Annotated in this window: 63 protein-coding genes, 1 tRNA gene and 1 pseudogene (2 of these 65 cut by a window edge); 37 read left to right on the top strand and 28 right to left on the bottom strand. The window is 64.4% G+C overall.

What is annotated here, in order from left to right; translation table 11 throughout:
• The 5 genes from rpsA to IEV62_RS10585 form a co-directional block, all read left to right on the top strand.
• Nucleotides 1–1540, top strand: the 3' portion of a protein-coding gene (gene rpsA / locus IEV62_RS10605; protein WP_188447229.1) for a 30S ribosomal protein S1. The gene continues 194 nt to the left of window position 1, outside the view; the window shows 1540 of its 1734 coding nt (coding positions 195–1734); its start codon lies beyond the left edge, outside the window; the stop codon is at nt 1538–1540.
• 154 nt (nt 1541–1694) lie between these two features.
• Nucleotides 1695–1973 carry an integration host factor subunit beta gene (locus IEV62_RS10600; RefSeq protein WP_188447227.1) on the top strand — a complete coding sequence of 93 codons (279 nt, stop codon included), beginning with the start codon at nt 1695–1697 and terminating at the stop codon, nt 1971–1973.
• Between the two features lie 62 nt (nt 1974–2035).
• A tRNA-Leu gene (locus IEV62_RS10595) sits at nt 2036–2121 on the top strand.
• Between the two features lie 49 nt (nt 2122–2170).
• Nucleotides 2171–3643, top strand: coding sequence for an ABC transporter substrate-binding protein (locus IEV62_RS10590; protein WP_188447225.1), 1473 nt, complete (start codon nt 2171–2173; stop codon nt 3641–3643).
• Between the two features lie 27 nt (nt 3644–3670).
• Nucleotides 3671–4084 carry a DUF4112 domain-containing protein gene (locus IEV62_RS10585; RefSeq protein WP_188447273.1) on the top strand — a complete coding sequence of 138 codons (414 nt, stop codon included), beginning with the start codon at nt 3671–3673 and terminating at the stop codon, nt 4082–4084.
• Nucleotides 4085–4087: 3 nt separating this feature from the next.
• Here the strand turns inward: IEV62_RS10585 and IEV62_RS10580 are convergent, their stop codons facing one another.
• The 6 genes from IEV62_RS10580 to IEV62_RS10555 all read right to left on the bottom strand — a co-directional run bounded on the left by IEV62_RS10580 (nt 4088) and on the right by IEV62_RS10555 (nt 8704).
• Complete coding sequence (locus IEV62_RS10580; protein ID WP_373868583.1) at nt 4088–4801, bottom strand: ribonuclease T2 family protein; 714 nt, start codon at nt 4799–4801, stop codon at nt 4088–4090.
• Between the two features lie 10 nt (nt 4802–4811).
• Nucleotides 4812–5657, bottom strand: coding sequence for a carboxylating nicotinate-nucleotide diphosphorylase (gene nadC, locus IEV62_RS10575; protein ID WP_188447223.1), 846 nt, complete (start codon nt 5655–5657; stop codon nt 4812–4814).
• The gene (locus IEV62_RS10570) at nt 5654–6094 is read right to left on the bottom strand and encodes a hypothetical protein (protein ID WP_229733022.1); all 441 of its coding nucleotides are present in this window, start codon (nt 6092–6094) and stop codon (nt 5654–5656) included. The genes nadC and IEV62_RS10570 overlap by 4 nt, the downstream gene beginning before the upstream one ends.
• Nucleotides 6091–6714, bottom strand: coding sequence for a SatD family protein (locus tag IEV62_RS10565; RefSeq protein ID WP_188447219.1), 624 nt, complete (start codon nt 6712–6714; stop codon nt 6091–6093). The genes IEV62_RS10570 and IEV62_RS10565 overlap by 4 nt, the downstream gene beginning before the upstream one ends.
• A 148-nt stretch (nt 6715–6862) precedes the next feature.
• The gene (gene nadA / locus IEV62_RS10560) at nt 6863–7873 is read right to left on the bottom strand and encodes a quinolinate synthase NadA (protein ID WP_188447218.1); all 1011 of its coding nucleotides are present in this window, start codon (nt 7871–7873) and stop codon (nt 6863–6865) included.
• 51 nt (nt 7874–7924) lie between these two features.
• Nucleotides 7925–8704 carry a hypothetical protein gene (locus tag IEV62_RS10555; protein ID WP_188447216.1) on the bottom strand — a complete coding sequence of 260 codons (780 nt, stop codon included), beginning with the start codon at nt 8702–8704 and terminating at the stop codon, nt 7925–7927.
• 122 nt (nt 8705–8826) lie between these two features.
• On the opposite strand from IEV62_RS10555, the gene IEV62_RS10550 reads away from it, so the two are divergent.
• A complete protein-coding gene (locus tag IEV62_RS10550; protein ID WP_188447214.1) occupies nt 8827–10197 on the top strand; it encodes a peptide MFS transporter in 1371 nt (456 codons plus the stop codon).
• Between the two features lie 4 nt (nt 10198–10201).
• Here IEV62_RS10550 and IEV62_RS10545 read toward each other — a convergent pair whose 3' ends face one another.
• From IEV62_RS10545 to IEV62_RS10530, 4 genes are all read right to left on the bottom strand, one after another.
• Nucleotides 10202–10915 (bottom strand): DUF4230 domain-containing protein, encoded by a 714-nt coding sequence (locus IEV62_RS10545; protein WP_188447212.1) that lies wholly within the window; start codon nt 10913–10915, stop codon nt 10202–10204.
• The gene (locus IEV62_RS10540; RefSeq protein WP_188447210.1) at nt 10912–11796 is read right to left on the bottom strand and encodes an MBL fold metallo-hydrolase; all 885 of its coding nucleotides are present in this window, start codon (nt 11794–11796) and stop codon (nt 10912–10914) included. Before IEV62_RS10540 ends, IEV62_RS10545 begins: the two co-directional genes overlap by 4 nt.
• Before the next feature lie 183 nt (nt 11797–11979).
• The gene (locus IEV62_RS10535; RefSeq protein WP_188447208.1) at nt 11980–13677 is read right to left on the bottom strand and encodes a M56 family metallopeptidase; all 1698 of its coding nucleotides are present in this window, start codon (nt 13675–13677) and stop codon (nt 11980–11982) included.
• Nucleotides 13674–14042: a BlaI/MecI/CopY family transcriptional regulator gene (locus tag IEV62_RS10530; RefSeq protein ID WP_188447206.1), complete on the bottom strand. Its 369-nt coding sequence runs from the start codon at nt 14040–14042 to the stop codon at nt 13674–13676. Before IEV62_RS10530 ends, IEV62_RS10535 begins: the two co-directional genes overlap by 4 nt.
• A 115-nt stretch (nt 14043–14157) precedes the next feature.
• On the opposite strand from IEV62_RS10530, the gene IEV62_RS10525 reads away from it, so the two are divergent.
• The 15 genes from IEV62_RS10525 (at nt 14158) to IEV62_RS10455 (ending at nt 25754) form a co-directional block, all read left to right on the top strand.
• A complete protein-coding gene (locus tag IEV62_RS10525) occupies nt 14158–15072 on the top strand; it encodes an SMP-30/gluconolactonase/LRE family protein (RefSeq protein ID WP_188447204.1) in 915 nt (304 codons plus the stop codon).
• A 76-nt stretch (nt 15073–15148) separates the two neighbouring features.
• Nucleotides 15149–15697, top strand: a complete 549-nt coding sequence (locus IEV62_RS10520; RefSeq protein WP_188447202.1) for a hypothetical protein — start codon at nt 15149–15151, stop codon at nt 15695–15697.
• Complete coding sequence (locus tag IEV62_RS10515; RefSeq protein ID WP_188447200.1) at nt 15694–15870, top strand: hypothetical protein; 177 nt, start codon at nt 15694–15696, stop codon at nt 15868–15870. Before IEV62_RS10520 ends, IEV62_RS10515 begins: the two co-directional genes overlap by 4 nt.
• 56 nt (nt 15871–15926) lie before the next feature.
• Nucleotides 15927–16619, top strand: coding sequence for a VIT1/CCC1 transporter family protein (locus IEV62_RS10510; protein ID WP_188447198.1), 693 nt, complete (start codon nt 15927–15929; stop codon nt 16617–16619).
• Nucleotides 16620–16691: 72 nt separating this feature from the next.
• The gene (locus IEV62_RS10505; protein ID WP_188447196.1) at nt 16692–17393 is read left to right on the top strand and encodes a CoA transferase subunit A; all 702 of its coding nucleotides are present in this window, start codon (nt 16692–16694) and stop codon (nt 17391–17393) included.
• A gap of 125 nt (nt 17394–17518) precedes the next feature.
• A complete protein-coding gene (locus IEV62_RS10500) occupies nt 17519–18382 on the top strand; it encodes an HAD family acid phosphatase (RefSeq protein WP_229733020.1) in 864 nt (287 codons plus the stop codon).
• Nucleotides 18379–18741 carry a DUF5076 domain-containing protein gene (locus IEV62_RS10495; protein WP_229733018.1) on the top strand — a complete coding sequence of 121 codons (363 nt, stop codon included), beginning with the start codon at nt 18379–18381 and terminating at the stop codon, nt 18739–18741. Before IEV62_RS10500 ends, IEV62_RS10495 begins: the two co-directional genes overlap by 4 nt.
• Entirely contained in the window at nt 18741–19376 is a 636-nt protein-coding gene (locus tag IEV62_RS10490) for a CoA transferase subunit B (RefSeq protein WP_188447194.1), read from the top strand. The genes IEV62_RS10495 and IEV62_RS10490 overlap by 1 nt, the downstream gene beginning before the upstream one ends.
• A 35-nt stretch (nt 19377–19411) precedes the next feature.
• Entirely contained in the window at nt 19412–20260 is an 849-nt protein-coding gene (locus IEV62_RS10485) for an alpha/beta hydrolase (RefSeq protein WP_188447265.1), read from the top strand.
• Nucleotides 20261–20262: 2 nt separating this feature from the next.
• Nucleotides 20263–21216, top strand: a complete 954-nt coding sequence (locus IEV62_RS10480; RefSeq protein WP_188447192.1) for an NAD-dependent epimerase/dehydratase family protein — start codon at nt 20263–20265, stop codon at nt 21214–21216.
• A gap of 49 nt (nt 21217–21265) precedes the next feature.
• Nucleotides 21266–22717, top strand: coding sequence for a 3-isopropylmalate dehydratase large subunit (gene leuC / locus IEV62_RS10475; RefSeq protein WP_188447190.1), 1452 nt, complete (start codon nt 21266–21268; stop codon nt 22715–22717).
• Nucleotides 22718–22876: 159 nt separating this feature from the next.
• Nucleotides 22877–23710, top strand: a complete 834-nt coding sequence (locus IEV62_RS10470; protein WP_188447188.1) for an N-acyl homoserine lactonase family protein — start codon at nt 22877–22879, stop codon at nt 23708–23710.
• Nucleotides 23710–24339 (top strand): 3-isopropylmalate dehydratase small subunit, encoded by a 630-nt coding sequence (gene leuD, locus IEV62_RS10465; protein ID WP_188447186.1) that lies wholly within the window; start codon nt 23710–23712, stop codon nt 24337–24339. The genes IEV62_RS10470 and leuD overlap by 1 nt, the downstream gene beginning before the upstream one ends.
• The gene (locus tag IEV62_RS10460) at nt 24302–25303 is read left to right on the top strand and encodes an NADPH:quinone oxidoreductase family protein (protein WP_188447184.1); all 1002 of its coding nucleotides are present in this window, start codon (nt 24302–24304) and stop codon (nt 25301–25303) included. Before leuD ends, IEV62_RS10460 begins: the two co-directional genes overlap by 38 nt.
• A gap of 52 nt (nt 25304–25355) precedes the next feature.
• Nucleotides 25356–25754, top strand: coding sequence for a hypothetical protein (locus tag IEV62_RS10455; protein WP_188447182.1), 399 nt, complete (start codon nt 25356–25358; stop codon nt 25752–25754).
• Here IEV62_RS10455 and IEV62_RS10450 read toward each other — a convergent pair whose 3' ends face one another.
• On the bottom strand, nt 25755–27203 hold the full coding sequence (locus tag IEV62_RS10450) for an Nramp family divalent metal transporter (protein WP_188447180.1): 1449 nt from the start codon (nt 27201–27203) through the stop codon (nt 25755–25757).
• A 190-nt stretch (nt 27204–27393) separates the two neighbouring features.
• Here IEV62_RS10450 and IEV62_RS10445 point away from each other — a divergent pair, with 190 nt between their 5' ends.
• The 4 genes from IEV62_RS10445 (at nt 27394) to IEV62_RS10430 (ending at nt 30341) form a co-directional block, all read left to right on the top strand.
• Nucleotides 27394–27717 carry a DUF1476 domain-containing protein gene (locus IEV62_RS10445; protein ID WP_188447178.1) on the top strand — a complete coding sequence of 108 codons (324 nt, stop codon included), beginning with the start codon at nt 27394–27396 and terminating at the stop codon, nt 27715–27717.
• Complete coding sequence (locus IEV62_RS10440) at nt 27717–27953, top strand: BolA/IbaG family iron-sulfur metabolism protein (RefSeq protein WP_188447176.1); 237 nt, start codon at nt 27717–27719, stop codon at nt 27951–27953. Before IEV62_RS10445 ends, IEV62_RS10440 begins: the two co-directional genes overlap by 1 nt.
• 4 nt (nt 27954–27957) lie before the next feature.
• Nucleotides 27958–28293, top strand: coding sequence for a Grx4 family monothiol glutaredoxin (gene grxD, locus IEV62_RS10435; protein ID WP_188447174.1), 336 nt, complete (start codon nt 27958–27960; stop codon nt 28291–28293).
• A 365-nt stretch (nt 28294–28658) separates the two neighbouring features.
• Nucleotides 28659–30341, top strand: coding sequence for a thiamine pyrophosphate-binding protein (locus IEV62_RS10430; RefSeq protein ID WP_188447172.1), 1683 nt, complete (start codon nt 28659–28661; stop codon nt 30339–30341).
• 34 nt (nt 30342–30375) lie between these two features.
• Here IEV62_RS10430 and IEV62_RS10425 read toward each other — a convergent pair whose 3' ends face one another.
• The 6 genes and pseudogenes from IEV62_RS10425 to thiS form a co-directional block, all read right to left on the bottom strand.
• Nucleotides 30376–30546, bottom strand: coding sequence for a CsbD family protein (locus IEV62_RS10425; RefSeq protein ID WP_188447170.1), 171 nt, complete (start codon nt 30544–30546; stop codon nt 30376–30378).
• A 114-nt stretch (nt 30547–30660) separates the two neighbouring features.
• Entirely contained in the window at nt 30661–31317 is a 657-nt protein-coding gene (locus IEV62_RS10420) for an alpha/beta hydrolase (RefSeq protein ID WP_229733014.1), read from the bottom strand.
• Nucleotides 31318–31486: 169 nt separating this feature from the next.
• Nucleotides 31487–31654 carry a hypothetical protein gene (locus IEV62_RS10415; protein ID WP_188447166.1) on the bottom strand — a complete coding sequence of 56 codons (168 nt, stop codon included), beginning with the start codon at nt 31652–31654 and terminating at the stop codon, nt 31487–31489.
• Between the two features lie 40 nt (nt 31655–31694).
• Nucleotides 31695–32006, bottom strand: coding sequence for a hypothetical protein (locus IEV62_RS10410; protein ID WP_188447164.1), 312 nt, complete (start codon nt 32004–32006; stop codon nt 31695–31697).
• Between the two features lie 56 nt (nt 32007–32062).
• On the bottom strand, nt 32063–32875 hold the full coding sequence (locus tag IEV62_RS10405; protein WP_373868582.1) for a bifunctional sulfur carrier protein/thiazole synthase protein: 813 nt from the start codon (nt 32873–32875) through the stop codon (nt 32063–32065).
• 87 nt (nt 32876–32962) lie between these two features.
• Nucleotides 32963–33182: pseudogene (thiS, locus tag IEV62_RS10400) on the bottom strand (sulfur carrier protein ThiS); the annotation flags it as partial.
• 114 nt (nt 33183–33296) lie between these two features.
• Between thiS and aroQ the strand changes: the two are divergent.
• From aroQ to accC, 3 genes are read left to right on the top strand one after another with little or no spacing between them, the layout of a single operon-like run.
• A complete protein-coding gene (aroQ, locus tag IEV62_RS10395) occupies nt 33297–33731 on the top strand; it encodes a type II 3-dehydroquinate dehydratase (protein ID WP_188447162.1) in 435 nt (144 codons plus the stop codon).
• 35 nt (nt 33732–33766) lie between these two features.
• A complete protein-coding gene (accB, locus tag IEV62_RS10390) occupies nt 33767–34246 on the top strand; it encodes an acetyl-CoA carboxylase biotin carboxyl carrier protein (RefSeq protein ID WP_188447160.1) in 480 nt (159 codons plus the stop codon).
• 1 nt (nt 34247) lies between these two features.
• A complete protein-coding gene (accC, locus tag IEV62_RS10385) occupies nt 34248–35600 on the top strand; it encodes an acetyl-CoA carboxylase biotin carboxylase subunit (protein ID WP_188447159.1) in 1353 nt (450 codons plus the stop codon).
• 149 nt (nt 35601–35749) lie between these two features.
• Here accC and IEV62_RS10380 read toward each other — a convergent pair whose 3' ends face one another.
• On the bottom strand, nt 35750–36175 hold the full coding sequence (locus tag IEV62_RS10380; RefSeq protein ID WP_188447157.1) for an ACT domain-containing protein: 426 nt from the start codon (nt 36173–36175) through the stop codon (nt 35750–35752).
• A gap of 291 nt (nt 36176–36466) precedes the next feature.
• On the opposite strand from IEV62_RS10380, the gene IEV62_RS10375 reads away from it, so the two are divergent.
• From IEV62_RS10375 to IEV62_RS10335, 9 genes are all read left to right on the top strand, one after another.
• Nucleotides 36467–37423, top strand: coding sequence for an alpha/beta fold hydrolase (locus IEV62_RS10375; protein WP_188447155.1), 957 nt, complete (start codon nt 36467–36469; stop codon nt 37421–37423).
• 64 nt (nt 37424–37487) lie between these two features.
• Complete coding sequence (locus tag IEV62_RS10370) at nt 37488–37826, top strand: ArsR/SmtB family transcription factor (RefSeq protein ID WP_188447153.1); 339 nt, start codon at nt 37488–37490, stop codon at nt 37824–37826.
• Complete coding sequence (locus IEV62_RS10365) at nt 37823–38248, top strand: ArsI/CadI family heavy metal resistance metalloenzyme (RefSeq protein ID WP_188447151.1); 426 nt, start codon at nt 37823–37825, stop codon at nt 38246–38248. The genes IEV62_RS10370 and IEV62_RS10365 overlap by 4 nt, the downstream gene beginning before the upstream one ends.
• Nucleotides 38248–38604 (top strand): arsenate reductase family protein, encoded by a 357-nt coding sequence (locus tag IEV62_RS10360; protein WP_188447261.1) that lies wholly within the window; start codon nt 38248–38250, stop codon nt 38602–38604. Before IEV62_RS10365 ends, IEV62_RS10360 begins: the two co-directional genes overlap by 1 nt.
• Nucleotides 38601–39257 carry an aquaporin gene (locus tag IEV62_RS10355; protein ID WP_188447149.1) on the top strand — a complete coding sequence of 219 codons (657 nt, stop codon included), beginning with the start codon at nt 38601–38603 and terminating at the stop codon, nt 39255–39257. The genes IEV62_RS10360 and IEV62_RS10355 overlap by 4 nt, the downstream gene beginning before the upstream one ends.
• A 39-nt stretch (nt 39258–39296) precedes the next feature.
• Nucleotides 39297–39731 carry an SgcJ/EcaC family oxidoreductase gene (locus IEV62_RS10350; protein WP_188447147.1) on the top strand — a complete coding sequence of 145 codons (435 nt, stop codon included), beginning with the start codon at nt 39297–39299 and terminating at the stop codon, nt 39729–39731.
• A gap of 38 nt (nt 39732–39769) precedes the next feature.
• On the top strand, nt 39770–42010 hold the full coding sequence (gene purL / locus IEV62_RS10345) for a phosphoribosylformylglycinamidine synthase subunit PurL (RefSeq protein WP_188447145.1): 2241 nt from the start codon (nt 39770–39772) through the stop codon (nt 42008–42010).
• A 59-nt stretch (nt 42011–42069) separates the two neighbouring features.
• Entirely contained in the window at nt 42070–42663 is a 594-nt protein-coding gene (locus IEV62_RS10340; RefSeq protein ID WP_188447143.1) for a redoxin domain-containing protein, read from the top strand.
• 54 nt (nt 42664–42717) lie between these two features.
• Nucleotides 42718–43392: a nitroreductase family protein gene (locus tag IEV62_RS10335; protein ID WP_188447141.1), complete on the top strand. Its 675-nt coding sequence runs from the start codon at nt 42718–42720 to the stop codon at nt 43390–43392.
• 183 nt (nt 43393–43575) lie between these two features.
• Here the strand turns inward: IEV62_RS10335 and IEV62_RS10330 are convergent, their stop codons facing one another.
• From IEV62_RS10330 to nuoI, 10 genes are all read right to left on the bottom strand, one after another.
• On the bottom strand, nt 43576–43863 hold the full coding sequence (locus tag IEV62_RS10330) for a DUF1467 family protein (RefSeq protein WP_188447139.1): 288 nt from the start codon (nt 43861–43863) through the stop codon (nt 43576–43578).
• A 4-nt stretch (nt 43864–43867) separates the two neighbouring features.
• On the bottom strand, nt 43868–45535 hold the full coding sequence (locus tag IEV62_RS10325; protein ID WP_188447137.1) for a ribonuclease J: 1668 nt from the start codon (nt 45533–45535) through the stop codon (nt 43868–43870).
• 119 nt (nt 45536–45654) lie between these two features.
• Entirely contained in the window at nt 45655–46437 is a 783-nt protein-coding gene (locus tag IEV62_RS10320; RefSeq protein WP_188447135.1) for a type III pantothenate kinase, read from the bottom strand.
• 15 nt (nt 46438–46452) lie between these two features.
• On the bottom strand, nt 46453–47205 hold the full coding sequence (locus tag IEV62_RS10315) for a biotin--[acetyl-CoA-carboxylase] ligase (protein ID WP_188447259.1): 753 nt from the start codon (nt 47203–47205) through the stop codon (nt 46453–46455).
• A gap of 47 nt (nt 47206–47252) precedes the next feature.
• The gene (gene nuoN, locus IEV62_RS10310; protein ID WP_188447133.1) at nt 47253–48692 is read right to left on the bottom strand and encodes an NADH-quinone oxidoreductase subunit NuoN; all 1440 of its coding nucleotides are present in this window, start codon (nt 48690–48692) and stop codon (nt 47253–47255) included.
• Complete coding sequence (locus tag IEV62_RS10305) at nt 48689–50218, bottom strand: NADH-quinone oxidoreductase subunit M (RefSeq protein ID WP_188447131.1); 1530 nt, start codon at nt 50216–50218, stop codon at nt 48689–48691. Before IEV62_RS10305 ends, nuoN begins: the two co-directional genes overlap by 4 nt.
• A complete protein-coding gene (gene nuoL / locus IEV62_RS10300) occupies nt 50215–52269 on the bottom strand; it encodes an NADH-quinone oxidoreductase subunit L (RefSeq protein WP_188447129.1) in 2055 nt (684 codons plus the stop codon). The genes IEV62_RS10305 and nuoL overlap by 4 nt, the downstream gene beginning before the upstream one ends.
• Before the next feature lie 6 nt (nt 52270–52275).
• Entirely contained in the window at nt 52276–52581 is a 306-nt protein-coding gene (nuoK, locus tag IEV62_RS10295) for an NADH-quinone oxidoreductase subunit NuoK (RefSeq protein WP_176496331.1), read from the bottom strand.
• Nucleotides 52578–53189 (bottom strand): NADH-quinone oxidoreductase subunit J, encoded by a 612-nt coding sequence (locus IEV62_RS10290; protein ID WP_188447127.1) that lies wholly within the window; start codon nt 53187–53189, stop codon nt 52578–52580. The genes nuoK and IEV62_RS10290 overlap by 4 nt, the downstream gene beginning before the upstream one ends.
• 140 nt (nt 53190–53329) lie before the next feature.
• Nucleotides 53330–53534: the 3' portion of an NADH-quinone oxidoreductase subunit NuoI gene (nuoI, locus tag IEV62_RS10285; protein ID WP_188447125.1), read on the bottom strand. 281 nt of this gene lie beyond the right edge of the window; only the last 205 of its 486 coding nucleotides appear in the window; its start codon lies beyond the right edge, outside the window — the gene reads right to left on this strand; it ends in the stop codon at nt 53330–53332.

Here is a 53534-nt window from a genome sequence, read left to right as displayed (position 1 = left end):
GAAGGCCGATCTCAAGGTCGGTGACGAAGTCGAAGTGTTCGTTGATCGCGTCGAGAACGTCCACGGCGAAGCAATGCTGTCGCGCGATCGCGCCCGCCGCGAAGCCGCCTGGGACACGCTCGAAACCGAATTCGCCAAGACTGCCCGCGTCGAGGGCGTCATCTTCGGCCGCGTCAAGGGCGGCTTCACCGTCGACCTTAACGGCGCCGTGGCCTTCCTGCCCGGTTCGCAGGTCGATATCCGCCCGGTGCGCGACGTCACCCCGCTGATGGATATCCCCCAGCCCTTCCAGATCCTCAAGATGGACCGCAAGCGCGGCAACATCGTCGTGTCGCGTCGCGCGATCCTCGAAGAAACCCGCGCCGAGCAGCGTTCGGGCCTGATCCTCAGCCTCGCCGAGGGCCAGATCATCGACGGCGTCGTCAAGAACATCACCGATTATGGTGCGTTCGTTGATTTGGGCGGCATCGACGGCCTGCTGCACGTCACCGATCTCAGCTACAAGCGCGTCGGCCATCCTTCGGAAGTTCTCAACATTGGCGATACCGTCAAGGTTCAGATCATCCGCATTAACAAGGACACGCAGCGTATCTCGCTTGGCATGAAGCAGCTCGAGAGCGATCCGTGGGAAGGTGCCGCAGCCAAGTATCCGGTCGGCGCCAAGCTGTCGGGCCGCGTTACGAACATCACCGAATATGGTGCGTTCGTCGAGCTCGAGCCGGGCATCGAAGGCCTGGTCCATGTGTCCGAAATGTCGTGGACCAAGAAGAACGTCCATCCCGGCAAGATCGTCTCGACCAGCCAGGAAGTCGACGTCGTGGTCATCGAGGTCGATCCCGACAAGCGCCGCATCTCGCTCGGCCTCAAGCAAGCGATCAGCAACCCGTGGGAGGCGTTCGCAGAATCGCATCCGATCGGTTCGACCGTCGAGGGCGAAGTCAAGAACGCGACCGAATTCGGCCTGTTCATCGGCCTCGACAACGATGTCGACGGCATGGTCCACATGTCCGACATCGCCTGGGGCGTTTCCGGCGAGGACGCGCTCAATCTGCATCGCAAGGGCGAGATGGTTCAGGCCATCGTGCTCGACATCGACGCCGAAAAGGAGCGTATTTCTCTCGGCATGAAGCAGCTCGAGCGTGGCGCTCCGGCAGCAGGCGGCGTTGCCGCAGGCGGCACCGCAGCGGCGGGTTCGGGCCTCAACAAGAATGCCATCGTCACGGTCACCGTGCTCGAAGTCCGCGATGCGGGTCTCGAAGTGCAGGTCGGTGATGACGGCGCGACGGGCTTCATCAAGCGTACCGATCTCGGTCGCGACCGCGACGAACAGCGTCCGGAACGGTTCCAGACCGGCCAGAAGTTCGATGCGATGGTGACCGGCTTCGACCGTTCGAAGAAGCCAACCTTCTCGATCAAGGCGATGCAGATCTCCGAAGAGAAGCAGGCAGTTGCGCAATACGGCTCGTCCGACTCGGGCGCGTCGCTGGGTGACATTCTCGGCGCGGCGCTCAAGGCACAGGGCACCGACACGAAGAAGTGACAAATCGGTGAGGCTACTCGTTCAAAATGAGTAGCCTCACCGCTTTTTTTTACGTCGTTTCGTGCCTATAACAAAAAGCGGGCTTGCGTTAGATCAAGTCCGAATTGGCCTTATCGCCTGCATGAGGGTATAAGGTGGGCAAGGGAATGACGCGATGATCCGTTCGGAACTCGTTCAGATGCTGGCGGCAGACAATCCCGACTTGTCGGGTCGCGATATCGAGGCGCTCGTGACGACGTTTTTCGACGAAATTTCCAAGCGGCTCGCCGCTGGTGGTCGCGTAGAATTGCGCGGTTTCGGCGCTTTTTCGACCCGTGCCCGCGATGCGCGCACCGGACGTAATCCCCGCACCGGCGAACTTGTCGCAGTCGATGCCAAGCGCGTTCCCTATTTCAAGCCCGGCAAGGAAATGCGCGCGCGCCTCAACGTGTGATGCGCCGTTTCGTCACCGTGACTTGACGGCACGCGCGCGGTGCGCTTGGCAGATCCGCAGATGCGGACGTGGCGAAATTGGTAGACGCACGGGACTTAAAATCCCTCGCCCCTTGGGTGTGCGGGTTCGAGTCCCGCCGTCCGCACCAACTGCGCTTCGCGGTAGCGCAACGCGACCCCGGGTGGCAGGGTATGGTGATGACGCGCTTCCGATCCATCCTCCTGTCCGCGCTTATGGTGTCCGCGACGACCGCGCTCGCTGCCTGCACCGCGCGCCCCGATGACGGACCGATCGTCGTCAGCGCGATCGGCGATGCGCCTACGCTCGCCGACCCGGCCCGCGGCGCGCTCGGTACGCCCGCACGGCTGATGCTCGATATGACGGCGCAAGGCCTGGTCCGCTTTGATTCCACCGGCCAGATCGAACCGGGAATCGCCGAGCGCTGGAGCGTTATCGATAACGGCACCAGCTATATCTTTCGGCTGCGGGACGCCGAGTGGAGCGACGGCAAGCCAGTTACTGCCGCCGAGGTCGTCACGGTGCTGCGTCGCCAGATCGCCGCCGGATCGCGCAATGTGCTCAGACCCTATTTGAGCGCGATCGAAGAGATCGTCGAGATGACGCCGGAAGTCATCGAAATTCGCTTGAAGCATCCGCGGCCGGATTTGCTCAAGCTGTTCGCGCAGCCCGAAATGGCGATTCTTCGCATTGCACCGCCGGGCGGCAGCGGACCGTATCGAATCGTATCAAAGCGTCGCCGCACCGTCGCGCTTCGGCCGGCGTTCGACCCGGCGCGCAGCCCCGACGACGATGTGGTCGAGCCGTCGCCCGCCGCCAATGTCAGCTTGATTGGCGAGCGTGCCGCGCGCGCGATCGTCCGGTTCGACCGGCGGGAGGCGAATTTGGTGACGGGCGGCACCTTTACCGATTGGCCACTGGTGATGACGACGCAGATCGCACCGCTCAATCGCCGCTTCGATCCTGCTGCAGGTGTGTTCGGACTGGCGGTGGTAAACCGCAGCGGCGTGCTCGCCGATTCCGAAAATCGCGCCGCGATCGCGCGCACAATCGATCGCGCCGCGTTCGTGGCGGCCATTTCACCGGATTGGCAACCTGCCGCGCAATTGCTGCCCGATCAGCTCGATTCGGCGGCGCCGCCGGCCATTCCGGCATGGGCGGAGGCCCCAGCGGTGGGCGATCCGACTCCGCGCGACCGCATTGCGCGCTGGCGGGCGGCAAATCCGGGCGAACTCCGCCTGCGCGTTGCGGTGCCACGCGGACCGGGGGCGAACCTCCTTTACGGCTATGTCGGGGCAGCGCTCCTTTCGCTTGGTATTACTCCGGAACGGGTTGCGATTGATGCTCCAGCCGACCTCCGCCTGATCGATGCGGTCGCACCCTATGACAGCGGGCGCTGGTACGTCGCGACCGCCTGCCAACCGTGCAGCGAGGCAGCGCAAGCCGCGATCGATGCGGCGCGTGATGCCGAGTCGCCACGCCTGCGCGCGCAGCAGATTGCGGTGGCGGATGCCGCGCTGGCGAGCGATGTCGCCTTCATTCCGCTCGCCCGCCCGCTGCGCTGGTCGCTGGTAAGCATCAGATTGCGCGCCTGGACCGGGAACTCACGGGCGTGGCACCCGTTGAATCACCTCCGGAACGACCCCAATTGAGGTGACATGGCAGACAAGACCTCCCGCATGAATCCCCCGCCCTTCGGCGATTTCGCCACCGCTTATACCGGGCGAGATCCGGCCGCGGTGCGCAAGCGGATCGAGGCGATGGAGCATTTGCTCGAAGGGCTTTTCGTGATTCCCGGCATCAATCGCCGAGTCGGGCTCGACGTGATCCTCGATTTGATTCCGGTCGGCGGCGATGCGATCGGCGCGGCAATGGGCGCGTGGATGGTGTGGGAAGCGCGCAACCTCGGCATGTCGAAGACGCAGATGGCGCGCATGTTCGGCAATGTCGGCGTGGATTTCGTGCTGGGTCTGATCCCGTTCGTGGGTGCGATCCCCGATTTCCTGTTCCGCTCGAACACGCGCAATTTGCGGATCATCAAGCGTCACCTCGACAAGCATCATCCTGCGACGGCGGTAATCGAGGGGCGATAAGCTTTAGCGTTTGCCACGCCAGATCTTGACGCTGGCATTGGCAGCCAATCCGCCCGAATTCGCCTCGCAACGCGTGTACGCGAAGCTCTTGTCGAGACAGAGCCACAGTTCGTCGAGCCAGCCTTTGGCAGTGGCCGTGACGCGCACCGCACTGACGGGGACGCCGGGATTGGCTGCCGCGAAGGCGTCGGCAAACTGCCCGGCATTGAGCGGCTTGCGCGACAGGGCATCCATGTCGGGATAGCGCAGCTTGGCGTACAGACCGGTCGAGCGCGCGAAATAATCGGCGGGCGTGGTTTGCATACACGTGCCGTGCTTGGCCCATTCATGCTGGAGCAGTTGCGCCGACGGCGTCGAACACAGGTTCCGCTTGATTACCGCGGGCGGGAGCAGCGCCGTCGTAGTGCAATATTGCGGCCATTCCTTGCCGACGCCATCGGGCCACAGGCCGTGCAGCGTAAAGCCGAAGCGGTTGCCGCTCTGGCATTCGAACCGCGCCGAGGCATCGCGCGCATTGTTATGGCAATATTGCGGGGCCCAGGTCAGCGCGAGCGTGTAGCCGGTGATCGGCCGCAGCCGCTGCGGCTGGCTCGCCGAAGCAAGATCGGGGCGCGGGCGCGGGACGTTGGACGGCACCGTGCACTGGTAGCTTTGCGCTGCCGCCACCCCCGGCATCGCGATCAGCGCAGCCCCTACGATCCCCAACATCGTCCGCATCGCTACCCCCTCAAATCGCCGCGAAATCCAGCCCGATATCGGCCGCCGGGGCCGACTGCGTCAAGCGCCCGACGCTAACATAGGTCACGCCCGCCTCTGCAATCGCGCGAATCGTGTCGAGCCGCACGCCGCCCGATGCTTCGGTCGGCACGCGCCCAGCGACGAGACCCACCGCCATACGCAACGTCGCCGGGTTCATATTGTCGAGCAGCAGATGCGTGGCGCCCGCCGCAAGCGCCGGTTCGATCTGGTCGATCGAATCGACCTCGACGATGATCCGCGCAATTCCCGCCGCGACCGCGCGCGCGACTGCCGGGCCGACGCCGCCCGCCACTGCGACATGATTGTCCTTGATCATCGCGGCATCCCACAACCCCATCCGGTGGTTGGTCGCGCCGCCCATCCGCGTCGCATATTTTTCCAAAGCGCGAAGGCCGGGAATGGTTTTGCGCGTATCGAGCAAGGTCGCGCCGGTCCCAGCGATCGCATCGACATAGCTGCGCGTCATCGTCGCAATGCCCGACAGATGCTGGACGGTGTTGAGCGCCGAGCGTTCCGCCGTCAGCATCGCGCGGGCGAGACCGTGGAGGCGCAGCAAATCGGTCCCGGCGGGCACGCTCTGTCCATCCTCAACCAGCCGTTCGATCACGACTTGCGGGTCGAGCGCGCGGAAGAACGCCTCGGCAACCGGCAGCCCGGCCACGACGATCGCATGACGACTGTCCATTGTGCCGGCAAACCGCGCGTCGGCCGGGATGACGGCGGCGGAAGTGATGTCGCCGCCGGGACCGAGGTCCTCGGCCAAGGTGGAGGCGACGAAGAAGGAGAGGTCGAAGGAGGGAAGCTGGAAGCTCATTTCACGTCGGCTTTCTTGGGTGTTGCAGGCGTAGAGGAGGCCGCCACCAGCTTGGACTGGAGGTTGCTGCCAAGCTCGCGGTCGTAAACCGTCCGTCCGCTCGTCACGATGATGCCCCACAGCAAGCTGAAGAGCGAGCCGACCAGAAAATATTCCGCGGGAATTTTGTGATCGATTTCCTTGAAGCGCGCGATCGTCTTCAAGGCGATGACGGCGGCAATCGCTTCCCACACGCCGTAAAGCAAGCCGATCGCGATGATCAGGCGTTCCAGGCCGCCAATCACCCGCCCGACTTTCAAGGCGTGGTCTGGTTCCGCGTCAGCCGTCGCATCCTTAAGTCCGGTGAGGTTGAGCAGAAGGCGGCACGCGGCGTTGCCGCCCCACCAAAGAAGCCCAAGCGCCACCGCGGAGTATAGCACGGCATGAACCAGGGTCACCACTTGACGCCATAGTCCTGATCCAACGCACGGATCGCTGCAGTCATCGCCTGCCAGACCGATTCATACAGTTTGAAATTTGCAGCTTCCCGAATTTTATAAATATTTCTTGGTGTTACGCCAAAGACCTCGGCAACCTTTGCTACGGATCGGCTATCCGTCACAATCTGCTGCTGCCGCGCGGTCCAGCCTTCCTCGATCGAGGTCACCGTGTAGCCGAGCGCGTCGAGCAAATCCGCGACGAGGCGATGGTCGGGCAAGGAAAAGCGATAGGCATTTGGATCTCGTTTATCTGCCAGCCGTTCGCGCGCGGTTGCCAGTCCGGGGCCCATCATGTTCCACGCTCGGTCGTGATTGATCGCGGTTTTCAATGTAACCACACCCAAAACGAAACGGCATGGTGTAGACTTGGCGGACAAGCGTTGTCGCAAATCGTGCACGATCGACAACCCATCGTCCAGCGATGCGCACAGCCCTTGAAATTCGTCGCCTAAGGTTATCGTCAACGGCGACGTCAGCGCCGTACGATACTCGCTGTTGATCGCGTCGACCGCATCGTTGAAAGTAGCATGAAGCGTATCGACGGACACCGCATGCTCGCTGCCGATCAAATCCCCCATGATCGCAACGTGATACGGTTGATTCACCATCGCCTTGGTCGAACCTCTAATTCTTTGTGGCAGCGCACCTTGAACCTTTAGCGGTACGCAAACAAGAATGGAACCATTTTAAGTTCAATTTGATAAAAAGACCCTTTTTTGATACACATCAATCCCCCGTAACCCGCACCGGCCCGAGGTCGCCCATCCCCACCGTCCCGCTCGCCATCGCGAGCATCGCGTCGAGGCTCTTCTTCGCTTGCAGGCGCAAGCCCTCTTCGATCTCGATGCGCGGCGTCAGATCGCGCAACGCGACGTAGAGTTTTTCGAGCGTATTCAGCGCCATGTACGGGCAGATGTTGCAGTTGCAATTGCCGTCCGCGCCTGGCGCGCCGATGAAGTGCTTGTGCGGCGCGGCCTTTTGCATCTGGTGGATGATATGCGGCTCGGTCGCGACAATCAGCGTGTCGCCGGGCATCTGATCGGCATAGGCCAAGATGCCGCTGGTCGATCCGACATAATCGGCATGATCGAGGATATAGGGCGGGCATTCGGGGTGCGCCGCGATCGGCGCGCCGGGGTGCCGCAATTGCAGCTTGAGCAATTCGGTTTCGCTAAACGCCTCGTGCACGATGCACACGCCCGGCCACAACAGCATCTCGCGCCCGGTCTTGCGCGCCAGATAGCCGCCGAGATTCTTGTCTGGCCCAAAGATGATCGGCTGGTCGAGCGGGATCTGGCTGAGGATCTTCTCGGCCGAGGACGAGGTGACGATGATGTCGGACAATGCCTTCACCTCGGTCGAGCAATTAATGTAGGTTAGCGCAATATGGTCGGGATGCGCCGCGCGGAACGCCGCAAACTTGTCGGGCGGGCAGCTATCCTCCAGGCTGCACCCCGCATCCATGTCGGGCAGCACGACGATCTTGTCGGGCGACAGGATCTTGGCGGTCTCGGCCATGAAGCGCACGCCGCAGAACGCAATGACATCGGCATCGGTTGCCGCGGCCTTTTTCGACAAATCCAGGCTGTCGCCGACGAAATCGGCGAGATCCTGGATTACGGGCTTTTGATAATAATGCGCGAGGATCACGGCGTTGCGATCCTTGCGCAGCCGATCGATCTCGGCGCGCAGGTCGAGCCCGGTCAAGCTCCCACCGATACCACCACGTGCGTCCATCTTGCTGCTCCCGCGCTTGCGGCTGTCACATGGACGCGGCGCGGTCCGCAATCAAGGGTGCGGCGGGAATGGTGGGTAAGCGAGCGGCGCAACCGAAGCCCCGGCAGAGCCCGCCGTGACGGCGTCGTACAAAGCGAGCCCGATCGGACTATAGGTGACGATCTCCACCAGCACGAGCGTCGCCAGAACGATCGTGCCAATCCCCCAACCCCAGGCAGGATGCACGCGGCCGGTGCTGCGCAGATCCGCAATCACCCCAATCAGCGGGAAGATCATCACCGCCACAAAGGTCAGTTCGTACGCCCAGGGGATGAGGAACGGCATCGGCAGCAACCGGCCAAAAGCCGGCCCGAGCAGGATCGACATACCGCAATAATGTAACCGCCGATGCCAATCGGTCTGCCGCCGCAGCACGACGGCCGCGACGGTGAGACCGGCAAAGGACAGCAGCGAAACCGGGTCGAACACCAGAAATTGCAGCGGCGTGAAAAAGAACGGCACGCGCCCGCCGCGCACCATCGCCAGCGTAACCGCGCAGCCAAGCACGACCATCGCGACAATCCAGCCGGCGGCGATCCAGCCGAGGCGGCGGTGCAACGCCATCGATTCCCCCGCGACGAGCGCGTTTTGCGTCACATAGATCGCGACCCAGCCCATAAAGACGATCGCGTGCGCATGGACCATCGTCGGAGACGCCGCAAAACTCGACCGCCCCATCGCCAGTTGCAGCGAGAAGCCCGCAACGATGACCGCCGCCATCGCCACCGCGCTCCACAGGAAAAAAGGTTCGCCGCGTACTTGCGCGATACGCGGTGCTGCCAACGTCGCCATGCTCATTCCCCCCGGATGTCACATCGGCGCCCGCCTAACACAAATGCCGTCATTTTCAAACGTCGTCGGATCGCGCGACGCACTGCTTGCCAGCCACCGCAGGCCATGCAAGCTTTCGCAACATGGCTACGCTTCCCTTGGCAGACCGCGCTTCCGCCACCGCACAGCGCGATGACCTGTGGGGCCAGCCACGCGGGCTATGGGTATTGGCCGGGACCGAATTGTGGGACCGCATCTCGTTCCACGGCATGCAAGCGCTGTTGGTGCTGTACATGGTCGGTGCGCTGTTGCTGCCGGGACATGTCGAGCATGTTGCCGGGTTCGCCGCGTTCCGCCGTATCATCGAAGGCGTCACCGGGCCGCTTTCGGTGCAAGCGCTCGCCGCGCAGACCTTCGGGCTGTATGTCGGATTGATCTATTTCACGCCCGTCATCGGCGGGTGGATCGGCGACCGGCTGACCGGGCGGCGGATCGCGGTGTCGCTTGGAGCGCTGTTGATGACGGCAGGGCATTTCGCGCTGGCGTTCGACGTTACCTTCCTGCTCGCGCTGTTGCTGTTGATCCTCGGCGCGGGGCTGTTGCGTGGCAATCTCAGCGCCCAGATTAAATCGCTCTATGCCGATGGCGACCGGCGCGAGGCTGACGCGTTCCAGCTCTATTATGTCGCGATCAATCTCGGCGCGTTCATCGCACCGATCATCACCGGCGCGCTGGCGACCGCGTATGACTGGCATACCGGCTTCGGTTTTGCCGGGTTCGGGATGCTGATCGGGCTGATCGTCTATCTGATCGGGCAGCGCCATTTGCCGCCAGACACGGTGCGCGCGGCAGTGGTCGAGCGCGCACCGCTGACCGCCAGCGATTGGTCGCGGATCGGCGGGCTGGCGATCGTCTTCCCGGTGCAAATCTGTTTCTGGATCGCGCAGAGCCAAGTGTGGAACGTGTATAATCTGTGGGTGCGCGATCATCTCAACTTACGCATCGCCAGCTTCATGGTGCCGGTGCCGTGGCTGCAAGCGCTCGACGGCGTCGCGCCGATTCTGGTGATGCCCGCCTTCCTCGGCCTATGGCGCTGGCAAGCGCAGCGCGGGGCCGAACCCGACGCGATCGGCAAATTGGCGATCGGCTGCGCGGTGTTCGCGCTCGGCACCGCGTGGCTCGCTGCCGCCCCCTTCGTGTCGGGCGCGGACGGCCGGGCGCCCTTGCTATGGGCGGTGGCGTTCCATCTCATCTCGAATGTCGGCTGGCTCTATTTCGCGCCGATCTCGCTCGCGCTCTACGCGACCAAATCGCCGCCCTCGCTGCGCGGTACGCTGGTCGGGGTCAATTATCTGGCGACGTTCTTCGCGAGCATCATCAGCGGACGCCTGGGCGGCTTTTACGAGACGATGGACCCGACGCGCTTCTGGCTGATGCACGCCGCGATCGTCGGCGGCGGCGGGCTCGCGCTCGCGCTGCTGGCGCGTCCGCTGCGCCGGATATTCGCCGCCTGACCGATCAGCTGCCGTTGCCGAGCACTTCGGCGATCGACTTGGTCGTGTCCCACCGCTCGCCATCGCTGGCGCGTTCGAACGGAAAGGTGATCGCCACGGCGATATCGTCCTGCTTTGCCGCCGCCAGCGCACCGTGGAGCAGCGTTGACAGCCCCCGCCGCGCGCTTTCACGGGCGGCGGCGAGATGCTCGGCCTTGCGCCCCTCGGCTTGCGCATTGCCTTGCGCCTTTGCCGAGATCGTCTTGGCCAGCGCCGCCTCCGCGCCGCGCGTGACCCAGACGCCGCTCGTCTGATTGATCGTCATCGCGCTTTCATCGACATTGGCTTGCGCGACACTGATATCGGGAATTTCGACGGTGAGGCGGCGACGGCGCTCGTCCCATTGGTATTTGCGGGGGGACAGCCCGCCGAGATCGACGAAATAATCGACGGTGAAGGGGACCTTGACGACCTTGGCCGAGGTGAGCCAACCGCCCATGCGGACATCGCGCGCGGTCACCTGCTCGGTGCCCGACAGCGTCGCTACCTTCAAAGCAGTGGTTTTTGCAAAGGTGGTGCGGACAATCCGGTCGATCGCTTCACGATCATCGTTCTGCTCGACGACATAGGCGTCCTGATACCGGTCATAAACGACCTTGATCGCAAAGATCGCCGCGATCAGCAACGCGATCGCCAGCGCAAGCTTCACGGGCGAGCGAGCGATCGGGGTCGCCGTCATGACGCCGCCACAGGCTCCGACAACAACCAGACGCCCGCCTTCTCGATAACCAGGCCCCGGCTACGCAAGTCGATCAGATGCGCCAGAACCGATCGCTCCGCCGCCGGGAACAGCCGCGGGTCGAGGCCGACATACAGCCGCGCAACCATCGCCGGGATCGTCGCGGACACGTCGCGCAGCAGACGCAGGATCTGCCCTTCGCGCTGCTTGCGGTGCCCGAGCATCCCGCGCGCCAGCCGCTGCGGGTTTTCGACCGGATCGCCGTGCGCCGGGTAATAAATGCGGTCCGCGCGATGGAGCAGCTTCTCGAGGCTCGCCATGTACGCCGCCATGTCGCCATCGGGCGGGGAGACGATGCTGGTCGACCAGCCCATCACATGATCGCCGGTGAACAGCGCCCCTGCCCCATCCTGCGCCTCGGGCAGCACGAAGGCGAGATGGTTGGAGGTGTGGCCGGGCGTCGCCAGCGCGGTGAGGGTCCAGCCGTTACCGGTCACGCTCTCGCCCTCGGCCAACACGCGATCCGGCGCATAATCGTGGTCGAACGACGCGTCCAAGCGGAATCCGGCGTCATCGCGCGCAAGGGGCGCGCACCCGACGATTGGTGCCCCCGTCGCGGCGGCGAGCGGGCGCGATGCCGGGCTGTGATCGCCGTGCGTGTGCGTGATCACAATCGCGCGGACCGGACGCCCGGCAATCGCGGCGACCAGCGCGTCGATATGCGCTGGGGTATCGGGGCCGGGATCGATCACGGCCAGATCTGTGGCGCCGACCAGATGCACTTGCGTGCCGGTAGACGTGAAGGGTGACGGATTTGGCGCGAGCACGCGGGAAACAAGCGGTTCGAGCTGCTCGGGTACGCCGGGGAGTTGCTCGGTCATGCCAGTCGAGATGGCGGGTCGGGCGGGGCTTGGCAAGGGTTGGCGGCCCCTCCGTCCTGCCCTTCCCCGGCGAAGGACGGGGTCCAGTCGCAAACGCGACGAAATATGAGCGCCGCTCTCACCCCTCGACGTTGCGCAACTGAGCCCCGGCCTCCGCCGGGGAAGCGATCATCAAGGAGTGCCCTACTCCGCCTTTGCCAAATCGCTTTCGAGCTCCCTGATCGCGGTGTCGATCCCGAAAAGCGCCTGCTTGCGCTCGTTCGTGCTCATATTGGGCGCTGCCAACATCCGCGCCTTCGCGTCACGCAGGCCTGAGAGCGCGTGCACATAGGCGTTGCGTTCGATATCCTTGCTGTTTGCGGCGATCGCGGCGCCCTTGGCGGCGGCAGCGGCCGCCGCGGCGATGCGATCGGTGCAGACGACGATGCGCTGACGGTCGGCGCTCCACTCCTTGATCACCATCGTCTCGCCCTTGCCGCCGACACCACACGTTCGCGACGAGATATTGGGGATTCGCGGCATGACGGGCATTGGGGGGATGGCGCGCATCGGCGGTACAGGCGCGATCTCACCGACGACGGTATAGCTGCCGTCACGGTTGAGCTTCACATAACGACCATCGCGGACGATGCGCTTGCCATCCTTGGTCACCGTCACCGTCGTGGTCATGCCCGGGGCGGACTTGCCAGAAACTGGCGTTGGCGCTTCGGGCAGAGCGGTCGCCGCCGCGCTCGACGGCTGCAGCGGGGGCTCGGGTGCGGGCGGCAAGCCGGGGCCGGCCAGGTCCGAGGCGTCGCGATGTTCGTGAACCCGAGGTGCAGGGCGCGACGGCTCGGCTGGATCCGCAGGGACAACGGGCACGACAACCGCCGCCGGTGGCGTGGCCGCGGCCTGGTCAAGGCTGGCGAGATCGACGCCGGTCGCATCTTCGACCGTGCTACGCATCTTGGCGGCGGCCGCGGTTCCCGAAGCGGTCAGGCCCAGCCCGGCGGCAACGCACAGACTCAACACCCCTGCCCCGGCAATCAGCCGCGTGCGCGACGTTCTGGTAGTGGTCAGCATCCTCAGTCTCCCTTTCAAATCGTCGATGGTGTGGAGGTGACACGTCGCCGAAACCGTCCCGCCCAGAAATGTCGGGTGCGCGGCCTTCAGGATTGCGCAGGCATAACTGTGGCGACGCATCGGATTCATCCCCGCCAGCACGCGCGCATCATTGGCGATTTCCTGGTCCGCCCGGAACGCGCGGAACGCGCGCCATGCCACCGGGTTGAACCAGTGCAGCGCCAGCACGACCAAGGCGATCCAATTGGCGATCAGATCGCCGCGGGCATGATGTCCGAGCTCGTGCGCCAGCGCGAGATCGCGCTCTTCGGGTTCATAGCGTTCGGCAAAGTCGCGCGGGAAGGCCACGTAACGCCGCCAAACCCCAAAGGCGAGCGGACCGCTGGCGGCTTCGGTCTCGATGATGTGGACGCCGTCCTGCTCGTCACGCGCGCTCGCGCGGTCGAGCAAGCGGCGGCAGAAGCGATGATTGGCAAGCGTGTGCCAGCCAACGAACGCGACGGCGCCAGCGACCCACAGCACCGCCAGCGCGGGGCCGAGCAGCGCGCCCAGTATCGACACATTCGGCGCGGCGGCTTCGGCCACCGGCGCGACGAACAAGATCGTCATCTGCTCGGTCGCGCGCTGCACCGGCGCGACGGCGGTGGCCTGCCACCAGGCGGCGGGAAGCGGCGGCAACACCAACCGCAGCACCGGCAGCAGCCACAGCGCATAGGCGATCTGCGCGCCGAACGCCTTGCGGACCGGGCCACGCAACAGCAGCACCGCGACCATCAACGCGGTAGAGGCGACCAGCGCCTCGATTCCCCAGCCGATCATGCCTTCAACCCCTTCAGCAACGCCTCGATCTCGGAGATGTCCTGCGCGGTCAGTGCGTCGCGCTCGGCGAGATGCGCAACCAGCGGGGTCAGCCGACCGCCGAACAGCCGGTCCATCATCTTGCGCGATTCGCTTGCGACATAGTCTTCGCGCGCGACAAGCGGGCGGTAGAGATAGCGTCGCCCATCGAGCACGAATGCGATGGTGTTCTTGGCGAGCAGCCGCCCGAGCAGCGTCTTGACGGTATTGGCCGACCAGTCGCGACCGGGGGGGATACGCTCGGCCACATCTTGCGCGGTCAGCGGGCTTTCGTCCCACAACACTTCCATCACCGCATGTTCGGCATCGCTGATCCGTTCGGCCATGAGTCGCTCTCCGTAATGACTACGTCTGTAATCGTATTGTTTACGCCTGTAGTCAAGAGGGTGCTATGGGTGGGGATGCGCTTCCGATACGCTACCTCAAAAAGAGGAGTAGGATGTGACCTTTGAGACTTTCGCCAGCGGGCTGCGCTTTCCCGAAGGCCCCGTCGCGATGCCCGATGGCAGCGTGATCCTCGTCGAGATCGCCGCCGGCCGAATCACGCGCGTCCGCCCCGACGGATCGACCGAAACCGTCGCCGAGCCGGGCGGCGGGCCCAACGGCCTCGCCCTTGGCCCTGACGGGAAGCTCTATTGCTGCAACAATGGCGGCTTCAATTATGTCGAACATCCCGCCGGGCTGCTCATCCCGCATGGCCAGGCCGACGATTATTCAGGCGGGCGAATCGAGCGGATCGATCTCGCGACCGGCGCGGTGGAGGTGCTGTACAAGGATGGCGATTTCGGCTGCGTGTTGCGTGGGCCGAACGACATCGTATTCGATGCGCATGGCGGATTCTGGTTCACCGACCACGGCAAGACACGCGAGCGGACCCGCGATGTGACGGGTATCTTCTACGCCAAGGCCGATGGCAGCCATCTGGAAGAAGTCATCTTCCCGAGCGAAAACCCCAACGGCATCGGCCTCTCGCCCGATGGCAAGCGGCTCTATGCGGCGGAAACGTATACCTGCCGCCTGATGGCATTCGATGTGACCGCGCCAGGCAAGATCGACCAGAGCGCGGGCCTCGGCGGCGCCGGCATCCCGCTCTATCGTCCGCCCGGCTACAAATTTTTCGATTCGCTTGGGGTCGAGGCATGCGGCAACATTTGCGTCGCGACGATCGGGGAAAGCGGGATATCGGTGATCTCGCCCGCCGGGGAGCTGGTCGCGTTCGTGCCCACGCCCGACCCGTACACTACCAACATCTGCTGGGGTGGGCCGGATCTGCGCACCGCCTACATCACGTTGTCGGGCACCGGGCAGCTGGTCAGCATGGAATGGCCGCGCCCTGGCTTGGCGCTGGCCTATTGACGCGCCGTGCTTGCGGACTGCAAGCTATGCTATTGTGTTAGCGTAACGACGGTCCCACTTTTTCTGGAGAGTGACGATGGCGACGCGGTCCTTGCCACGACACCGTATCCGCGCCGAGCGGGTGTTTTTCACTGGCATGGCTGTCACGATGGCCTTGATCGCGTTGATTGGCTTCGCACCGACCTATTATTTCGCATCGGCTTTTCACGCGCCGCCGCTGGTGCCGCTCGCCCATTTGCACGGCATGGTCTTCAGCGGTTGGATGATCCTGTATCTCGTCCAGAACGGTCTGGTGTTCGCGGATCGTCGTGACCTGCATCGCTGGCTCGGATCGGCCGGCGCTGGACTTGCGCTCGTCGTCTTGGTGCTCGGCGTGTGGATCGCAATCGACAGCGGACATCATGGACGCGGTACGCCGGGTCGCGACCAGCCGACCTTTCTGATCAACCCGCTGGTGAATATCGCGTGGTTCGCGGCGCTCGCCGCGGCGGCCGTATGGCGTCGTGCCGAGGCGGCGGCGCACAAGCGGCTGATGCTGCTGGCGACAATTGCGCTGGTGACGACGCCGCTTGCGCGGATTTCGCGGATGCTCGGCTGGACGACGCCGCCGCCGATCGGGGCATGATTCTGTCCGACGTGCTGCTGCTCGCGCTGATCGTCTTCGATCTGCGCCAGCGCGGGCGGCTCCACCCGGTCACGCTCTGGGTCGGCGGCGCGTTTCTCGTGTCGCAACCGCTGCGCGTCGCGTTCAGCCGGACCGAGGCATGGCAATCGATCGCGCACGCCGTGCTGGCGTGATGCCGCGCGCACGCTTGGCGCTGGCCTATTGAACATCGCCCCGCTACGGCGAACCTATGATCAGACACGGTGAACGACATGTGGTGCAGCGCATCGGTTGGATGCGGGCGGCGGTGCTGGGTGCGAATGACGGGATCCTGTCGACCGCGAGCCTGATCGTCGGCGTGGCGGCGGCGGCGCAAAGCCAGAATGCGATCTTGCTCACTGGCGTTGCGGGGCTGGTCGCGGGTGCCATGTCGATGGCCGCGGGCGAATATGTCTCGGTCAGCTCGCAAGCCGACACTGAAGCGGCAGAACGCGCCCGTGAGGCGGCTGAACTGGCTGAAGATCCGCACTCCGAAACCAAGGAACTCGCCGCGATCTACCGCCAGCGCGGGCTCGACCTGGCGCTCGCGACGCAAGTCGCCGAGCAATTGATGGCGCATGATCCGCTTGGCGCGCACATGCGCGACGAACTCGGGATTCACGAAGCGATGGAGGCGCGCCCGGTGCAGGCGGCGCTGGCATCGGCGGCGAGCTTCGCGGTCGGAGCGATCCTGCCGGTCCTGATGGCGTTCCTGTTCCGCGGCACAGCCTTGATCGAAGCGGTGGTGGCAGCGACGTTGGTGCTGCTCGCAGTGCTCGGCGCGGTCGGTGCGCAGATTGGTGGGGCGAATTTGTGGCGCGGCGCGGTCCGCGTGCTGTTCTGGGGGGCGCTGGCGATGGCGGTGACGGCCGGGATCGGGCATTTGTTCGGCGCCAAACTCTGAAGGGGCCAGGGTCGCCTTGACCGGCCACCCTTCCGCGCCCTAATCGGCGGCGACATCCGAAAGGGACCCCCGATGCGCAAACTCTATCCCGACGCCGCCGCCGCTCTCGAAGGGCTGCTCCATGACGGGATGTCGATTTGCGCTGGCGGTTTCGGCCTGTGCGGCATCCCCGAGCGCCTGATCGACGCGATCCGCGATGCAGGAACCAAGGACCTCACGATTGCGAGCAACAATGCCGGGATCGATGGCGAGGGCCTCGGCAAGCTGCTGCGCACCCGCCAGGTCAAGAAGATGATCTCCTCCTATGTCGGCGAGAATAAGGAATTCGAGCGGCAGTATCTGGCGGGCGAGCTTGAGGTCGAATTCTGCCCACAAGGCACGCTCGCCGAGCGCTGCCGCGCGGGCGGCGCTGGCATTCCCGGTTTCTACACCAAGACCGGCGTCGGCACGCTGGTTGCCGAGGGCAAGGAAGTGAAAAACTTCGACGGCGAGGACTATATCCTCGAACGCGGCATCCGCGCCGATCTCGCGATCATCAAGGGCTGGAAGGCGGATGAAAGCGGCAACCTGATCTTCCGCAAGACCGCGCGCAATTTCAATCAGCCGATGGCGACTGCGGGCAAGGTATGCGTGGCCGAGGTCGAGGAAATCGTGCCGGTCGGATCGCTCGATCCCGACTGCATCCATTTGCCCGGCATCTACGTCCAGCGCCTGATCCTCGGCGCGCCCTACGACAAGAAGATCGAATTCCGCACGGTGCGCGAGGCGGCGTGATCGACTTGCGCTTCTTAAGCCCCTCCCCTTCGGGGGAGGGGTTGGGGGTGGGGCCATATCGGCAAGCCCGTCGATTGCTTTTGTTGCACCGCCCCACCCCAACCCCTCCCCTGAAGGGGAGGGGCTTGCTCTTCGCTGCACTGACGCTTTCCGCTTGCACCGCCACGCCGCCGCCAGCCGCAATCGCCACCCCCGCCCCCACCGTCCCCGCGGGCATGCAATATCTCTACGGCTCGGGCGAAGCCGCCGCCGCATCGCAGCAGACGTGGCGCAGCATCGTCTCTTACGTCGCGCGCCAGGTCGCGGCGACACCGCAGGACTCGGTCGTCCTCGCCCCCGACGCCACGCTCGCCGCGCCGAAATGGGTGCCCTGCGGCACCAAGCCCAAAGCGGTCGTATTCGACGTCGATGAAACCGTATTGCTCAATCTCGGCTTCGAATATGACGATTCCGCCCACCCCGGCCGCGCCTATGACGAAAGGCGCTGGCAAGCGTGGGAGCGCACCGGCGCATCGAAGGTTAGCGCCACCCCGGGGTCGGTCCGCGCGCTCGGCGTGATCCGCCAAATGGGCGTGACCGTTATTTTCAACACCAACCGCTCCACCGCCAATGCCGATGCGACGCGCGCCGCAATCGAGGGGGCGGGCCTCGGCCCGGCAATTCACGGCGAGACGCTGTATCTCTCCGGCGACGACGCGATGGGCAGCAAGAAGGACGGCCGCCGCGCGACGATCGCCGCGCAATATTGCGTGGTCGCGATGGGCGGCGATCAGCTCGGCGATTTCAGCGACCTGTTCAACGCTGGCCTGACCCCGGCTGCCCGTCGCGCCGCAGTGCTCAGCGAACCGCTGGTTCCGACCTTCGGCGCGGGCTGGTACACGCTGCCAAATCCGGTTTACGGCACCGCGCTGAAGGGCGGGATCGACGACATTTTCCCCGCTGACAAACGCTGGCGCCCGACGGGCCCCCCGACGGAGTCGACGCCATGAAGAAACCGACCCCGATCGACTTGCGACGCTATGCCGGGATGCTTGGCGGTGCCCGCGAATTCCTGCGTGTCTGGGCGACCAAGGACGGGCCGACGACGTGCTTCATCAACCCGGTGCCGATCGGGGCCGATCCGTTTGCGCTCGGCATCGCGTTGGTCGATGTCGTTCGCCACGGCGCACGTGCTTATGCGCAGGCCACCGGGATCAGCGAAGCCGAGGCCGAGGCCCGCATCTGGGAGGGCCTCGACGCCGAACGGGGCAATCCGACCGATCCGGGGCATCAGCTCGACTCCGAAGATGCCCCCGACTCAGATGACGACGGCATCATCAGCTACCTACCGAACAAGGATATCCATTGATGGCTTGGACTCGCGACGAAATGGCGGCGCGTGCTGCGCGTGAATTGCAGGACGGGTTTTACGTCAACCTCGGCATCGGCATTCCGACGCTCGTCGCCAACCATATCCCGCCGGGCGTCGAGGTTACGCTCCAGTCCGAAAACGGCATGCTCGGCATCGGCCCGTTCCCGCTTGCGGGCGAAGAGGATGCTGATCTGATCAACGCCGGCAAGCAGACGATCAGCGAATTGCCGCAAAGCGCCTATTTCAGCAGCGCCGACAGTTTCGCGATGATCCGCGGCGGGCATATCGATTTGACCGTGCTCGGCGCGATGGAAGTCGCCGAGAATGGCGACATCGCCAATTGGATGATTCCGGGCAAGATGATCAAGGGCATGGGCGGCGCGATGGATTTGGTCGCAGGCGTCAAGCGGATCATCGTCGTGATGGAACATACGTCGAAGAACGGCGACCCAAAATTCATCCCGGCCTGTACGCTGCCGCTGACGGGCAAGAACGTCGTCGACATGATCATCACCGATCTGGCGGTGTTCCAGCGCCCCGACCACGCCGCGCCGTTCCGCTTGATCGAAATGGCCCCCGGCGTCACTGCCGACGAACTCGCCGCGAAGACGACCGCAAAGTATCTCGCTTGACCCGCCGGATCATTGTCGCCTGTGTCCTGCTGGTGATGGTGAGCCTGGGATCCGCCGCGGCGCTGACCTCGCCCCCAGGTTTGCTCAGCTTCCTCGACAAGGTGATGGGCGGCGGCAGCGGAGTCTCGCGGATCGGCAAGGACCTGGCGTTCGGCAGCAACGGCCAGACGCTCGACGTGTGGCGTCCTGTGGGGCCCGTGGTGAAGCGCCCGGTCGTGATCTTTTGGTATGGCGGCGGCTGGTATAAGGGGAATCGGCGTGCCTATGGGTTCGCCGCGCGCGCCTTTGCCAAGGCAGGGTTCGTGGTCGTCGTGCCGGATTATCGCAAGGTCCCGCAAATCCGGTTTCCGGCGATGCTGCAGGACGGTGCCGACGCGGTGAAATGGACGCGCGACCATATCGGCGAATTCGGCGGCGATCCGGCGCAGATCGTCCTGTCGGGGCATTCAGCGGGCGCGTACACCGTCGCGATGCTGACGCTCGACCAGCGCTGGCTCAAGGCGGTCGGCGTCGATCCGCGCATCGTAAAGGCTGCCGCCCCCTTGTGCGGGCCGTATGATTTTTACCCCTGGACCTCGGACAGTGCGCGCGACGCGTTCAAGGGTGCCGCCGATCCGGCGATGACGCAGCCGATTACCTTCGCCCGCGCCGATGCGCCGCCGATGCTGCTCGTTACCGGCACCGCCGACACCACCGTGCGCCCGCGCAATGCGATCCATCTGGCGGCACGGCTGAAGACGTTGGGGGGGCGGGTGGAACTGATAAACTATCCGAACCAGACGCATGAGGGCGTGGTCATGGCACTCTCGGTCCCGTTCCGCGGTCGTTCCCCGGCGCTCGCAGACAGCGTTGCGTTCTTCAACCGGTCACTCGCGGCGCGGTAACGATGCGCGTCTTGCTCACCGGGTCGTCAGGATGGCTGGGCCGCTTTCTCGCGCCGATGTTGCGCCATGCCGGGCACACGGTGACGGGGCTCGATGTCGCGCCGGGTGCCTTCACCGACACGATCGGCAGCGTGGCTGATCGCGCGCTGATCGACCGGCTGTTCAGTGAGCGCCGGATCGAAGCCGTCATCCACAGCGGCGCGCTCCACAAGCCCGACATCGCGCGCTATCCCGCGCAGGCCTTTATCGACGTCAATGTGTCCGGTACGCTCAATGTGCTCGAAGCGGCGATCGCGCACCGGGCGAAAGGGATGGTGTTCACCTCGACGACGTCGCTGATGATCTCGACCGCGATCCGCGAAGCGCGCGCCGCCGAGGCGGTATGGATCGACGAAACGCTCGCCCCGCTTGAGCCGCGCAACATCTACGGCGTGACCAAGCTCGCGGCCGAACAGCTCTGCCGCTTGTTTCATGCCGAGCACGGCCTGCCGGTGCTGGTGCTGCGCACCGCGCGCTTCTTTCCCGAGGATGACGACACGCACCGCAGCCTCGCGGGCGAGAATATGAAGGCCAACGAGTTCCTCCACCGCCGGCTGACCGTCGAGGATGCCGCCGCGGCGCACATCGTCGCGCTCGAGCGGATGGCCGAGATCGGCACGGGCACCTTCATCGTCTCGGCACCGACGCCCTTTGCGCGGGACGAGACTGCTGCCCTGAAATACGACGCGGCGGCCGTCATCGCGCATCACTTCCCCGACGCCGCCGCGCTTTATGCGACACGCGGCTGGACGCTGCCCGCCACGATCGACCGGGTTTATGACGCCCGCCGCGCCGAACAGCTGCTCGGCTTCCGCGCGCAGACCGATTTCGCCGCGATCCTGCGCGCGCTGCGCGACGGGTTGCCGTTGCCCTTTACGCACGACGCCGACTATATCTCGCCCATCATTACGCAATAATCGCCACGTTACGCTTTGCGTTGGCGCAACCTTCGGTTAAGGCGCGCGCATGGCCATTCGCCCGCGCACTTTGTACGAAAAAATCTGGGACGACCATGTCGTCGAACGTCGCGACGATGGGACGTGCCTGATTTATATCGACCGGCATCTCGTCCATGAAGTGACCAGCCCGCAGGCCTTTTCGGGTTTGCGCGCGCATGGCCGCGCAGTGCGACGCCCCGATCTGACGCTGGCCGTGCCCGATCATAATTTGCCGACGACAAAGCGGCGCGATGCTGGCGGGAACCGCGTGCCGATCGCCGATGCGGAAAGTGCCGCGCAGCTCGACGCACTGGAGCGCAACACTGCCGATTTCGGCATCGACTATATCGATGCAGCCGCGCCTGAACAGGGCATCGTCCATGTCGTCGGCCCGGAGCAGGGCTTCACGCTGCCCGGCACGACGCTGGTGTGCGGCGACAGCCATACCTCGGCGCATGGCGCGCTCGGCGCGCTCGCCTTCGGGATCGGCACGAGCGAGGTCGAGCATGTCCTTGCCACGCAGACATTGCTGCTCGGCCAGTCGAAGACGATGGAAGTGCGCGTCGACGGCACGCTCGGCTTCGGGGTCAGCCCGAAGGACGTGATCCTCGCGATCATCGGCAAAATCGGCGCGGCCGGCGGCACCGGCCACGTCCTGGAATATACCGGATCGATCATCCGCGCGATGTCGATCGAGGGGCGGCTCACCATTGCCAATATGTCGATCGAGGGTGGCGCGCGCGCTGGCCTGGTCGCGCCCGACGAGACGACCTTCGCGTATCTGAAGGGTCGGCCAATGGCGCCCAAAGGCGAGGATTGGGAGCAAGCCGTCACCTATTGGCGCACGCTACCGAGCGATGCGAACGCCCGCTATGACGCGCTGGTAACGCTCGATGCGACCAACATCGCGCCGCAACTGACCTGGGGCACCAGCCCCGAGGATGTAGTCGCGATCACCGGTTTCGTGCCCGATCCCGACAGTTTCGCCGATCCGGCCAAGCGCGATGCCGCGCGCAAATCGCTCGATTATATGGGCCTCACCCCCGGCACCGCGATGCAGGACGTCGCGGTCGATTATGTGTTCATCGGCAGTTGCACCAACAGCCGCATCGAGGACCTCCGCGCCGCCGCTGCCGTCGCCAACGGCCGCCATGTCGCGCCGGGGATGCACGCGATGATCGTTCCCGGATCGGGTTTGGTCAAGCGCCAGGCCGAGGCCGAGGGACTCGACCGCATCTTCCTCGCCGCCGGGTTCGACTGGCGCGAGCCGGGCTGCTCGATGTGCCTCGCGATGAACCCGGACAAGGTACCGCCGGGCAAACGCTGTGCGTCCACGTCGAACCGGAACTTCGTCGGACGGCAAGGGCCAGGTGCGCGCACGCATCTGGTTTCGCCCGCAATGGCGGCGGCCGCTGCCGTCACGGGTCGGCTGAGCGATGTGCGTGATCTGATGTCGGGTCCTGGGGGGGATAGCTTATGAAACGCGTTCTGGTTCTGCTGGTGCTCGGCACCGTGTTGAGCGGCATCGCCGCCTATGCCGCCACGGCCAATTCCAAACCGATCGTCATCGCCGCCAAATAAACGTGGGCGCGCGCCCGGCGGGCGGCTATTGCGCGGGGCGACCCAGGGGAGATTTGTCATGAAGAAGCTGCTGTTCGCCGCACTTGCCGCCACTGCCCTCACCGCACAGACCGCCGCGCCAAAGCCCGCCGTACCAGTTAAACTGATGCGGCTCGACTGCGGCACCGTCGCCGCGAACGATCTCGACCAATTCTCCGACACGCGTGCGTATGTCGGGCAAAGCAAGCGGCTGACCGCGAGCTGTTATTTGATCAAGCATGGCGACGCGTACATGCTGTGGGACACCGGCCTGCCCGCCGCGATGAAGGGTAAGCCGATCGACCCCAAGGCCCCGATGGACGCGACCGTAACCGCCACGCTCGTCGAGCAGCTCGCAGCCGTCGGCATCAAGCCCGAGCAAATTTCGATGATCGGCATCAGCCATTACCATTTCGACCATATCGGCCAGGCCGCGGCCTTTCCCGGCGCGACTCTGCTGATCGGCAAGGGTGATTTCGATGCGTTGAAGGCGGGCGAGCCTGGCACCAGCAAGGTACCGCTCGCGCCGTGGATCGACGGAACGGCCAAGTCGGTGCCCGTCAGCGGCGACAAGGACGTGTTCGGCGACGGCAGCGTCACGATGCTCGATTTGCCGGGACACACGCCGGGGCATCACGGTCTGCTCGTGCATCTGGCAGGTATGGGGAACGTGCTGCTGAGCGGCGACGTCGCGCATTTTCGGGAGAATTATGACAGCGACGGCGTGCCTGGCTTCAACACCAACCGCGCCGACAGTATCGCCGCGATCGAGCGCTTCAAGGGACTGGCCAAAAACCTGAAAGCGACCGTGATCATCCAGCACGACCCGCGCGACATCGCCAAATTGCCCGCCTTTCCGAACTGGGCAGACTGATGGACCCCGTCACCCAAGTCTCGGGCAAGGCCTATCCGTGGGGGCAGAAGAACGTCGATACCGACGTCATCATCCCCGCGCACTGGCTCAAGACGATCACGCGCGAAGGGCTTGGCAAGGGCGCGTTCGAGACGGTCCGCGCCGATCCCGCCAATATCTTCGACGATCCGCGCTATGCCGGATCGCCGATCCTGATCGCGGGCGACAATTTCGGCTGCGGGTCGAGCCGCGAACATGCCGCCTGGGCGCTCGGCGACATGGGGATCAAGGCGGTGATCGCGCCGAGCTTTTCCGACATTTTCTCGGGCAATGCGTTCAAGAACGGCATTGTCACCGTTGTCCTCCCGCAGGACGCGATCGATCGTCTGCTTGAGGTCGCGCAAGACCAGCCGATCAGCGTCGATCTGGAGACGATGACGGTCACCACCCCGTTTCAGGACCGCTTCGCCTTCGAACTCGACGCATTCCGCCGCCAATGCCTGATGGAAGGGCTGGACGAGGTCGGCCTGACACTGGCAAGGGATACCCAGATTTCGAAATACGAAGCCGGGGTAGCAACGCACCGGCCGTGGATGAGCGGAGAACGGGCATATGCGGGCACTTCTGTCGAAAGCACCGGGCGGACCTGAAACTCTAGTCCTCGATGACCTGCCCGATCCTGTGGCAGGTCCGGGCCAGGTCGTGGTTGCGGTCAAGGCGTGCTCGATCAATTATCCCGACGTGCTGATCATCGAGGACAAATATCAGTTCAAGCCGCCGCGCCCGTTCGCGCCGGGCAGCGAGATCTCGGGCGTGATCGAGAGCGTCGGGGACGGCGTGACCGATTGGGCGGTCGGCGACCGCGTTATTGCGACGACGGGTTCAGGCGGGCTGGTCGAGAAGATCGCGCTGCCCGCCGCCGCTCTGTTCCGCTTGCCCGAGGGGCGGAGCTTCGCCGAGGGCTCCGCGCTGCTGCTGACTTACGGCACGACGATCCACGCTTTGCTCGACCGCGGGCATCTCGCCGAGGGGCAGACCTTGCTGGTGCTCGGCGCGGCGGGTGGCGTCGGGCTTGCGGCGATTGAACTCGGCAAGGCGTTCGGGGCGCGCGTCGTCGCGGCCGTCTCGTCCGAGGAAAAGGCGCAGGCCGCGCGCGACGCGGGAGCGGACGATACGATCGTCTATGCCCGCGCGCCGTTCGACAAGGACCAGTCCAAGGCGCTCGCCGAGCAGTTCAAGGCGGCGGGCGGCAAGAAGGGCTATGACGTGATCTACGATCCGGTCGGCGGCGATTATGCCGAGCCGGCGCTGCGTTCGATCGGATGGGAGGGGCGCTATCTCGTCGTCGGCTTCCCGGCCGGCATCCCGCGCCTGCCGCTCAACCTGACGCTGCTCAAGTCGTGCGACGTGTGCGGCGTGTTCTGGGGCGCGTTTGCCGCACGCGACCCGGAGGCGAACCGCGCGCACATCGACCGCCTATTTCGCCTTTGGAAAGACGGCAAGATCAATCCGCGCGTCACCGAAACCTTCGCGTTCGAGGATGGCGGCAAGGCGATCGCCAAGATGGCGGCACGCGGCGCGATCGGAAAATTGGTGGTAGAGGTGGCGAAGTAGGCGTCGTACTCCGTTCATTGTGCGGTCAGGCGGTTCGCGCCTATAGCAAGGCATGATCCGCTTGCCGCCCTCGCGCTTCCGCGCCGCACCGTTCATCCTGGCCTGCTTGGCGACGGCCATGTCTTGGACGGCTGTCTCTGCGCAGTCGGCCCAGCCTGTGCTCGCGACGCAGCAACCCGCGAGGACCCACGCCGAACCGGATGTTCGCCGGATCAGTGATGCCGAGCGCGCCGCGATCCTTGATTCGGCGACTCCCGAAAGCGCCGCCTTGGCGCGCGGCGAGGATCCTGCGTCGGAGCGGCTCGGCCGCGGCATTCACGGCGAAGTGGGCGTGATGATCGGCTCGGGTGGCGCGCGCGCGATGTACGGGATCGCGGAGATCCCGCTGGGCGACAATGCCGGTGCGATCGTGTCCTTCGAAAGCAGTCGCTTCGGCTATCCGCGCCGCTAATCAGGCACCGGCCGGGCGATGCGCCGGGGCCTTCCACCCAAACCGCACATAGGCCGCAAACCCCAGCATTACCGCCGCAATCGCACACACCCAAACCGGCCCGATCGTCTGCCACAGCAGATACACGTTGAGCCCCGCGATCACCGTGCAGATTGCATAGCCCAGCACCTTCACCCACCACGGATTGGCATACTCCCCCATCCGCGCCCGCGAACTCGTCACCATCATCAGCGGGAAGATCGCAAAGGGGAGCTGCATCGACAGCACGACCTGGCTGATCACCAGCAGTTCGACCGTATCCTTGCCGCCGGTCGCCGAGATCGCCACCAGCGCCGGCACGATCGCGATGCCGCGCGTCACCAGCCGCCGCAGCCACGGCGCGATGCGGATACGCAGGAATCCCTCCATCACGATCTGCCCGGCGAGCGTGCCGGTGATCGTGCTCGACTGGCCCGAGGCGAGCAGCGCCACCGCGAACGCCGTCGCCGCCACGCCGCCGAGCGCGGGGCGCAGCAATTCATGCGCTTGCCGCAGATCGTCGACCACCACGCCGCTGCGCCAGAAGACGGCGGCGGCGAGCACGAGAATCGCGGCATTGACGAAGAACGCCGCACCCAGCGCGAGCACGGTATCGACGGTGTTGAAGGCCAGCGCCGCCTTGACGTCACGCTTGCCGCTGCCGAACGCGCGGGTCTGCACGATCGAGGAGTGGAGATAGAGATTGTGCGGCATCACCGTCGCGCCGAGGATACCGAGCGACACCAGCAATGCCGCGGTATTCGGGATGTCCGGCGTGATTGCCCCCAACGCCACCGCGCTCCAATCGGGCTTGGCGAGATAGATGGTATAGGCAAAGCACGCCGCGATCGTGGTGACGAGCGCGATCACCACCGCCTCGATCTTGCGGAAGCCAAGGTTGATCAACAGCAGCAGCAGCAGCACGTCGAGTCCGGTGACGATCACCCCCCACACCAAGGGAATGCCGAGCAGCAGATTGAGCGCGACCGCCGAGCCGACGACCTCGGCCAAATCGCACGCGATGATCGCGACCTCGCACAGCAGCCACAAAGCGATCGCGACGGGCTTTGCGTAATAATCGCGGCACGATTGCGCGAGGTCACGCCCGGTGACGATACCGAGCCGCGCGCAGAGGATTTGCAGGAAGATCGCCATCAGGTTCGAGGCGAGGATGACCCACAGCAGGGCGTAACCGAACTGGCTGCCGCCGGCGAGATCGGTCCCCCAATTGCCCGGGTCCATATAGCCGACCGAGACCATGAACCCCGGCCCGGCAAAGCCCAGCCACTGCCGCCAGCGCGGCCGCGCGGCATCGCCCGTTTCCCACACCTTCAGCGTCCGGTGCGCCTCGGGCAGCGAATGCGCGAAGTCGGCCTCGTCGCTGCGGCGAAAGAAACGGTTGGGCGTCGGTCGTTCGGGCACTGTCGCCATGCTTGCGGTAACATCCCAAAAGGCTGGTCGATCCCGGTCTATAACCGCTCGCGCCAATTCAGCTACGCTCGATCGGTCATTTTGGATGATGACGCATTGGTTTTGCCGTCGGAGCGCGCGGGGCGTTGCGCAGCCGGTCGCGCGCGCTTATCTCAGGCGTGACATTTGAATTGGCCCAAGGGGACCGCATATGACCACCTTCGACGATCGCGAGCGCGCCTTCGAAACCAAATTCGCCCGCGACGAGGAGATCGCCTTCCGTATTACCGCGCGCCGCAACCGGTTGCTCGGGCAATGGGCGGCCGGGTTGATGAGCCTGACCAAGGAAGAAGCCGACGCCTATGCGACCGCCGTCGTCCAGGCCGATTTCGAGGAAGCCGGCGACGAGGACGTGATCCGCAAGCTCGTCAGCGATTTGACCGCGGCGAGCGTGACGATCGACGAAGCCGCGATTCGCCGTGCGATCGAGGATCAGACGGTCGAGGCGCGCCGCCAATTGATGAGTTCCGAATAATGCCGATGGCTGGCGATGACATCGTCGCGCTGATCGTGGCGGGCATTCCCGATGCGACGGTCGAAATGACCGATCTGGCGGGTGACGGCGACCATTGGGCAGCGCTCGTCACCGCCGAGAGTTTTCGCGGCCTGCCCCGGCTGAAACAGCAACGCGCGGTCTATGCAGCACTTGGCGACCGGATGGGCGGCGTGCTCCACGCGCTGCAACTCTCCACCGCCGTACCTCAGGAGTAATGTAATGAGCACCGATCCAGACCAGGTCCGCATCGCCGAGATCGTCGGCAAGAGCGACGTATTGCTTTTCATGAAGGGCAGCCCGCTCTTCCCGCAATGCGGCTTTTCCAGCCGCGCGGTGGCGATCCTCAACCATCTGGGCGCCGAATTCGACAGCGTCGACGTGCTGCAGGATCAGGGCGTGCGCCAGGGAATCAAGCAATTCTCCGACTGGCCGACGATCCCCCAGCTGTATGTGAAGGGCGAATTCGTCGGCGGATCGGACATCATGATGGAAATGTACGAAAGCGGCGAGCTCGCGACGCTGTTCGCGGACAGCGGGGTGGCGAAGGCTGATTGAGAGGCCGGGTCGGGCGGGTCTGCGCGAGACTGAAAGCGCTGGCCCGCCCTGCTGAAGCGATTACCGCTCGGCGTGCTCTCTATATAGCACGCGGCGTGCCAGTTTAGGTGGGGCGCGGATTTCTGCAGGATTCGGTGGTTAACGCGTTCGGCAGTAGCAGGGCTTTGTAAGAATTTCCGACGTTTCACGCCAGCTCCTTCCACCCCGGCGAAGGCCGGGGCCCAGTTGCGCAGCTTGGCAGTTCGAGCGCCGCGCCCGATAACCTCCACCTCCGCTACTGGGCCCCGGCTTTCGCCGGGGTGGAGGGAGGTGAAGCGCAAGGCTAGACGCTACCCAAGCCCACCAACCCCCGCTAGAAACCGGCCATGACCACCTCCCCCCTCCCCCGCACCGGCGGGCGTATCCTCGTCGATCAGCTCGTCGCGCAAGGCTGCGACCGCATCTTCACCGTCCCCGGCGAGAGCTTCCTCGCGGTGCTCGACGCGCTGCACGACACGCCCGAGATCGACCTCGTCGTGTGTCGGCAGGAGGGCGGCGTCGGCTTTATGGCGTGCGCCGATGGCGCAATGACCGGGCGGCCGGGCGTGGCCTTCGTCACGCGCGGGCCGGGCGCGACCAATGCGAGCATCGGCGTCCACGTCGCGATGCAGGACAGCCAGCCGATGGTGTTGTTCATCGGCGACGTCGACCGCGGCACGAAGGACCGCGAGGCGTTTCAGGAAATCGATTTCCCCGCGATGTTCGCGCCCGTAGCCAAATGGGCCGCCAAGATCGACGATGCCCGCCGCATCCCCGAGTATATCGCGCGCGCCTGGAACGTCGCGATGAGCGGGCGGCCGGGGCCGGTGGTGCTGGCGTTGCCCGAGGATATGCTTTTGGACGAGGTGGTGGCGGTGGATCGGAATTGGGTGGGTAGGGTCGCACAGAACTTCTGCTCAACCCCGATCGCTAGCCTACTGGATCATCTGCAAGATGCGAAAGCACCAGTCGCAATCGTCGGTGGTGCGGGTTGGGACTCATGGACTGCAAACCACTTCGGTCGGTGGTCGGAGCGTCTGGGAATACCGACGATTGCAGCGTTTAGGCGGCAAGATGCGATCCCTAACCAGTCTTCGGTCTATGCAGGTAATTTGGGATACGGTCCCAATCCGGCGTTGGTGAAGCGGATTAAAGATGCTGACTTACTTCTAATCGTAGGCCCGCGGCTGGGGGAGGCCACTACAGACGGCTATACCTTGATTACCCCAATTCATCCTGACCAGCTACTTATTCACGTCCACCCTGATCCCGACGAACTTAACCGTACGTATGAGTGTGATGTGGCAATCTGCGCCGGGATGCGAGAGTTCTCGTATATGATGGAAGGGTGGGAGGTGCCGTGGCCCAAATGGACGAGCGGCACCGAAGCCCACGCCGAATACCTCGCCTGGTCCACTCCTGCCCCCCGCGACGGCGTAACCCTGGACCTCGGCCAATGCGTCGCCGCGATGCGCGAGCAGCTTCCCGCCGACAGCATCATCTGCAACGGCGCGGGGAATTACAGCGGCTGGTGGCACCGTTACTGGCGCTACGCCGGACCGGGCACGCAGCTCGCCCCAACCGCTGGCGCGATGGGCTACGGCGTCCCCGCCGCCACTGCGGCAGCACTTCGCCACCCGGACCGCACCGTTGTCGCGCTGGCGGGCGACGGGTGTTTCCTGATGAACGGGCAGGAACTCGCGACCGCTGTCGCGCACGGCGCGAACATGCTGGTGCTGGTGATCGACAACAGCGGCTACGGCACGATTCGCATGCATCAGGAGCGTGAATATCCCGATCGCGTCAGCGGCACGCGGTTACAGAACCCCGATTTCGCCGCACTCGGCCGCGCCTATGGCTGCTGGGCGGAAACGGTCGAGACGACCGCCGACTTCGCGCCATCGCTCGCCCGCGCGATGGCGCAGCCGGGGGTTCGCTTGCTCCACCTGAAGACCGATATCGAGCAGATCACCGCCGGTACGACGCTCAGCGCGGTGACGGCAAACGCAAAAAAGGCCGCACCGAAATAACGGTGCGGCCCTTCTGAAATCTCAGGCTTTCGGCTCAGATATCGTCGCCGAGCGCGCCCTTGATTTTGCCGGCGGTCTGCTGGGCCTTGCCCTTCACTTCCTGCGCGGCGCCATCGGCCTGCGTGTCGGGATTGTCGCTATGCTGCTTGGCCTTGCCAACCGCTTCGTTGACGTTGCCTTTGATCTTGTCGACGAGTTCACCCATGGAAAATATCCTTTCCGTCCCGAGCGATACCGCGATCCGGCATCTCCTACTCATGCGGTAAAGAACGGCCGAAAGTCTGCGCGGTTCCGCCTTGTGGCGTGTCCGAACGCTTTTTTACGGCGCGACTTTCCGCAGAAACGACAGCACCGGCAGCCAATTGGTCTCGGCACCCTTGGGGTCCTTGGCGGCGATCAGGGTTGAAGAACCGTGAACGCCCGCGGTCGGGACGTAGCGCGTCGCCAGTCCCGACGGCACCGCATCGGCAATCGCCTTGGCCGCCGCGACCTCCTCCGGATCAGGGGAGGACGTAATGTACACCGGTACCGTCACGCGCGCAGCGGCAGCCTCGACCAGATGCTTGTCATCGAAATACTCGCCGGGAGAAAAAGCCAGCACGCCCCTGATCTTGCCCGCATTCTTGACCGCGAGCGGAAAGACCAATGACGACGAATAACTGCTTCCCCAAATTACCAGCGGCAGCTTCTGCGCGATCCCCCAATCGACCGCCGCCTGCAAATCCTGCGCGGCCGCGAGATAGTCGGGCTTGCCCGAAACATGCGCGGCGGTTTCATTGGGGCCGTACAGCCCCCCGCCCGAACGCTGATCGATCGCCAGCGCGCTATAGCCGGCCGCAACCAGACGCGGCGCGATCGCCGCATATTCGTCCTTGCTCGATCCCGCCTGGTGGAACAGCAGGACGACGGCCTTGGGACTCTCGGCCGGGTAGAGCCGGGCATAGACCGTCACGCTATCGGCGGCTTTGAGCATCATGGCCGATGATGGTGCGACGAACGCAGGCGCCGCAGTGTTGCCCGGAGAGGCTGCGCTGCAAGCACACAGGAGACATGTCGCAATCGCAATGCTGAACAGCCGGAACATCGATCCTGCCCTTATCCAAAGAAGGGGCGTCGCGCCTGCGCCCGACGCCCCTGATGGCAGATTACATCGCCATCCCGGTCATGCCGTCACAGCACGGCAGGCCGCAACATACGCCGATCACGCAGCACGCGCTCGATACTGCCGCGACGACCGCGGCGGGGGCTGCGGCAAAGGCGGAGGTCGCGCTGAACAGCAAGCCGACGACGCCAAATTTTACGATACGAACCATGATGTTTTCCTTTGAGAAGTGCGTTTGAAACCAGGCAATCTCAGGAAAGCCGCGGGACCGGCGGCTCAGGCGTCGAATGGTACGCTGTAAGGCCAGCGCTCAATCGACCGATCGGCCGAACGGAGCGAGCGGCGCGCGATGGCACCACGACGCCAGTCGGCATCGTCGCCAGACAGCGGTCGGTGCAAGTCACCGCGCACGGCGCGCCGGTGTCGCAGCACAGATTCGGCGTGGCGCAATCGGGCGTCATCGGCGCGGAATGGCGCATCGGGGCCGCCGCGACCGGCGCCATCGGCACGACCAGACCGATAACGAGCGTCAGGCAGATCAAGCGTGCGAGGCAGCGGAGCATATACCGGTCTGTACGGCCAAACGGCCGCGACGGTTACACGAAAAATGCCGCGCTGCTCAAATCAGCCCCGCCAAGGGACTTGAAGGGTCCGCATACATCCGCCGGCCCATCCGCCCGGCCAGATACGCAAGCCGCCCTGCCTCTACGCCCGCCTTCATCGCGGCGGCCATCATCACCGGGTCCTTGGCTTCGGCAATTGCCGTGTTCATCAAGACGCCGTCGCAGCCGAGTTCCATCGCCTGCGCCGCTTCTGACGCGGTGCCGACGCCAGCATCGACCAGCACCGGCACGCTTGCGCCCTCGACGATCAGGCGGATCGTCACGCGGTTCTGGATACCGAGGCCCGATCCGATCGGCGCGCCGAGCGGCATGATCGCGACCGCGCCGACATTTTCCAGCCGCTTCGCCGCGATCGGATCGTCGACGCAATAGACCATCGGCAGAAAGCCCTCCTTGGCGAGGATCTCGGTCGCGCGCAGCGTCTCGACCATGTCGGGGTACAGCGTGCGCGCCTCGCCCAGCACTTCGAGCTTCACCAGATCCCAGCCGCCCGCCTCGCGCGCCAACCGAAGCGTGCGAATCGCCGATTCGGCATCGAAACAGCCGGCGGTGTTGGGGAGATAGGTGACCTTCTTGGGGTCGATGAAGTCGGTCAGCATCGGCGCGTTCGGGTCGCTGACGTTGACGCGGCGCACCGCGACGGTGACGATTTCTGCCCCCGATGCCTCAAGCGCAGCGGCATTCTGCGCGAAATCTTTGTACTTTCCCGTGCCGACGATCAGGCGCGAGCGGAACGTACGGCCTGCGACGGTCCAAGTATCGGAGGCGACGATGGGAGTGGCGATATTCATTTGAAATTCCATGTTCATTTTTGTGTTCCTGCAAAGGCAGGAACCCAGGCGGCCAGCGCAACGCACGATACCCTAGGCTCCTGCCTGCGCAGGAGCACAGCACGAATCAGCCGCCGCCGACAAAGTGGACAATCTCGATTTCATCGCCATCCTCGACCAGCACTTGCGCCAGCGTCGAGCGCGGCACGACCGACAGATTGCGCTCGACCGCGACCTTTTCAGGCGCGAGGCCGAGATCGGCGGCAAGATCGGCCAGGCTCGTGCCCGCGCGCACGCGGCGAGGCTCGCCATTGACCTGGATCGAGAGGGAATGGTCAGTGTGCATCACGTTCCCATGACGTTAGCTCGATGCGAAGTCGAGACACCTCGCGCCGGTGTCTCGACTTCGCTCGACACGAACGGGTAGGTAGGGACGGACGCCGTCAACCGAAAGCCCGAAATGACCGACACGATCTTCGTCCTCAACGGCCCGAACCTCAACCTGCTCGGCACGCGCGAGCCGGAGATTTACGGGCACGACACGCTCGACGACATTGCCGGGCAGTTGGAAGATCGGGCGCAGGCGATGGGCCTTGCGATCGACTTGCGCCAATCCAATCACGAAGGGCATTTGATCGACTGGCTGCACGAGGCACAAGCGCTCCCGGCCAAGGCAGTGATCCTCAACGCCGGCGCGTTCACGCACACGTCGATCGCGCTCTATGACGCGATCAAGGCGATCCGCACCCCGGTGATCGAAGTCCATCTTTCCAACCCGCACGCGCGCGAAACCTTTCGCCATATCAGCCGTATATCCCCCGTCGCGCACGGCACGATCAGCGGTTTTGGCGCGCTTTCCTATCTGCTGGCGCTTGAAGCCGCGGCGCGTCTCTGACAGGACAGAAGCCGAATAAGGGGAGCATGTGGCGCATGGCCGAAGACAAACAACAGGACGCAATGCGGATCGACGTCGATCTCGTGCGCCAACTCGCGCAATTGCTTGATGATACCAGTCTGACCGAAATCGAGGTCGAGGATGGCGGCCGCAAGATTCGCATCGCACGCAAGGCAGCGGCAGTCGCGCAAGCGGTGCAATATGCGCCGGCGCCGGTCGCAGCCCCGATGGTCGCGCCGGCCGAGCTCGGCGCAGCATCGCCGTCGCTCGCGCCCTCCACGGCCAATGCGGTGAAATCGCCGATGGTCGGCACGGCCTACCTCTCGCCGAACCCGGAGGCGAAGGCGTTCGTCAACGTCGGCGACACCGTTGCAGCCGGTGACACGCTGTTGATCGTCGAGGCGATGAAAGTGATGAACCCGATCCTCGCGCCCACCGCTGGCGTCGTGAAGATGGTGCTGGTCACCAGCGGCCAGCCGGTCGAATTCGACCAACCGCTGGTTGTCGTAGAGTAACATGGCCGAGATCAAGAAACTCCTCATCGCCAATCGCGGCGAGATCGCGCTGCGCATCCACCGCGCGTGCCACGAAATGGGCATCCAGACGGTCGCAGTGCATTCGACCGCCGACAGCGACGCGATGCACGTGCGGCTCGCCGATCAGGCGATCTGCATCGGGCCGCCATCGGCGACCGAATCCTATCTCAACATTCCCAACATCATCTCGGCCGCCGAAATTTCGGGCGCCGATGCGATCCACCCCGGCTATGGTTTCTTAAGCGAAAATGCCAAGTTCGCCGAGATCGTCGAAGCGCACGACATCATCTTCGTCGGACCCAAGCCCGAACATATCCGCACGATGGGCGACAAGATCGAAGCCAAACGCAGCGCGGGGGCGCTCGGCCTGCCGCTGGTGCCGGGTTCGGCCGGACCGATCAGCGATATCACCGAAGCCAAGGCGATCGCCGCAGAGGCCGGCTATCCCGTCATCATCAAGGCGGCATCGGGCGGCGGTGGGCGCGGGATGAAGGTCTGCACCTCAGAGGCAGACCTCGAGACGCTGATGCAGCAAGCCGGGAGCGAGGCGAAGGCTGCGTTCGGCGATGCGACGGTCTATCTCGAAAAATATCTCGGCAACCCGCGCCATATCGAATTTCAGGTGTTCGGCGACGGGCAAGGTAATGCGATCCACCTCGGCGAACGCGACTGCTCGCTCCAGCGCCGCCACCAGAAGGTGCTGGAGGAGGCACCTTCTCCCGTGCTCGGCGCGGAAGACCGCGCGCGGATGGGCGGGATCTGTGCCAAGGCGATGGCCGATATGGGTTATCGTGGGGCCGGCACGATCGAGTTCCTGTGGGAAAATGGCGAGTTCTTCTTCATCGAGATGAACACCCGGCTGCAAGTCGAACATCCCGTGACCGAGGCGATCACCGGGCTCGATCTGGTGCGCGAACAAATCCGCATCGCCGAGGGGCACCCGCTGACGCTGCGCCAGGAAGATGTGCAGTTTCGCGGCCACGCGATCGAATGCCGCATCAATGCCGAGGACCCGCGCACCTTCGCCCCCTCGCCCGGGCTGGTGAAGCAGTTCCACGCGCCTGGCGGGATGAACGTGCGCGTCGATAGCGGGCTGTATGCGGGTTACCGCGTACCGCCGTACTACGATTCGATGATCGCCAAGCTGATCGTCTACGGCACCACGCGCGAGGGTGCGATCCGGCGGTTGCGCCGCGCGCTTGAGGAATTCGTGATCGATGGCATGAAAACCACGATCCCGCTGCACCAGGCACTGATCGAGGATCCCGATTTCCTCGCGGGCAACTATACGATCAAATGGCTCGAAGAGTGGCTCGCGCGGCAGGAGGACTAAGCGCCAACCCCCGTCGACCCTGGCCTGGCGCCCGGGGGCCGACCTCTCCGCATTGTCATCTGACGCGCTAACCCGCCCTCCAGCGTCCGACCAGAGCGCGATTTGGCGTGGCCCCGCGCGCGCTGACCGAGCGCGCGCGGGGCACCCTTCTAGCTTTCGGCGGATGCAGCCTCACGCTGCACGTCTTGGAGGATGCTGATTGCGCGCTCCGCCATCGACGCGGGGACAAACACATTGTCGTGATGGTAAGCTGCGATCATGTTGCAGGGGATGCCATGATCCGCGAGCGCCGTCGCGACGCCAGCTGTCAGGCCAACACCATCGAGCGCGGAAAACACCTCCAGCACGATCCGGCGCATCGGCATGGACACGTCGAAGCCGTGGTGACGAGCATCATCCTCCATGAGGACTAGCGCGACGCCCTCGTGCTCCCGAAACACCGCCACACTGCAATGCAAGAGCGCGTCTGCGACGGTTACGTCCTTGGTTGTGCAGAAAAAGTAAGTGCCATCTTTAAGGTCGGGTGTCATACCCGCGAGCATCGCGTGCCGCTCGCGCACCAGATTTTGCTTCATCTATCACCTGTACAGTCAAATTAGCCGATCAAGACCCAGCCTGCCGGATCAGGCTGGGCGGCTAATTCGGTGCTCGTTGGCGAAAGCGCGGATCATGCCGTCATCATATCCGCAGCAGCCCGCGCCGCCTAGCCCCGCTGCGAAACCGTGAAGGGGACAGTCGGCGGACGTGTTTCCCCGCACCAATCCGGCGCACGGCACCCCAACGCGCCGCTTGCCAGCGACACCTAAACCGGCAACCTTCTCGACAAGAGCCAGTCCGGACGCGGACGGCCAACCGGAGGGGATGCAATGCGCTGGCGGGTTTTGGGCTATATCGTTCTTGGCATCGTGACGGTTGGCGTCATCGCCTTCCTGTGGTTCCGCACGCCCGATACCGATCCGGCGGCGATGCGCGCGAAATATGGCGCGCCGCCGTCGCAATTCGTCGATCTGGGCGGTGGGCTGACGGTGCATCTGCGCGACACCGGACCGCGCGATGCCCCGGCGCTGGTGCTGGTCCACGGGTCGAACGCCTCGCTGCAGACGTGGGAGCCGTGGGTCGATCGGCTCGGCAAGCAGTACCGCATCATCCGGATGGATTTGCCCGGCCACGGCCTGACCGGTGCGAGCCCGATGCGCGATTATAGCCCGGCCGCCTATGTCGACGTGGTCGATCGCATCCGCGCGAAGCTCGGCGTGGATCATATTGTGCTGGCGGGCAATTCGATGGGCGGCGGCGTGGCGTGGCATTATGCGCTGGCACATCCCGACCATGTTCGCGCGCTCGTGCTGCTCGATTCGGTCGGCCAGCCCGAACCGGGCAATGCCAAGGCACCGCTCGCCTTTCGCATCGCGCGAATGCCGATACTGCGCAACATCGCCGCGCAAATCACGCCGCGCAGCATGATCGCCGATAGCTTGCCCGGCGTGTTCGGCGATCCGAAGCTGGCCGATGCAAAGATGATCGATCGGTATTGGGAATTGCTGTGCTATCCCGGCAACCGCGAGGCCACGCTCGACCGCTTCGCGCGCAAGCCCGACAGCGCAACCGACGCACAACTCGCATCCCTGAAACTGCCGGTGCTGATCCTGTGGGGCGAAAAGGACCAGCTTATCCCGCTATCATCAGGCAAATGGCTCCGCGCGCGCATCCCCGGCAGCCGGCTGATCGTCTATCCCGGCACCGGCCATTTGCCGATGGAGGAGCGCGCCGACCAAAGTGCCGCCGATGTTGCGGCGTTCGTGGCGGCGCTTCCGGCGAGGTAGGCCTGCGATCCGCACACTCGGGCGCTTGACGAGCCTTCGTTTCGATATTATTGGAAATATCGAAATGACTGATCCCGACCATATTATCTCGGCACTGGCCGCCCTCGCGCAATCACACCGGCTCGCGGCTTTTCGTATGCTCGTCGAAGCCGGGCCGGAGGGACTCGCCGCCGGCGTAATCGCGACGCGACTCGATGTCGCGCCATCGTCGCTTTCCTTCCACCTCGCCCAGCTCGAACGCGCCGGGCTCGTCAGCACAGTGCGCGCGGGACGCTCGATCCTCTATTCCGCCGACTTTGCCGCGATGAACGCGCTGGTTGGCTATCTCACCGAAAATTGCTGCGGCGGCGGCAGTTGCGTATCCGCCGCCGACGCCGCTACTCCCGAAAGGAATGCCGCATGAAGCGCCTGCACGTCCATGTCGCGGTCGATGATCTTGATCGCTCGGTGGCCTTTTACGCCAACCTGTTCGCCGCCGCGCCGACGGTGCTCAAGCCCGATTACGCCAAGTGGATGCTCGACGATCCGACCGTCAATTTCGCGATTTCCGCGCGTGGCGGGAAGGCCGGGGTCGAACATCTCGGCATCCAGGTCGAGGATGCCAGCGAACTCGCCGAAGTGTACGCACGGCTCGACAAGGCCGATGCGCCGGTGGTCGAGGAAGGCGCAACGACCTGCTGCTACGCCAAATCCGAAAAGAGCTGGATCACCGATCCGCAGGGCGTGGTGTGGGAGACGTTTCTGACGCAGGGCGAAGCAACGACCTATGGCACGTCCGCGACGATCGACGCGCTGACCGCCAAAACGGCATGTGGGTGCGCGTGATGCACGCAACGATCTGGCATAACCCGGCGTGCGGCACGTCGCGCAAGACGCTGGAGATCCTTCAGGAAACTGCGGGCGTCGATCTGACCGTGATCGACTATCTCAAACATCCGCCGACGCGCGAGAAACTCGTCCAGCTGCATCGCGACGCCGGCCTTTCGCATCGGCACGGTATGCGCACGACCAATTCTCCTGCCGCCGAACTGGTCGCCGACCTCGCCCTTAAGGATGCGGATGAAGCAACCATCCTCGACGCCATGATGGCACACCCGATCCTGATTCAGCGGCCGTTGGTCGAGACCGACAAGGGCGTGCGCTTGTGCCGACCGCCCGAGACAGTGCACGAGATTTTGTGAACGACGCGCGCGCGGTTGCGGCAGAATTTATTGGCTCGCTGATCCTGTTCGCGACCGTGGTGGGATCGGGAGTGATGGCGCAGCGCCTCGCGGGTGGAAATGATGCTGTTGCGCTGATCGGCAACACCGCGGCAACGGGCGCGGTGCTGTTCGTGCTGATTACGCTGCTCGGCCCGATTTCGGGCGCGCATTTCAACCCGGCGGTCACGCTGTTGCTCGGCGCGCGCAAGCGCTGGCTGCCGTTTATCGCGGCGCAATTGCTCGGCGGGATCATCGGCGTGCTGATCGTCCACGCGATGTTCGACATGCCCTTGATCGAACATGGCACGAAAATCCGCACCGGCATCGGCCAGTGGATCGGCGAATTCGTCGCGACGTTCGGGCTGTTGTTTACGATCGTCGTCGGCAGCCGCCAACGGCCCGATGCGGTGCCGGCGCTCGTCGCTTTGTGGATCGTCGCCGGCTATTGGTTCACATCGTCGACCAGCTTCGCCAATCCCGCGATCACGATCGCGCGCGCGCTGACCGACAGTTTCGCCGGGATCAGGCCGGTCGATACGCCGGGGTTCATCCTTGCCCAATTCGCGGGGGCGTGGGTCGCCGTGCGATTTGCCAATTGGCTGGCCCCACCAACGCCGATACCCTCACGTTGAACGCCGATTCGGCGGGCGAGGCGCACGGGGGCAGCACAGATGGATCATCAGACCGAACCGCACAGCATCCCGCCCTTGTTCGAGGCGGCATGGAACGCGCATGATATGGCGGCCTTTGGCGCGCTGTTTCACCCCGACGCCACCTTCGTCAATCGCTTCGCCACCTATTGGCGGGGGCGGGACGCGATCATTGCCGGACACCGCTTCATTCATGAAGGCGTCTATCGCGATTCGGTCCTGAAGGTGGACGCGCCCGATGTCGATCCGGTTTCGGACGATGTTGTGATCCTCCATTTCTGGACTCGGCTTCAGGCAGGCACCGCCCACCCAGCCGGGGCGCATCACGTCGATACGCTGATCATGGCCGTCGCCACACGCCGCGCCGAGGTGTGGTGCATCCAGGCGGCGGAGAACGTCACCTACCTCGATCCGCGCACCGGCAAGGAGCTGCTGCGCGACATTGATGAGCGGTAGGGCTAGCCGCTGCGGCGGGCGACCGCTAAAGCCCCGGCATGACCGAAATTACCCCTGAGATTGTCGCCCAGCACGGGCTGTCCCCCGAGGAATATGAGCGCGTCCTCCACGCGATGGGCCGCGAACCCAATCTGACCGAGCTCGGCATCTTCTCGGTGATGTGGTCCGAACATTGCAGCTACAAATCCAGCCGTATCCATTTGAAAAAGCTGCCAACTACCGGCGCGCACGTCATTTGTGGCCCGGGTGAGAATGCCGGCGTGATCGATATCGGCGACGGACAGGCCGCGATCTTCAAGATGGAGAGCCACAACCACCCGTCCTACATCGAGCCCTATCAGGGAGCGGCAACCGGGGTCGGCGGCATCCTGCGCGACGTCTTCACAATGGGCGCGCGCCCGATCGCCAACCTCAACGCGCTGCGCTTCGGATCGCCCGATCATCCCAAGATGCGGCATCTGATCGCCGGCGTCGTCCACGGGATCGGCGGATACGGCAATTGCGTCGGCGTGCCGACCGTTGGTGGCGAGGTGAATTTCCACCCAGCCTATGACGGCAACATCCTGGTCAATGCGATGACCGTCGGCGTCGCGCAGACCGACAAGATCTTTTACTCCGCGGCCAGCGGGATCGGCAATTCGATCGTCTATGTCGGCTCCAAGACCGGACGCGACGGGATTCACGGCGCAACGATGGCCTCGGCTGATTTCGGCGAGGATTCCGAATCGAAGCGCCCGACGGTGCAAGTCGGCGACCCCTTTACCGAAAAATTGCTGATCGAGGCGTGCCTCGAACTGATGGCGTCGGATGCGATCGTCGCGATTCAGGATATGGGCGCGGCCGGCCTTACCTCGTCGGCGGTCGAGATGGCGAGCAAGGGCGGCGTCGGAATCGAACTCGACATGAACGCCGTGCCGCAGCGCGAAACCGGCATGACGCCATACGAAATGATGCTGAGCGAAAGCCAGGAGCGCATGCTTATGGTCTTGAAGCCCGGCCGCGAGGATTTCGCAGAAGGCATCTTCAAGAAGTGGGAGCTCGATTTCGCGGTGATCGGAAAGGTTACCGAGACCGGCCATATGGTCCTGAAATTTAACGGCGAGACGGTGTGCGACATCCCGCTCGCCCCGCTCGCCGACGACGCCCCGCTTTACGATCGCCCCGCTGCATCGAAGGAAGAGTATCAGGCCTGGGCCAAGGTGCCGCCGCTCGGCGTAATGCCCGAAGCGAGCGACATCGCTGCCGATCTGCTGACCCTGATGGCATCGCCCGACATCGCCTCGCGCCGCTGGATCTGGGAGCAATATGATACCCAGGTCGGTGCCGACACGATTCAGCGCCCCGGCGGCGACGCCGCCGTGGTGCGCGTCCATGGTACGCAAAAGGGGCTGGCGATGAGCACCGATTGCACCCCGCGCTATTGCTATGCCGATCCCTATGAGGGCGGCAAGCAAGCGATCGCCGAATGCTATCGCAATTTGTCGGCAGTCGGCGCAATGCCGCTGGCCGTCACCAACTGCCTCAATTTCGCCAATCCGCAGCGGCCCGAGATCATGGCGCAGCTGACCGGCTGCCTCGACGGCATGGGCGATGCGTGCCGCGCGCTCGACTTCCCGATCGTGTCGGGCAACGTCTCGCTCTACAATGAAAGCAAGGCCACGGGTGGCGGCTCCGCAATTCTCCCGACACCGGCAATCGGCGGCGTCGGATTGCTCCCAGATTGGTCCAAGTCCGCGACGATCGCGTTCAAAGGCACCGGCGACGTCATCGTAATGATCGGTGAACGCCGCGGGCATCTCGGCCAGTCGCTGTGGCTACGCGAAGTCCATGGCCGTGAGGAAGGCCCCCCGCCGCCGGTCGATTTGATGGCAGAGCGGCGCAACGGCGTGTTCGTGCGCAAGCATATCGCCAATGGCGCGCTGACCGCGGTGCATGACGTCTCCGATGGTGGCGTCGCGGTGACGATCGCGGAAATGGCGCTCGCCGGGAATATCGGCGCGATGCTCCACGCGCCGCTGCCGTGCGGCGTCGCGTGCTCGCTATTCGGCGAGGATCAGGGGCTGTATATTGCCACGATCGCCGATCATCTGCTGCTCGCTACGCTGACCGCCGCCGATACGGCGGGGGTCGAAATCGAACGGATCGGCCGTACGATCGCCGGACGGATTATCTTCGAACTGCCCGATGACGACCATGTGGTGACACTCGATCAGTTACGCGGCGCGCATGAAGGGTTTTTCCCGCAACTGATGGGGGATGCCGCCGCACCGGTCGCGTAACGTAACGGCGGCAGCAGACGAATATAGCGGGGTAACAACTGCCAGGACAGGACCCCGCCATGACGTCACTCCGCCTCCGCGCCACGCTCGCCGCTGCGCTCGCCCTTGGATCGGCGGGTGCCGCCACGATCGGCGCTGCGCAATCCGCTCCCGCTCCCGCTCCCGCAGCGATCGGCCCTGCGGTCGGCGCACGGATCCCCACCGGTGCCGCGCTGATCGAAAGCAATGGCACCAAGACGACGCTGAGCGCGGTCGCGCACGGCAAGCCGGTGATGGTGATCCTGTTCCGCTCGGCCAAATGGTGCCCGTATTGCCAAGGCCAGTTGAAGAGCCGCGGCCCGGTCGCAGCCGCCGCCAAGGCGAAGGGCGTCGGTTTTATCGCGGTCAGCTATGATTCGCCCGCCGATCTCGCCGCCTTCGCCGCCAAGCAGAGTCTCACCTTTCCGCTTTACAGCGACACGGGCAGCAAGATGATCGATGCGCTAAAGTTGCGCGATCCGCGCTATCCAGCGGACAGCTTTGCCTATGGCGTGCCCTACCCGACCACGCTGTTGATCGACGCGCGCGGCACGGTGAAGGGCAAGACGATCGAAACCGATTACAAAATCCGCCCGACCAACGCCGATCTGATCGCCTTGCTCGCAAAGGTGTGACCGCCTCCCGAGCGGACGCTGGCGTGCGTTCGCTCGGCATGGCACATTCGACCGATGCTCGATCATCCCGCCATTCCTTGGGCCGGCCTGCCGCCGCTTGCTGATGCCGACCGCCTCGCGCGGGTGGAAGCGCTGCGTGACCAATTACGCACGCGGCGCACCTGCCGCGCGTTCAGCGCTGCGCCCGTCCCGCGCGCGATCATCGAATCTGCAATAGAGTCAGCCGGAACCGCGCCGAGCGGTGCCAACCACCAGCCGTGGCATTTCGCGGTGATTTCGACGCCCGCCCTGAAAGCCCAAATCCGCGCCGCCGCCGAGGAAGAGGAACGCGCCTTCTACGCGGGCAAGGCGAGCGCGGAATGGCTCGAAGCGCTCGGCCCGCTCGGCACCGATGCCGACAAAGCCTATCTCGAGATCGCCCCTTGGCTGATCGTCGTTTTTGCGCAGCGGCGCGGCGGGATCGATCCTAGCGACGACCGCCAGAATTATTATGTCAACGAAAGCGTCGGGATCGCGACCGGCTTGCTGCTCGCGGCGCTGCATGCCGCGCAGATCGCGACGCTGACGCACACGCCCAACCCGATGCGCTTCCTCAACCGTGTGTGCGCACGCCCCGCTACCGAAAAACCGGTCATGATCGTGGTCGCGGGCCATGCCGCGCCCGATGCGACGGTGCCGCTTCATGCGCTGCGCAAGAAGCCGCTCGCGCAGATTTCGAGCTGGCTGTGACCAGCGGCTATTCGGTATCGGGCACCGCGCGGGGTCGTGGTCGCGACGATGATCACGGCGACGCTCGAAATCCTGTCAGGTTCCGCCTTTGCGGCATCGGACGGCACGGGTCCGCTCGGTGTACTCGGCGGCAGCGGCTTTATCTCTGACGCACGACGCAGCGTGAATTCACGACGCTACGCCCTACCCCGCATATTCCACGCCGTTCCAAGCGCCGAGCGGGTCGATCATCTGCGGCGTCAACCAGCCATAGGTGAAGTTGAGCATGTAGAGCGACCACAAGATCGTCGCGACGATCGTCACCCGGATGGCGATCTTGCCCGCGTTGAACTCATGCGGCGCGCTCTCGGCTTGGCCGGGGACGCGTTCGACCCCGGCCTCGTCGCTGGTCTTCACCCCGAACGGCAGGACGAAGAACACCGAAAACGCCCAGAACAGGAAATAAATCGCCAGCGCCGAGGTCCACCGCATCGCGTCAGGCCTCGATCAGCAGAACATCGACATTGGGCTTCTTACCGGTCCAGCGCGTCGCGACCTTGCGCGTCGCCAGCCGGATGCTCTCGCGCATTTTGTCGCGATCGCCGCCGCCGCCGCGACCGCCCTGCTTGACCGCCGCGATCACCGCATCGATCGTTTCGTCGAGGAATGGCTCGCGGTCTTCCTCAACCGGGATGCCCTGGATCCGCACTTGCGGCGTGCCGATCAGCCCGCGCGACCCGATCGCGACCGCAACCGAGATCTGCCCGTTGATCGCCAGCTTGCGGCGCTCGTTGATCGTCTGCCCGTCACCCGGCAGGATCACGTCGCCGTCAAGCACCAGCCGCCCGACCGCAGCATTGCCGATCTTGGTCGGCGCGCCCGGCGCGAGGCGCACGATATCGCCATTGGTCTGCACCAAAGCGCGCGGCACGCCTTCGGACAGGCCGAAGCGCGCTTGCTCCATCAAATGGCGCATTTCGCCGTGGACCGGCATCAGCAGCTCGGGCTTCATCCAGCGATACATTTGCAGCAGCTCCGGGCGCCCCGGATGGCCAGAAACGTGGACGTGCGCCTGACGGTCGGTGATCATGATCACGCCCTTGGCGGCGAGCTGGTTCTGGATCCGCCCGATCGCGACTTCATTCCCCGGAATCTGCTTTGAGGAGAAGACAACGGTATCGCCCGTCTCGAGCGTGATCGGGTGCTGGCCATTGGCGACGCGCGCAAGCGCTGCACGGTCCTCGCCCTGCCCGCCGGTCGCCACCACCAGCACCTTGTCGCGTGGCAGGCGCATCGCCGCATCGGCATCGATCGTGTCGGGGAAATCCTTCAGATAGCCCGTCGCACGCGCAACCTTCAGGATGCGATCGAGCGAGCGCCCCTGAACGCTCAACTGCCGCCCGGTCGCGACCGCAACCTTGCCCAGCGTGTGCAAGCGCGCCGCATTCGACGCGAACGACGTGACCAAAACGCGCCCCTTGGCCTTGCCGATCACGTCCATCAAGCCCGACAGCACATCGCTTTCCGAGCCCGACGCCTCGGTATTGAAGACGTTGGTCGAATCGCAGACAAGCGCGAGAATGCCGCCATCGCCGATCGCCGCGAGCTGTTCGGGGCTGGCGGGCTGGCCGAGCACGGGGGCGGCATCGAGCTTCCAGTCGCCAGTATGGAAAATACGGCCATACGGCGTATCGATCAGCAGCGCCGAGGCTTCGGGGATCGAGTGCGACAGCGGCACGAACGTCACACCAAACGGCCCGAGGTCGAACTTGGTGTCGGGCTTGATGACCTTCAGCTTGACGCGATTGGCATTGCCCTCTTCCTCGAGCTTGCCACGGATCAGCCCGGCGGTGAAGGCGGTGGCATAAAGCGGTACGCCGAGATCCTCGGCGAGGTAGGGCAACGCCCCGATATGGTCCTCATGCCCGTGCGTCAGCACGATGCCGACCAGATCGTCGAGCCGTTCCTCGATGAATTGCAAATCAGGCAGGATCACGTCGATGCCGGGATATTGCGGATCGGCGAAGGTGATGCCGCAATCGACCATCATCCACTTGCCGTTACAGCCGTACAGATTGACGTTCATGCCGATTTCGCCCGACCCGCCAAGGGCCAGGAAAAGGAGTTCGTTCTTAGGGTTGGTCACGTAGTCTTGGTCTTTCATATGCGGCATCGCGGGACTCGCGAGCCAAGGGTTGCGCACCTAAGCGCTTGATTTCGTAGAGATCGGGGAAGCGGGGCACCGCGTAGCCGAGACTTTGGCGGGGCGCGCACGCGCTGACTCTAGGTCTGCATATGGGCGCGATCCCACAGAATCGCCAGCCCCTGAATGGTAAGATCGGGTTCGACCACGTCGAACACCGTCGTATGCTGTTCGAACAGGATCGCCAGCCCCCCGGTCGCGACAACGGTGATCGGCCGTCCGACCTCCGCCTTCATCCGCGCGACCAGCCCTTCGATCATCGCGACATAGCCCCAGAAGATTCCGATCTGCATCTGGCTGACGGTATCGCGGCCGATCACGCTGGTATCAGCAGGCGCTTCGATCGCGATGCGCGGCAATTTGGCGGCGGCGGTGACGAGCGCGTCGAGCGACAGGTTGATCCCTGGCGCGATGATGCCGCCTTTGTACGCGCCGGTATAATCGACCACGTCGAGCGTCGTTGCGGTGCCGAAATCGATCACGATCAGATCGCCCGGGTGCCGCGCATGCGCGGCGATCATCGTGACCGCCCGGTCCGCGCCGACGCTTTTGGGTTCGAGCACGTCGAGCGCCATGCCCCATTCGACCGGCGGCTCGCCTGCGATCAGTGCATTGCTGCCGAAATATTTGTGCGCCAGCGTCTGGAGGTTGTGCAGCGCGCGCGGCACGACGGTGGCGATGATGACGCCGTTCACTTGCCCCCGGTCATAGCCTTCGAGGGTCAGCAGCTGGCTGAGCCACACGGCATATTCGTCCGCGGTGCGGCGCGGATCGGTCGCGATGCGCCAGCGCGCCTTGATCGCGCCGCCTTCGAGCAGCGCGAAAACGACATTGGTGTTGCCGGCATCGATGGCGAGCAGCATGGGCTTGTCTTCTAATCAGAGCAAAAACACGTCGCCGGCGTGAATGACACGGGTCGTGCCATCCGCCAAGCGCAGGTTGAGCGCGCCGTCGGAATCGAGCCCGCCAAACAGACCATCTGTCGCGCTGCCATCGGGGAGCCGCACGGTCAGCGCGGTGCCGACCGGATGCGCGCGCTCGAGCCAGCGCGCGCGGACCGGCGCCAGCCCCTGCCCGCGCCATATGCCCAGCCAGCGCGCGAACGCGTCGGCCAGCGTCTCGGCAAAGTCGGCGGGTTCGGGGGTTACGCCCTGTGCCGCGAGGCTGGTTGCGCGGCGGTCGGTATCTAGCGGGTGATGCGCGAGGTTCACGCCTATGCCCACGACCACCGCATCACCCGCGCGTTCGAGCAGGATGCCCGACATCTTCGCGCCGTCGAGGAGGAGGTCGTTCGGCCATTTGATCCAGAGGCTGCCCTCACCCTTCCCACTCGGCTTCGCCGAGCGGGCCCCTTCCCTCTCCCAATGGGAGAGGGAGGGAGGAGCGAAGCGACGGAAGGGTGAGGGCAGGTCTTGTAAATACGCCCTAACCACCTCCTCCAACGCCACCGCCGCCACCAGAGCCAGCGTCGGCGCAGCCGGATCGGCGCCGCGCACGCGCACCACCGTGGAGCCATAGAAATTGCCCGTAGGTGACGCCCAAACCCGCCCCTGCCGCCCGCGCCCACCACTTTGGCGCTCGGCACGCAGCCAGATACCCTCGGTTATCCCCGACACCGCGAGCGCCAGCATATCGGCATTGGTCGACCCCGTCTCGGCGACGGTCCGGACGCGCTCGCTCAGAACAGCGCCTTTGCCGCGGTGGTGGTCCACACACCGAGCGTACCCAGCGCAATCCAGCCGATCGGAGACATGGCGACCGCCATCGCCGTGATCAATCCGCCCTCGATCGGTGTCGCGCGGCCCGAATAGCCCTCGCCCGGCGCATCGAAATACATCACCTTGACGACGCGCAGATAATAATAGGCCCCGATCACCGACGCGGCGAAGCCTGCCACCGCCAGCGGATACAAACCGGCATGGACGGCTGCGGTAAACACCGCCAGCTTGGCGAAGAACCCGACAAGCGGCGGGATCCCGGCGAGCGACAGCATGAAGATCATCATCGCCAGCGCCAGCCCCGGCCGCGAGCGCGATAGCCCCGCAAGACTCGCGATCGATTCAACCGGCTGCCCCTCGGCATCGCGCATTTGCAGCACGATGATGAAGCTGCCCAGCGTCATCACGACATAGATGGTGAGGTAGAACAAGGTTGCGGCGACCCCCTCGGGCGTTCCCGCCGCCAGCCCGACCAGCACGAAGCCGACATTGTTGATCGACGAGTAAGCGAGCAGCCGCTTGATGTTGGTTTGCCCGATCGCCGCGACCGCGCCGAAGATGATCGACGCGAGCGAGGCGAAGATCACGATTTGCCGCCACTGGTCGGTCGCCGGGCCCATCGCCTCGACCGCCACGCGGACCGACAAGGCGATCGCCGCAACCTTCGGCGCGGAGGCAAAGAACGCCGTCACGGGTGTCGGCGCGCCCTCATAGACGTCGGGCGTCCACATGTGGAACGGCACCGCGCTGATCTTGAACGCCAACCCGGCAAACACGAACACGAGCCCGAAGGTCAGGCCGAGCGAATGCCCCGCGCCATAAGCGGTCGCAATCGACGAGAAGAGCGTCGTCCCACTGAACCCGTAAACGAGGCTGATCCCGTACAGCAGGATGCCGCTCGCCAGCGCGCCGAGCACGAAATACTTCAGACCCGCCTCGGCCGAGCGCGTGTCGCGCCGCATGAAGCTGGCCAGCACATAGGCCGCAAGGCTCTGCAATTCGAGGCCGACGTAGAGCGTCAGCAAATCACCCGCTGATACCATCATTCCCATGCCGGCGGCCGACAGCAGGATCAGCACCGGATATTCCGGGCGCAGATCGTCGCCCGTGCCCGCCGCGAAGAAACGCGGCGCAATGATGATCGCCACTGCCGACGCACCATAGATCAGCACCTTGGCAAAGGCCGCGAACGCATCCGCGCGGTACAGTCCGCCAAACGCCGCGCCACCGCTCGATGCCGGTCCGGCCAGCGCAATCCCCGCGCCGATCAACACTGCAACCGAAGCCCAGGACAGCATCCGGGTCGAGCCCTGCCCGCCCCATGCCGCGACCAGCATCAGCGCAATCGCGCCGACCGCCAGCACCAGTTCGGGCAGCGTCATCGACAGATCGGCGTTCATGGCCGTGCCTCCGCATGGTGCACGGGCAGCGCGACCGCCTTGCCCATCGTCGGGAGTGAATCCCCCTTGGGCGCAGCACGCGCGATGCGCGCTTCTAGCGTGCCTACGTCACCGCGCATCGGCGCGAGGAAGCTCTCGGGATAGACCCCCATCCACAGCACCACGGCGGCAATCGGGGCGAGCAACGCCACTTCGCGCAGGCTCAAATCGGGCATCGCGCGAACATCGTCATGGACGATCTCGCCGAACACGACGCGGCGGTAGAGGTAGAGCATATAAGCGGCACCCAAAATGATGCCCGTCGTGCAGAGCAAGGTGATCGTCGTCGAAACGCGGTAGGTCCCGGCGAGGCTGAGGAATTCGCCGACGAACCCGCTCGTGCCCGGCAGGCCGATCGAGGCCATCGTAAACAGCAGGAACAGCACCGCATATTTCGGCATGTTGATGGCAAGGCCACCGTAGCGCGAAATCTCGCGCGTATGCAGCCGATCGTAAATCACGCCGACGCACAGGAACAACGCCGCCGAGACGAGACCGTGGCTCAGCATCACCACCATCGCGCCTTCGATGCCCTGCCGGTTGAACGCGAACAGCCCGATCGTGACGATCGCCATATGCGCGACCGAGGAATAGGCGATCAGCTTCTTCATGTCGGACTGCACGAGCGCGACCAGCGAGGTGTAGATCACCGCAACCGCCGAAAGGCCGAGGATCAGCCAGGCGAGCTGTGCCGATGCTTCCGGGAACATCGGCAGCGAGAAGCGCAGGAAGCCATATCCGCCGAGCTTGAGCAGCACGCCCGCCAGGATGACCGATCCTGCGGTCGGCGCTTGCACGTGCGCATCGGGTAGCCAGGTGTGGAACGGCCACATCGGCATCTTCACCGCGAACGACGCGAAAAAAGCGAGCCACAGCCAGGTCTGCGCTTGCACCGGGAAATCGGTGTTGAGCAGCGTCGGGATGTCGCTCGTGCCCGCAAAATTCGCCATCCACAGCATTGCCACCAGCATCAGAACCGAGCCGAGCAGCGTGTAGAGAAAGAATTTGTAGCTGGCGTAAATGCGGTTCGCCCCGCCCCAGATGCCGATGATCAGGTACATCGGGATCAGGCCGGCTTCGAAGAAGATGTAGAACAGGAACAAATCCTGCGCCGTGAACGTGCCGATCATCAGCACTTCGGTGAACAGGAACGCCGCCATATATTCCTGCACACGGTCGGTCACCGCGACCCAGCTCGCCCCGATGCAGATCGGCATCAGGAAGACGCTGAGCATTACGAGCATCAGCGCGAAGCCGTCGATGCCGAGCTTCCAACCGAACACGCCGAGGCTACCGGCATCCTCGACGAACTGCCATTGCGGCCCGCCAATATCGAATTGCGACCACAGCGCGATGCCGAGCGCGAAATCGACCAAGGTCGCGATCAGCGCGATCCACCGTGCATTTTGCGCCGTGGTGAACAGGCACGCCACTGCCGCAATCGCGGGCACGGCGAGCATGATCGAAAGAAGGGGCACGCCGCTCATCGTGTAATCGCCCAGGTAACCGCGCCGGTCAGCCCAAGCAGCATGACGAAGGCGTAGGTATAAACATAACCAGACTGAATCCGCCCGGCGACGCGTGCGTTTTGCGCGACCACCCATGCCGCCCCGTTCGGGCCGAAGCGGTCGATGGTCTGCTCATCCCCGCGGTGCCAGAACAAACGGCCGATCGCGAAGGCGGGCTTGACGAAGAGCAGGTCGTACAGCTCGTCGAAATACCATTTGTTGAGCAGCCAGAGATAGACCGGCCGATAGGTCTCCGCGAGCTTCACCGGCGCCTGAGGCGCGCGGATATAGAAGATGTACGCGCCTGCCAAACCGGCCAGCATCGCGACCGTGGCCGACAGTTTCACGCCGAGCGGCACCTCATGCATTGCGTGCATCAAATGCTCGCGGAAGGCGATACTACCACGCCAATAGGCCTCGCCGGCACTCGGCTCGATGAAAGAACCATGGAATGCGAAGCCAGCCGCGATCGCACCGAGCGACAGCAGGATCAACGGGATCAGGATCGGCAGCGGGCTCTCGTGCGGGTGATACCCGCCCGTGCCGTCCTGTGCAGCATGATGCCCGTGATCGTCCTGCGCATGGTCGCCATGGGCATGGTCGCCATGCCCGTGGGCATCATGCAACGCGTGCTGAATATGCTCGGACTGCGCCCAGCGCGGCTTGCCCCAGAAGGTGAGGAACATCAGCCGCCACGAATAGAAGCTCGTCAGCAACGCGACGATCATACCGACGATCGATGCACCGTGATTGCCCGACGCCCAGGCCGCCTCGATAATCGCATCCTTCGAGTGGAAACCGGCAAAACCGATTGCGAGCGGATTGCCGAACACCGCCGGGATGCCGACGCCGGTGATCGCGAGCGTGCCCGCCATCATCCCCCAGAAGGTCCACGGGATGCTTTTCCTTAAGCCCCCATAATAGCGCATGTCCTGCTCGTGGTGCATCGCATGGATCACCGACCCTGCCCCCAGGAACAGCAACGCCTTGAAGAAGGCGTGCGTGAACAAATGGAACATCGCCGCGCCATACGCGCCCGATCCCGCCGCAAAGAACATGTAGCCCAGCTGCGAACAGGTCGAATAGGCGATCACGCGCTTGATATCGGTTTGCACCAGCGCGACCGTCGCCGCGAACAGGCAGGTCGCCGCGCCGATCGTTGTCACCACCGTCAGGGCAAATGGCGAGGTTTCGAACATCGGCGACAGGCGGCACACCATGAACACGCCCGCGGTGACCATCGTCGCGGCGTGGATCAGCGCCGACACCGGGGTCGGACCCTCCATAGCGTCGGGCAACCAGGTGTGGAGGCCGAGTTGCGCCGACTTGCCCATCGCGCCAATAAACAGCAGCAGGCACAGCAAAGTCATCGTATCGATGCGATAGCCGACAAAGCCGATCGTCGACCCCGCCATCCCCGGCGCAAGCCGCAGGATCTCGGGGATCGAGATCGTGTTGAACACCAGATAGGTGCCGAAAATCCCCAGCATGAAGCCGAGATCGCCAACGCGGTTGACGACGAACGCCTTGATCGCGGCGGCATTGGCGGTCGGTTTGCGGAACCAGAACCCGATCAGCAAATAGGAGGCGAGGCCCACCCCTTCCCAGCCGAAGAACATCTGCACGAGGTTGTCGGCGGTCACCAGCATCAGCATCGCGAAGGTGAACAGCGACAAATACGCAAAGAAGCGCGGCTGGTCGGGGTCCTCCTCCATATAGCCCCAGCTATACAGATGGACGAGCGCAGAGACTGAAGTGACGACGACGAGCATCACCGCGGTTAGCGCATCGACGCGCAGCGCCCAGTCGATCCGCATGTCGCCCGAATGGATCCAGTCGAGCACCGGGGTGACGGTGGCTTCCCCGCCGCTCAGATACGGGATGAACACGCTCCAACTGAGGATCGCTGCCACGAACAGCGCACCCGTCGTGACGACCTTCGGCAGGATCGCGCCAAAGCTCTTATTCGCGAAACCCGCGACGATCGCCGCGAGCAGCGGCAGAAAAACGATGAAAGTTATCGAATGCACGTAGCTTTACCCCTGCATCCGGTTGGCATCGTCGACCGCGATCGTCCCGCGGGCGCGGAAATAAATGACGAGGATCGCGAGACCAATCGCCGCCTCCCCCGCCGCCACGGTCAGCACGAACATCGCGAACACCTGCCCGACCAGATCGTGCAGATAGCCCGAGAAGGCGACGAAGTTGAGGTTCACCGCGAGCAGGATCAGCTCGATCGCCATCAGCATCACGATGAGGTTCTTGCGATTGGCGATGATGCCGAACACGCCGAGCGCGAACAGGATCGCCGCGACGACAAGATAATGCGTGAGCCCGATCACAATTCCACCCCTGCGCCGATAGTCGGCCGCGTGTTGCGCGTTGCATCCTGTGGACGCCGCGCATTCTGCCGCGCGACGTTCTGCTGGCGCGAGCCCTTGCGTTCGCGGTGCGTCAGCACGATCGCGCCGATCATCGCGACCAGCAGCACCAGCCCGGCGCCCTCGAACACGAACAGATAGCGCGTGTAGAGCAGCATGCCCAACGCCTCGATATTCGGCACCGTTTCCGGCGTCGGCGCGGCGCGGCGCGCGAGTTCGATCTTGCCCGCGCTCCATGCGCCGAACGCGACCATGATTTCAGCGGCCAGCCCGACTGCAAGCAACGCCCCGATCCCGGCATAGCGCACAAAGCCGCTGCGCAATTCGGAGAAATCGACGTTGAGCATCATCACGACGAACAGGAACAACACCGCGACCGCGCCGACGTACACGATCACCAGCAGCATCGCGATGAACTCGGCGCCGACCAGCACCATCAGACCCGCAGCGTTGAAAAACGCGAGAATCAGCCACAGCACGGCATGCACCGGGTTGCGCGCGGTGATGGTCAGCGCGGCGGACGCGATGACGAGCGTCGCGAACAGGTAAAAGGCGATTGCCTGGATCATTTGAAGTCACCCTCACCCTTCCCACGCGCCTGCGGCGCGCGGGCCCCTTCCCTCTCCCATTGGGAGAGGGAGGGAGGAGCGAAGCGACGGAAGGGTGAGGGTGAACCCTGAATGGAGCGGAGAATCATGATCGCTTTCGCCTACCGGTACGGTGCATCGGCGGCAAGGTTCGCGGCGACAGCACTTTCCCAGCGATCGCCGTTCGCGAGCAATTTCGCCTTGTCGTAGATCAGTTCCTCGCGCGTTTCAGTCGCATATTCGAAGTTCGGACCCTCGACCACGGCATCGACCGGGCACGCTTCCTGGCACAGCCCGCAGAAGATGCACTTGGTCATGTCGATGTCG

Source organism: Sphingomonas psychrolutea (assembly GCF_014636175.1).
GTDB lineage: Bacteria > Pseudomonadota > Alphaproteobacteria > Sphingomonadales > Sphingomonadaceae > Sphingomonas > Sphingomonas psychrolutea.
This window is presented reverse-complemented; position numbering and strand designations above follow the sequence as displayed.

What these genes read in the sequence shown, in the direction of transcription:
- IEV62_RS10470 (WP_188447188.1), top strand. Translation starts at nt 22,877, where the DNA reads ATGAAGAAGCTGCTGTTCGCCGCACTTGCCGCCACTGCCCTCACCGCA.
- IEV62_RS10445 (WP_188447178.1), top strand. Translation starts at nt 27,394, where the DNA reads ATGACCACCTTCGACGATCGCGAGCGCGCCTTCGAAACCAAATTCGCC.
- IEV62_RS10515 (WP_188447200.1), top strand. Translation starts at nt 15,694, where the DNA reads ATGATTCTGTCCGACGTGCTGCTGCTCGCGCTGATCGTCTTCGATCTG.
- IEV62_RS10450 (WP_188447180.1), bottom strand. Translation starts at nt 27,203, where the DNA reads ATGGCGACAGTGCCCGAACGACCGACGCCCAACCGTTTCTTTCGCCGC.
- IEV62_RS10555 (WP_188447216.1), bottom strand. Translation starts at nt 8,704, where the DNA reads ATGGCGACGTTGGCAGCACCGCGTATCGCGCAAGTACGCGGCGAACCT.
- IEV62_RS10320 (WP_188447135.1), bottom strand. Translation starts at nt 46,437, where the DNA reads ATGCTGCTCGCCATCGATGCCGGCAACACCAATGTCGTTTTCGCGCTG.
- IEV62_RS10290 (WP_188447127.1), bottom strand. Translation starts at nt 53,189, where the DNA reads ATGATCCAGGCAATCGCCTTTTACCTGTTCGCGACGCTCGTCATCGCG.
- IEV62_RS10420 (WP_229733014.1), bottom strand. Translation starts at nt 31,317, where the DNA reads ATGATGCTCAAAGCCGCCGATAGCGTGACGGTCTATGCCCGGCTCTAC.
- leuC (WP_188447190.1), top strand. Translation starts at nt 21,266, where the DNA reads ATGGCCATTCGCCCGCGCACTTTGTACGAAAAAATCTGGGACGACCAT.
- IEV62_RS10335 (WP_188447141.1), top strand. Translation starts at nt 42,718, where the DNA reads ATGCTCGATCATCCCGCCATTCCTTGGGCCGGCCTGCCGCCGCTTGCT.
- IEV62_RS10485 (WP_188447265.1), top strand. Translation starts at nt 19,412, where the DNA reads ATGGTGAGCCTGGGATCCGCCGCGGCGCTGACCTCGCCCCCAGGTTTG.
- accC (WP_188447159.1), top strand. Translation starts at nt 34,248, where the DNA reads ATGGCCGAGATCAAGAAACTCCTCATCGCCAATCGCGGCGAGATCGCG.
- nadC (WP_188447223.1), bottom strand. Translation starts at nt 5,657, where the DNA reads ATGAGCTTCCAGCTTCCCTCCTTCGACCTCTCCTTCTTCGTCGCCTCC.
- IEV62_RS10495 (WP_229733018.1), top strand. Translation starts at nt 18,379, where the DNA reads ATGAAGAAACCGACCCCGATCGACTTGCGACGCTATGCCGGGATGCTT.
- IEV62_RS10535 (WP_188447208.1), bottom strand. Translation starts at nt 13,677, where the DNA reads ATGATCGGCTGGGGAATCGAGGCGCTGGTCGCCTCTACCGCGTTGATG.
- IEV62_RS10350 (WP_188447147.1), top strand. Translation starts at nt 39,297, where the DNA reads ATGGATCATCAGACCGAACCGCACAGCATCCCGCCCTTGTTCGAGGCG.
- IEV62_RS10315 (WP_188447259.1), bottom strand. Translation starts at nt 47,205, where the DNA reads ATGCTGGCGCTCGCGGTGTCGGGGATAACCGAGGGTATCTGGCTGCGT.
- IEV62_RS10330 (WP_188447139.1), bottom strand. Translation starts at nt 43,863, where the DNA reads ATGCGGTGGACCTCGGCGCTGGCGATTTATTTCCTGTTCTGGGCGTTT.
- IEV62_RS10405 (WP_373868582.1), bottom strand. Translation starts at nt 32,875, where the DNA reads ATGAACATGGAATTTCAAATGAATATCGCCACTCCCATCGTCGCCTCC.
- IEV62_RS10375 (WP_188447155.1), top strand. Translation starts at nt 36,467, where the DNA reads ATGCGCTGGCGGGTTTTGGGCTATATCGTTCTTGGCATCGTGACGGTT.
- IEV62_RS10415 (WP_188447166.1), bottom strand. Translation starts at nt 31,654, where the DNA reads ATGGTTCGTATCGTAAAATTTGGCGTCGTCGGCTTGCTGTTCAGCGCG.
- IEV62_RS10410 (WP_188447164.1), bottom strand. Translation starts at nt 32,006, where the DNA reads ATGCTCCGCTGCCTCGCACGCTTGATCTGCCTGACGCTCGTTATCGGT.
- IEV62_RS10365 (WP_188447151.1), top strand. Translation starts at nt 37,823, where the DNA reads ATGAAGCGCCTGCACGTCCATGTCGCGGTCGATGATCTTGATCGCTCG.
- grxD (WP_188447174.1), top strand. Translation starts at nt 27,958, where the DNA reads ATGAGCACCGATCCAGACCAGGTCCGCATCGCCGAGATCGTCGGCAAG.
- IEV62_RS10520 (WP_188447202.1), top strand. Translation starts at nt 15,149, where the DNA reads ATGGCGACGCGGTCCTTGCCACGACACCGTATCCGCGCCGAGCGGGTG.
- IEV62_RS10480 (WP_188447192.1), top strand. Translation starts at nt 20,263, where the DNA reads ATGCGCGTCTTGCTCACCGGGTCGTCAGGATGGCTGGGCCGCTTTCTC.
- IEV62_RS10360 (WP_188447261.1), top strand. Translation starts at nt 38,248, where the DNA reads ATGCACGCAACGATCTGGCATAACCCGGCGTGCGGCACGTCGCGCAAG.
- IEV62_RS10325 (WP_188447137.1), bottom strand. Translation starts at nt 45,535, where the DNA reads ATGAAAGACCAAGACTACGTGACCAACCCTAAGAACGAACTCCTTTTC.
- nuoN (WP_188447133.1), bottom strand. Translation starts at nt 48,692, where the DNA reads ATGAACGCCGATCTGTCGATGACGCTGCCCGAACTGGTGCTGGCGGTC.
- leuD (WP_188447186.1), top strand. Translation starts at nt 23,710, where the DNA reads ATGGACCCCGTCACCCAAGTCTCGGGCAAGGCCTATCCGTGGGGGCAG.
- IEV62_RS10305 (WP_188447131.1), bottom strand. Translation starts at nt 50,218, where the DNA reads ATGAGCGGCGTGCCCCTTCTTTCGATCATGCTCGCCGTGCCCGCGATT.
- IEV62_RS10490 (WP_188447194.1), top strand. Translation starts at nt 18,741, where the DNA reads ATGGCTTGGACTCGCGACGAAATGGCGGCGCGTGCTGCGCGTGAATTG.
- IEV62_RS10440 (WP_188447176.1), top strand. Translation starts at nt 27,717, where the DNA reads ATGCCGATGGCTGGCGATGACATCGTCGCGCTGATCGTGGCGGGCATT.
- IEV62_RS10580 (WP_373868583.1), bottom strand. Translation starts at nt 4,801, where the DNA reads ATGCGGACGATGTTGGGGATCGTAGGGGCTGCGCTGATCGCGATGCCG.
- IEV62_RS10505 (WP_188447196.1), top strand. Translation starts at nt 16,692, where the DNA reads ATGCGCAAACTCTATCCCGACGCCGCCGCCGCTCTCGAAGGGCTGCTC.
- nadA (WP_188447218.1), bottom strand. Translation starts at nt 7,873, where the DNA reads ATGGACGCACGTGGTGGTATCGGTGGGAGCTTGACCGGGCTCGACCTG.
- IEV62_RS10460 (WP_188447184.1), top strand. Translation starts at nt 24,302, where the DNA reads ATGCGGGCACTTCTGTCGAAAGCACCGGGCGGACCTGAAACTCTAGTC.
- IEV62_RS10430 (WP_188447172.1), top strand. Translation starts at nt 28,659, where the DNA reads ATGACCACCTCCCCCCTCCCCCGCACCGGCGGGCGTATCCTCGTCGAT.
- IEV62_RS10585 (WP_188447273.1), top strand. Translation starts at nt 3,671, where the DNA reads ATGAATCCCCCGCCCTTCGGCGATTTCGCCACCGCTTATACCGGGCGA.
- IEV62_RS10455 (WP_188447182.1), top strand. Translation starts at nt 25,356, where the DNA reads ATGATCCGCTTGCCGCCCTCGCGCTTCCGCGCCGCACCGTTCATCCTG.
- IEV62_RS10530 (WP_188447206.1), bottom strand. Translation starts at nt 14,042, where the DNA reads ATGGCCGAACGGATCAGCGATGCCGAACATGCGGTGATGGAAGTGTTG.
- IEV62_RS10600 (WP_188447227.1), top strand. Translation starts at nt 1,695, where the DNA reads ATGATCCGTTCGGAACTCGTTCAGATGCTGGCGGCAGACAATCCCGAC.
- IEV62_RS10565 (WP_188447219.1), bottom strand. Translation starts at nt 6,714, where the DNA reads ATGGGGGATTTGATCGGCAGCGAGCATGCGGTGTCCGTCGATACGCTT.
- IEV62_RS10550 (WP_188447214.1), top strand. Translation starts at nt 8,827, where the DNA reads ATGGCTACGCTTCCCTTGGCAGACCGCGCTTCCGCCACCGCACAGCGC.
- IEV62_RS10370 (WP_188447153.1), top strand. Translation starts at nt 37,488, where the DNA reads ATGACTGATCCCGACCATATTATCTCGGCACTGGCCGCCCTCGCGCAA.
- IEV62_RS10340 (WP_188447143.1), top strand. Translation starts at nt 42,070, where the DNA reads ATGACGTCACTCCGCCTCCGCGCCACGCTCGCCGCTGCGCTCGCCCTT.
- IEV62_RS10510 (WP_188447198.1), top strand. Translation starts at nt 15,927, where the DNA reads ATGATCAGACACGGTGAACGACATGTGGTGCAGCGCATCGGTTGGATG.
- IEV62_RS10545 (WP_188447212.1), bottom strand. Translation starts at nt 10,915, where the DNA reads ATGACGGCGACCCCGATCGCTCGCTCGCCCGTGAAGCTTGCGCTGGCG.
- IEV62_RS10380 (WP_188447157.1), bottom strand. Translation starts at nt 36,175, where the DNA reads ATGAAGCAAAATCTGGTGCGCGAGCGGCACGCGATGCTCGCGGGTATG.
- IEV62_RS10590 (WP_188447225.1), top strand. Translation starts at nt 2,171, where the DNA reads ATGACGCGCTTCCGATCCATCCTCCTGTCCGCGCTTATGGTGTCCGCG.
- accB (WP_188447160.1), top strand. Translation starts at nt 33,767, where the DNA reads ATGGCCGAAGACAAACAACAGGACGCAATGCGGATCGACGTCGATCTC.
- IEV62_RS10540 (WP_188447210.1), bottom strand. Translation starts at nt 11,796, where the DNA reads ATGACCGAGCAACTCCCCGGCGTACCCGAGCAGCTCGAACCGCTTGTT.
- aroQ (WP_188447162.1), top strand. Translation starts at nt 33,297, where the DNA reads ATGACCGACACGATCTTCGTCCTCAACGGCCCGAACCTCAACCTGCTC.
- IEV62_RS10425 (WP_188447170.1), bottom strand. Translation starts at nt 30,546, where the DNA reads ATGGGTGAACTCGTCGACAAGATCAAAGGCAACGTCAACGAAGCGGTT.
- purL (WP_188447145.1), top strand. Translation starts at nt 39,770, where the DNA reads ATGACCGAAATTACCCCTGAGATTGTCGCCCAGCACGGGCTGTCCCCC.